At 39.5% G+C, this 57,671-nt stretch carries 54 protein-coding genes and 2 rRNA genes (2 of these 56 only partly in view); 26 read left to right on the top strand and 30 right to left on the bottom strand.

Annotated features, from left to right (window positions below; all coding sequences use genetic code 11):
- From TOL2_RS10625 to fusA, 8 genes are all read left to right on the top strand, one after another.
- Positions 1-300: ribosomal RNA gene (locus TOL2_RS10625) — 23S ribosomal RNA — on the top strand (it extends 2,696 nt beyond the left edge of the window).
- A 134-nt stretch (positions 301-434) separates the two neighbouring features.
- Positions 435-551 (top strand): 5S ribosomal RNA (gene rrf, locus TOL2_RS10630).
- A gap of 353 nt (positions 552-904) precedes the next feature.
- On the top strand, positions 905-2,269 hold the full coding sequence (xseA, locus tag TOL2_RS10635) for an exodeoxyribonuclease VII large subunit (RefSeq protein WP_014957472.1): 1,365 nt from the start codon (positions 905-907) through the stop codon (positions 2,267-2,269).
- Positions 2,262-2,489, top strand: coding sequence for an exodeoxyribonuclease VII small subunit (gene xseB / locus TOL2_RS10640; protein ID WP_014957473.1), 228 nt, complete (start codon positions 2,262-2,264; stop codon positions 2,487-2,489). The genes xseA and xseB overlap by 8 nt, the downstream gene beginning before the upstream one ends.
- Before the next feature lie 6 nt (positions 2,490-2,495).
- The gene (locus TOL2_RS10645; protein WP_014957474.1) at positions 2,496-3,413 is read left to right on the top strand and encodes a polyprenyl synthetase family protein; all 918 of its coding nucleotides are present in this window, start codon (positions 2,496-2,498) and stop codon (positions 3,411-3,413) included.
- A gap of 21 nt (positions 3,414-3,434) precedes the next feature.
- Positions 3,435-5,321, top strand: coding sequence for a 1-deoxy-D-xylulose-5-phosphate synthase (gene dxs, locus TOL2_RS10650; RefSeq protein ID WP_014957475.1), 1,887 nt, complete (start codon positions 3,435-3,437; stop codon positions 5,319-5,321).
- Entirely contained in the window at positions 5,302-6,075 is a 774-nt protein-coding gene (locus TOL2_RS10655) for a TlyA family RNA methyltransferase (RefSeq protein WP_014957476.1), read from the top strand. Before dxs ends, TOL2_RS10655 begins: the two co-directional genes overlap by 20 nt.
- A 69-nt stretch (positions 6,076-6,144) precedes the next feature.
- Complete coding sequence (gene fusA, locus TOL2_RS10660) at positions 6,145-8,220, top strand: elongation factor G (RefSeq protein ID WP_014957477.1); 2,076 nt, start codon at positions 6,145-6,147, stop codon at positions 8,218-8,220.
- Positions 8,221-8,304: 84 nt separating this feature from the next.
- On the opposite strand, the gene TOL2_RS10665 is transcribed toward fusA, so the two are convergent.
- The 5 genes from TOL2_RS10665 to TOL2_RS10685 are packed head-to-tail and all read right to left on the bottom strand — an operon-like array spanning position 8,305 to position 12,863.
- Positions 8,305-9,009, bottom strand: coding sequence for a lysophospholipid acyltransferase family protein (locus TOL2_RS10665; protein ID WP_014957478.1), 705 nt, complete (start codon positions 9,007-9,009; stop codon positions 8,305-8,307).
- Positions 9,006-9,893, bottom strand: coding sequence for a diacylglycerol/lipid kinase family protein (locus TOL2_RS10670; RefSeq protein ID WP_014957479.1), 888 nt, complete (start codon positions 9,891-9,893; stop codon positions 9,006-9,008). Before TOL2_RS10670 ends, TOL2_RS10665 begins: the two co-directional genes overlap by 4 nt.
- A gap of 12 nt (positions 9,894-9,905) precedes the next feature.
- Positions 9,906-11,012 carry an SPL family radical SAM protein gene (locus TOL2_RS10675; RefSeq protein WP_014957480.1) on the bottom strand — a complete coding sequence of 369 codons (1,107 nt, stop codon included), beginning with the start codon at positions 11,010-11,012 and terminating at the stop codon, positions 9,906-9,908.
- Positions 11,009-11,983, bottom strand: coding sequence for a ParB N-terminal domain-containing protein (locus TOL2_RS10680; protein WP_014957481.1), 975 nt, complete (start codon positions 11,981-11,983; stop codon positions 11,009-11,011). Before TOL2_RS10680 ends, TOL2_RS10675 begins: the two co-directional genes overlap by 4 nt.
- Positions 11,976-12,863 (bottom strand): phosphoribosylaminoimidazolesuccinocarboxamide synthase, encoded by an 888-nt coding sequence (locus TOL2_RS10685; RefSeq protein ID WP_014957482.1) that lies wholly within the window; start codon positions 12,861-12,863, stop codon positions 11,976-11,978. The genes TOL2_RS10680 and TOL2_RS10685 overlap by 8 nt, the downstream gene beginning before the upstream one ends.
- 229 nt (positions 12,864-13,092) lie before the next feature.
- On the opposite strand from TOL2_RS10685, the gene TOL2_RS10690 reads away from it, so the two are divergent.
- Both TOL2_RS10690 and TOL2_RS10695 read left to right on the top strand, forming a co-directional pair.
- Positions 13,093-14,394 carry a TolC family protein gene (locus TOL2_RS10690; protein WP_014957483.1) on the top strand — a complete coding sequence of 434 codons (1,302 nt, stop codon included), beginning with the start codon at positions 13,093-13,095 and terminating at the stop codon, positions 14,392-14,394.
- Positions 14,395-14,407: 13 nt separating this feature from the next.
- Positions 14,408-14,722: a hypothetical protein gene (locus TOL2_RS10695; RefSeq protein ID WP_014957484.1), complete on the top strand. Its 315-nt coding sequence runs from the start codon at positions 14,408-14,410 to the stop codon at positions 14,720-14,722.
- Positions 14,723-14,727: 5 nt separating this feature from the next.
- Here TOL2_RS10695 and aroC read toward each other — a convergent pair whose 3' ends face one another.
- The 17 genes from aroC to TOL2_RS10780 all read right to left on the bottom strand — a co-directional run bounded on the left by aroC (position 14,728) and on the right by TOL2_RS10780 (position 34,441).
- Positions 14,728-15,783: a chorismate synthase gene (gene aroC / locus TOL2_RS10700; RefSeq protein WP_014957485.1), complete on the bottom strand. Its 1,056-nt coding sequence runs from the start codon at positions 15,781-15,783 to the stop codon at positions 14,728-14,730.
- Entirely contained in the window at positions 15,770-16,330 is a 561-nt protein-coding gene (aroL, locus tag TOL2_RS10705) for a shikimate kinase AroL (RefSeq protein ID WP_014957486.1), read from the bottom strand. The genes aroC and aroL overlap by 14 nt, the downstream gene beginning before the upstream one ends.
- 2 nt (positions 16,331-16,332) lie before the next feature.
- Positions 16,333-17,589, bottom strand: a complete 1,257-nt coding sequence (aroA, locus tag TOL2_RS10710; RefSeq protein WP_014957487.1) for a 3-phosphoshikimate 1-carboxyvinyltransferase — start codon at positions 17,587-17,589, stop codon at positions 16,333-16,335.
- Positions 17,590-18,435: a shikimate dehydrogenase gene (gene aroE, locus TOL2_RS10715; RefSeq protein WP_014957488.1), complete on the bottom strand. Its 846-nt coding sequence runs from the start codon at positions 18,433-18,435 to the stop codon at positions 17,590-17,592. It lies immediately after the preceding gene.
- Positions 18,432-19,535, bottom strand: coding sequence for a prephenate dehydratase (pheA, locus tag TOL2_RS10720; protein WP_014957489.1), 1,104 nt, complete (start codon positions 19,533-19,535; stop codon positions 18,432-18,434). The genes aroE and pheA overlap by 4 nt, the downstream gene beginning before the upstream one ends.
- A 235-nt stretch (positions 19,536-19,770) precedes the next feature.
- Positions 19,771-21,006: a hemolysin family protein gene (locus tag TOL2_RS10725; protein WP_051012345.1), complete on the bottom strand. Its 1,236-nt coding sequence runs from the start codon at positions 21,004-21,006 to the stop codon at positions 19,771-19,773.
- A gap of 207 nt (positions 21,007-21,213) precedes the next feature.
- On the bottom strand, positions 21,214-22,368 hold the full coding sequence (gene lpxB, locus TOL2_RS10730) for a lipid-A-disaccharide synthase (protein ID WP_232508125.1): 1,155 nt from the start codon (positions 22,366-22,368) through the stop codon (positions 21,214-21,216).
- Positions 22,369-22,399: 31 nt separating this feature from the next.
- The gene (locus TOL2_RS10735) at positions 22,400-23,233 is read right to left on the bottom strand and encodes an LpxI family protein (protein WP_014957492.1); all 834 of its coding nucleotides are present in this window, start codon (positions 23,231-23,233) and stop codon (positions 22,400-22,402) included.
- 41 nt (positions 23,234-23,274) lie between these two features.
- Positions 23,275-24,045, bottom strand: a complete 771-nt coding sequence (gene lpxA / locus TOL2_RS10740; RefSeq protein ID WP_014957493.1) for an acyl-ACP--UDP-N-acetylglucosamine O-acyltransferase — start codon at positions 24,043-24,045, stop codon at positions 23,275-23,277.
- A gap of 11 nt (positions 24,046-24,056) precedes the next feature.
- Positions 24,057-25,100 carry a UDP-3-O-(3-hydroxymyristoyl)glucosamine N-acyltransferase gene (gene lpxD / locus TOL2_RS10745; RefSeq protein WP_014957494.1) on the bottom strand — a complete coding sequence of 348 codons (1,044 nt, stop codon included), beginning with the start codon at positions 25,098-25,100 and terminating at the stop codon, positions 24,057-24,059.
- Positions 25,101-25,193: 93 nt separating this feature from the next.
- Positions 25,194-25,724, bottom strand: a complete 531-nt coding sequence (locus tag TOL2_RS10750; protein ID WP_014957495.1) for an OmpH family outer membrane protein — start codon at positions 25,722-25,724, stop codon at positions 25,194-25,196.
- Between the two features lie 23 nt (positions 25,725-25,747).
- On the bottom strand, positions 25,748-28,408 hold the full coding sequence (bamA, locus tag TOL2_RS10755) for an outer membrane protein assembly factor BamA (RefSeq protein ID WP_014957496.1): 2,661 nt from the start codon (positions 28,406-28,408) through the stop codon (positions 25,748-25,750).
- Positions 28,409-28,435: 27 nt separating this feature from the next.
- Positions 28,436-29,125: an ABC transporter ATP-binding protein gene (locus tag TOL2_RS10760; protein ID WP_014957497.1), complete on the bottom strand. Its 690-nt coding sequence runs from the start codon at positions 29,123-29,125 to the stop codon at positions 28,436-28,438.
- Positions 29,118-30,341, bottom strand: a complete 1,224-nt coding sequence (locus TOL2_RS10765) for a lipoprotein-releasing ABC transporter permease subunit (RefSeq protein WP_014957498.1) — start codon at positions 30,339-30,341, stop codon at positions 29,118-29,120. The genes TOL2_RS10760 and TOL2_RS10765 overlap by 8 nt, the downstream gene beginning before the upstream one ends.
- Positions 30,342-31,823 (bottom strand): lysine--tRNA ligase, encoded by a 1,482-nt coding sequence (gene lysS / locus TOL2_RS10770; protein WP_014957499.1) that lies wholly within the window; start codon positions 31,821-31,823, stop codon positions 30,342-30,344.
- 100 nt (positions 31,824-31,923) lie between these two features.
- Complete coding sequence (locus TOL2_RS10775) at positions 31,924-33,225, bottom strand: two-component system sensor histidine kinase NtrB (RefSeq protein ID WP_014957500.1); 1,302 nt, start codon at positions 33,223-33,225, stop codon at positions 31,924-31,926.
- A 4-nt stretch (positions 33,226-33,229) separates the two neighbouring features.
- Positions 33,230-34,441 carry a type II secretion system F family protein gene (locus TOL2_RS10780; protein WP_014957501.1) on the bottom strand — a complete coding sequence of 404 codons (1,212 nt, stop codon included), beginning with the start codon at positions 34,439-34,441 and terminating at the stop codon, positions 33,230-33,232.
- 152 nt (positions 34,442-34,593) lie between these two features.
- On the opposite strand from TOL2_RS10780, the gene TOL2_RS10785 reads away from it, so the two are divergent.
- The gene (locus tag TOL2_RS10785; RefSeq protein WP_014957502.1) at positions 34,594-37,275 is read left to right on the top strand and encodes a CBS domain-containing protein; all 2,682 of its coding nucleotides are present in this window, start codon (positions 34,594-34,596) and stop codon (positions 37,273-37,275) included.
- A gap of 54 nt (positions 37,276-37,329) precedes the next feature.
- Positions 37,330-38,340 carry a tryptophan--tRNA ligase gene (trpS, locus tag TOL2_RS10790; protein ID WP_014957503.1) on the top strand — a complete coding sequence of 337 codons (1,011 nt, stop codon included), beginning with the start codon at positions 37,330-37,332 and terminating at the stop codon, positions 38,338-38,340.
- On the opposite strand, the gene TOL2_RS10795 is transcribed toward trpS, so the two are convergent.
- From TOL2_RS10795 to TOL2_RS10805, 3 genes are all read right to left on the bottom strand, one after another.
- Complete coding sequence (locus TOL2_RS10795) at positions 38,329-39,021, bottom strand: pseudouridine synthase (RefSeq protein ID WP_014957504.1); 693 nt, start codon at positions 39,019-39,021, stop codon at positions 38,329-38,331. The genes trpS and TOL2_RS10795 overlap by 12 nt on opposite strands.
- Positions 39,022-39,023: 2 nt before the next feature.
- Positions 39,024-40,193 carry a bifunctional glutamate N-acetyltransferase/amino-acid acetyltransferase ArgJ gene (gene argJ / locus TOL2_RS10800; RefSeq protein WP_014957505.1) on the bottom strand — a complete coding sequence of 390 codons (1,170 nt, stop codon included), beginning with the start codon at positions 40,191-40,193 and terminating at the stop codon, positions 39,024-39,026.
- 535 nt (positions 40,194-40,728) lie between these two features.
- The gene (locus TOL2_RS10805) at positions 40,729-41,802 is read right to left on the bottom strand and encodes an integron integrase (RefSeq protein ID WP_014957506.1); all 1,074 of its coding nucleotides are present in this window, start codon (positions 41,800-41,802) and stop codon (positions 40,729-40,731) included.
- 150 nt (positions 41,803-41,952) lie between these two features.
- Here TOL2_RS10805 and TOL2_RS10810 point away from each other — a divergent pair, with 150 nt between their 5' ends.
- The 3 genes from TOL2_RS10810 (at position 41,953) to TOL2_RS23605 (ending at position 43,256) form a co-directional block, all read left to right on the top strand.
- Positions 41,953-42,141, top strand: a complete 189-nt coding sequence (locus TOL2_RS10810; RefSeq protein ID WP_041279425.1) for a type II toxin-antitoxin system HicA family toxin — start codon at positions 41,953-41,955, stop codon at positions 42,139-42,141.
- A 2-nt stretch (positions 42,142-42,143) separates the two neighbouring features.
- Positions 42,144-42,545: a type II toxin-antitoxin system HicB family antitoxin gene (locus tag TOL2_RS10815; protein ID WP_014957507.1), complete on the top strand. Its 402-nt coding sequence runs from the start codon at positions 42,144-42,146 to the stop codon at positions 42,543-42,545.
- A gap of 75 nt (positions 42,546-42,620) precedes the next feature.
- Positions 42,621-43,256, top strand: coding sequence for a hypothetical protein (locus TOL2_RS23605; protein ID WP_014957508.1), 636 nt, complete (start codon positions 42,621-42,623; stop codon positions 43,254-43,256).
- A 91-nt stretch (positions 43,257-43,347) separates the two neighbouring features.
- Here TOL2_RS23605 and ltrA (TOL2_RS10825) read toward each other — a convergent pair whose 3' ends face one another.
- Positions 43,348-44,688, bottom strand: coding sequence for a group II intron reverse transcriptase/maturase (ltrA, locus tag TOL2_RS10825; RefSeq protein WP_014957509.1), 1,341 nt, complete (start codon positions 44,686-44,688; stop codon positions 43,348-43,350).
- A 402-nt stretch (positions 44,689-45,090) separates the two neighbouring features.
- On the opposite strand from ltrA (TOL2_RS10825), the gene TOL2_RS10830 reads away from it, so the two are divergent.
- Positions 45,091-45,282: a hypothetical protein gene (locus tag TOL2_RS10830; RefSeq protein ID WP_014957532.1), complete on the top strand. Its 192-nt coding sequence runs from the start codon at positions 45,091-45,093 to the stop codon at positions 45,280-45,282.
- Here TOL2_RS10830 and ltrA (TOL2_RS10835) read toward each other — a convergent pair.
- Positions 45,279-46,619: a group II intron reverse transcriptase/maturase gene (gene ltrA / locus TOL2_RS10835; RefSeq protein ID WP_014957509.1), complete on the bottom strand. Its 1,341-nt coding sequence runs from the start codon at positions 46,617-46,619 to the stop codon at positions 45,279-45,281. The genes TOL2_RS10830 and ltrA (TOL2_RS10835) overlap by 4 nt on opposite strands.
- A gap of 402 nt (positions 46,620-47,021) precedes the next feature.
- Here ltrA (TOL2_RS10835) and TOL2_RS24870 point away from each other — a divergent pair, with 402 nt between their 5' ends.
- The 3 genes from TOL2_RS24870 (at position 47,022) to TOL2_RS10855 (ending at position 48,752) form a co-directional block, all read left to right on the top strand.
- Positions 47,022-47,186 (top strand): hypothetical protein, encoded by a 165-nt coding sequence (locus TOL2_RS24870; RefSeq protein ID WP_158406100.1) that lies wholly within the window; start codon positions 47,022-47,024, stop codon positions 47,184-47,186.
- A 75-nt stretch (positions 47,187-47,261) separates the two neighbouring features.
- A complete protein-coding gene (locus TOL2_RS10845) occupies positions 47,262-47,969 on the top strand; it encodes a DUF3800 domain-containing protein (protein ID WP_014957511.1) in 708 nt (235 codons plus the stop codon).
- 453 nt (positions 47,970-48,422) lie between these two features.
- Positions 48,423-48,752 (top strand): type II toxin-antitoxin system HicB family antitoxin, encoded by a 330-nt coding sequence (locus tag TOL2_RS10855; protein WP_014957513.1) that lies wholly within the window; start codon positions 48,423-48,425, stop codon positions 48,750-48,752.
- 354 nt (positions 48,753-49,106) lie between these two features.
- Here the strand turns inward: TOL2_RS10855 and TOL2_RS10860 are convergent, their stop codons facing one another.
- Together TOL2_RS10860 and TOL2_RS10865 are read right to left on the bottom strand one after the other, a co-directional pair.
- Entirely contained in the window at positions 49,107-50,192 is a 1,086-nt protein-coding gene (locus tag TOL2_RS10860; protein ID WP_014957514.1) for an IS91 family transposase, read from the bottom strand.
- On the bottom strand, positions 50,189-51,064 hold the full coding sequence (locus tag TOL2_RS10865; RefSeq protein WP_014957515.1) for a tyrosine-type recombinase/integrase: 876 nt from the start codon (positions 51,062-51,064) through the stop codon (positions 50,189-50,191). The genes TOL2_RS10860 and TOL2_RS10865 overlap by 4 nt, the downstream gene beginning before the upstream one ends.
- 270 nt (positions 51,065-51,334) lie before the next feature.
- Between TOL2_RS10865 and TOL2_RS10870 the strand changes: the two genes are divergently transcribed.
- The 4 genes from TOL2_RS10870 to TOL2_RS10885 all read left to right on the top strand — a co-directional run bounded on the left by TOL2_RS10870 (position 51,335) and on the right by TOL2_RS10885 (position 54,373).
- Positions 51,335-51,784 (top strand): ATP-binding protein, encoded by a 450-nt coding sequence (locus tag TOL2_RS10870; RefSeq protein WP_041279429.1) that lies wholly within the window; start codon positions 51,335-51,337, stop codon positions 51,782-51,784.
- 276 nt (positions 51,785-52,060) lie between these two features.
- A complete protein-coding gene (locus tag TOL2_RS10875; protein ID WP_148278098.1) occupies positions 52,061-52,981 on the top strand; it encodes a hypothetical protein in 921 nt (306 codons plus the stop codon).
- Positions 52,982-52,983: 2 nt separating this feature from the next.
- Positions 52,984-53,676, top strand: a complete 693-nt coding sequence (locus tag TOL2_RS10880) for an orotate phosphoribosyltransferase (RefSeq protein ID WP_014957517.1) — start codon at positions 52,984-52,986, stop codon at positions 53,674-53,676.
- A 19-nt stretch (positions 53,677-53,695) separates the two neighbouring features.
- The gene (locus tag TOL2_RS10885; RefSeq protein WP_014957518.1) at positions 53,696-54,373 is read left to right on the top strand and encodes a queuosine precursor transporter; all 678 of its coding nucleotides are present in this window, start codon (positions 53,696-53,698) and stop codon (positions 54,371-54,373) included.
- Positions 54,374-54,595: 222 nt separating this feature from the next.
- Here TOL2_RS10885 and ltrA (TOL2_RS10890) read toward each other — a convergent pair whose 3' ends face one another.
- Entirely contained in the window at positions 54,596-55,936 is a 1,341-nt protein-coding gene (gene ltrA / locus TOL2_RS10890; protein WP_014957509.1) for a group II intron reverse transcriptase/maturase, read from the bottom strand.
- Between the two features lie 402 nt (positions 55,937-56,338).
- Between ltrA (TOL2_RS10890) and TOL2_RS25155 the strand changes: the two genes are divergently transcribed.
- The 3 genes from TOL2_RS25155 to TOL2_RS10905 form a co-directional block, all read left to right on the top strand.
- Positions 56,339-56,479: a hypothetical protein gene (locus TOL2_RS25155; RefSeq protein WP_173391124.1), complete on the top strand. Its 141-nt coding sequence runs from the start codon at positions 56,339-56,341 to the stop codon at positions 56,477-56,479.
- 97 nt (positions 56,480-56,576) lie between these two features.
- Positions 56,577-56,777 carry a hypothetical protein gene (locus tag TOL2_RS10900; RefSeq protein WP_014957519.1) on the top strand — a complete coding sequence of 67 codons (201 nt, stop codon included), beginning with the start codon at positions 56,577-56,579 and terminating at the stop codon, positions 56,775-56,777.
- Positions 56,746-57,671: the 5' portion of an LPO_1073/Vpar_1526 family protein gene (locus TOL2_RS10905; protein WP_232508126.1), read on the top strand. 151 nt of this gene lie beyond the right edge of the window; only the first 926 of its 1,077 coding nucleotides appear in the window; it begins with the start codon at positions 56,746-56,748; the stop codon falls past the right edge of the window. The genes TOL2_RS10900 and TOL2_RS10905 overlap by 32 nt, the downstream gene beginning before the upstream one ends.

The following is a 57,671-nucleotide window of genomic DNA, read 5'->3' on the forward strand; positions in this document are numbered from 1 at the left end:
AGTTTGGTCCCTATCTTTCGTGGGCGCAGGATATTTGAGGAGATCTGATCCTAGTACGAGAGGACCGGATTGGACCAACCAATGGTGTTCCAGTTGTCGCGCCAGCGGCATTGCTGGGTAGCTAAGTTGGGTATGGATAACCGCTGAAAGCATCTAAGCGGGAAGCCAACTTCAAGATTAGATATCCCATCTATTTATAGACTAAAGACCCCTTGAAGACTACAAGGTTGATAGGCCAGGTGTGTAAGCACAGTAATGTGTTCAGCTGACTGGTACTAATAGGTCGTGAGGCTTAGCCACTTTTTCCACAGATAACTTTGAACGCTTTAATGCAAACATATTAAAATTTACTGCAACTTATTATAAATTTAAGGATTTATCGGACATGTAACCCATTAAAAAATATTCAAACGTCCGGGATCCAGCCATCTTAATCCGGTGGCTATGGCAAAGAGGTCACACCCGTACCCATCTCGAACACGGAAGTTAAGCTCTTTAGCGTCGATGGTACTGCATGGGAGACTGTGTGGGAGAGTAGAACGCCGCCGGATTATTCTTTAAAAAGCCCTGATCGTTAAAACCTGTAATATGGTTCAATGATCAGGGCTTTTTGCGTTTTGCGATTTAGATGATTTTTCCCCAGACACCTTGCCAAGGAGGGCAGGGTTTTGAAATAACCCATAGGGTTACAAGGTTTGTTGCTCGTTTAAATATATATCATAAAAGTTTACATAATATATATTATCAGACGCCAAGGAAATATGCTATTTTTACATATATTGCACATATAGCGTTTTGATACAGAATTTATATTTATTTTAAAATAATAATTTTATTGTTAAAATATTCCCTTTGTTTTATAAATATAAATTTTGCATTTTACATGGTTCAATATGGTTAAACAATGATAATAACAGGAAAAAAAACTGGGCAGCCTTATACTGTCTCAAAACTAACAAGAGAAATCAAATCTCTTTTAGAAGAAACCTATCCATTTGTATGGGTAACAGGTGAAATTTCTAACTATGCAGTACCTGCTTCCGGTCATTCTTATTTTTCCTTAAAAGATCAACAAGCAGTTATCAGTGCCGTAATGTTTAAGAATCAAAAACGGACATTAAAATTTAAACCTGAAAACGGTATGAAGATTAATGGACTGGCAAGGCTTACACTTTATGAACCCCGGGGTGCTTATCAGCTTATTTTTGAATATTTGGAACCGGAAGGCGCAGGTTCTATGCAGGTTGCTTTTGAACAACTAAAAAAAAAATTATCCAATAAAGGTTTTTTTGATGACAAATATAAAAAAGCCATCCCGTTTTTACCTTCAAAAATAAGCGTGATAACTTCCGGTACAGGAGCTGCTGTCAAAGATATCATCAATGTCGCTCAAAGACGGTTTTTAAACTGCCACATTGAAATTATTTCGGTTAAAGTACAGGGAGATGGATCAGAAAATGAAATTAGTGATGCCATTAACCTTGTAAATCAACATCAAAGTATGGATCACAAAATATCGGACATCATAATTCTTGCCCGGGGTGGCGGATCATTGGAAGATCTGGCCGCATTTAATTCAGAAACCGTTGCCAATGCCATTTTTGCTTCCTCTATACCAATTATTACCGGTGTCGGTCATGAAACCGATTACACTATTGCTGATTTTGTAGCAGATTTAAGGGCTCCTACACCTTCTGCGGCGGCGGAACTGGCTCTGCCAGACAAAAACAATCTGGTGCAAACAGTTTTAAAATTGCAGGAAAGTTTAACCATATCCGTAAAAAAGAAAATTATTGTACACCACCAGACTGTTTCTTATTTGATTTCAAGATTAAAAAGTCCCAGAACAATTATTTATGATTTTCGATTCAAGCTTGAGGATTATAAATCAAGATTAATTAATATGATGACGCAGTATGTACAGTATAAAAAAGAAAAACTTAGCTGGTTGTCAAATTCGCTTCATTCCAGGCAGCCCCTTAAAAAAATTTTTGACCACCAGCGGCAGGTTAAAAGACTTTCCAACGAGTTCACACATAATTTTCAAAAAAAAATTCAACAGATGAAAACAGATCATTTGGAACTGACCTCTAAACTTCAGGCGCTTAATCCAAAAGCAGTTTTAGACAGAGGGTACAGTATCTCAAGATTTGTTTCCGACAAAAAGTTGATCACTAATTCAAGTGATGTGAAAAAAAATGATCAAATTGAGGTAATTCTTTCTAAAGGACAATTGATTACAAGAGTGGAAAAGATAAAAAATGGCTAAGAAAAAAACATTTGAAGAAGCATTAAAAGAGCTTGAAGATATTGTAAGACAAATGGAATCAGGTGATTTACCACTTGAAGATGCGGTTAAAAAATATGAGTCAGGTATGAAACAATCCAAATATTGCCTGGATCTTTTAGATAAAACAGAGCAAAAAATATCTCTGCTGACTAAAGACCTTGATGGTAATGTAAAAGAAGAACCATTTGAAAATGAATAGTGTATAATGATGAATAATATAAACTTTAATTTGCAGCATTATCTAAAAGAAAAAAGAAAACTGGTAAACCAATACCTGAAACTTATTTTTCAGCCTTATGACCAGACGCGTGAACTTATTATGGCCATGGATCATTCACTTATGGCCGGGGGAAAAAGGCTGCGCCCTATCCTGTCAATGGCTGCTGCCCAGGCCTGTGGAAAAGATTTCCTGCTTGCCCTGCCCGCTTGCTGTGCCATGGAAATTATCCACACCTATTCTTTGATTCATGATGATTTGCCGGCCATGGATGATGATGATTTGCGACGAGGGTTGCCCACCTGTCATAAAAAATTTTCCGAAGCCACCGCCATCCTGGCAGGAGATGCATTATTGACTCACGCATTTAATGTCCTTTCCAATCCTCAACCCTTTTTTGAAATTTATCCGGACAATGACACAAGACTTCAATTGATTTCAATCTTTTCTGCCGCAGCCGGTATCCAGGGGATGGTTGAAGGCCAGATGCTGGATATTCAGTCCTATCAACCCGGGCAAAATAACAGGTTAGCCCACCTGAAGAAGATACATGCACTTAAAACCGGCAAATTGATCACCGCCAGTGTTGAATCAGGTGCAGTAAGTGTTGGAGCCGATTTAAAAACTATTGTAAAATTAAAGTGTTATGCAGATCAAATCGGCCTGGCATTTCAGGTGGCGGATGATATTTTAAACATAGAAGGAGATCCTGAAATCATGGGCAAATCTGCCGGGTCTGATGAGCAAAATGATAAAATGACGTTTCCTGCAATTATTGGCCTGGATGAGTCAAAAAAATACGCAAAAATGCTTGTTGAAAATGCTATTGATGAGATTTCAAATTTTGATGAAACCGCAGCACCTTTGAGGGCCATTGCCAATTATATTATTAACAGGAACCATTAATTGAATTGAGGTTGATACATTTTGAGTTTGCTTGAACAAATAAAAACATCCAAAGACATAAAACAACTCACCAGAAAAGAACTCAAACTTCTGGCCAAGGATATTCGAAACCGAATTATCGACGTGGTTTCAAAAAACGGTGGACATCTGGCCTCAAGCCTGGGAGCCGTGGAATTAACTCTGGCCATCCATTATGTGTTTGATCTGCCAACCGATACATTGATATGGGATGTTGGCCATCAATCTTATGCACACAAACTGATAACAGGAAGAAATGACACCTTTGACACACTTCGCCGGTATAAAGGCATATCAGGATTTTCTAAAATCAAGGAAAGTCCCTATGACGGTTTCACTGTGGGGCATTCTTCAACCTCTATTTCAGCTGGGCTGGGGGTGTGTTATGGCAACTATTTAAACAAGGATGATTCCGATGTTATTTCGGTTATCGGAGATGGTTCTCTCACTGCAGGGCTGGCCTATGAAGGGCTGAACCAGGCCGGAGAATTGAAAAAACGAAATTTGATTGTCATCCTGAACGACAATGATATGTCCATTTCTCCCAATGTTGGTGCTTTGTCTTCTTTTTTAAGCCGTACGTTTTCAGCCAGATATCTTCAGGCCATGAGAAACCGATTTGGGTCGTTTTTAAAGTCTTTGCCGAAAATTGGTGATGACATTTATAAAATTGCCAAACGGTCTGAAGAGTCTTTTAAAACATTCATGACACCGGGGATGTTATTTGAAGCCTTTAATTTTGATTATTTCGGCCCTATTGACGGCCATAACCTGGATCATTTGATCGATATCCTGAAAAACATCAAAAACCCTAAAGATCCAGTCCTTCTGCATGTTACAACTGTAAAAGGCAAGGGTTATGAACCCGCTGAAAAAAATCCGGTTTATTTTCATGGGGTAGGCTCTTTTGCGGTTGATACGGGTAAAAGCAAAAAAATACCCAACGGGATTCCTAGCTACACCCAAGTGTTCGGCTCTTATATGCTCAGTCTTGCTGAAAATAATGAAAAAATAGTTGCAGTTACGGCTGCCATGCCTGAAGGGACCGGGCTGATTGAGTTTTCCAAACAATATCCAGACCGGTTTTTTGATGTGGGGATTGCAGAACAACACGCAGTAACATTTTCAGCCGGTTTGGCATCAAAGGGTTTAAAACCTGTTGTTGCCATTTATTCAACATTTTTACAACGAGCCTTTGACCAAATTCTTCATGATGTTTGCATTGATTCACATCCTGTTGTGTTTGCCATTGACCGGGGAGGTGTTGTTGGAGAAGACGGCCCCACGCACCATGGCCTTTTTGATTATTCATATCTTAGGTGTATGCCCAATATGACCATTATGGCACCAAAGGATGAAAATGAACTTGTAAGAATGCTGGTTACAGCAGTTCAGCACACTGGGCCTGTGGCTGTTCGATACCCCCGGGGAACAGGAGAAGGCGTACAAGTTGAAAATAATCCTACGCCGATAAAAATAGGGAAAGCCAAGGTCATAAGTAAAGGTGATGACTTGTTGATTATTGCCATAGGAAATTCTGTTAACGAGGCTGTAAAAGCAAGCAAGTGCCTGGAGGAGCAGGGTATTTATACAACAGTGATTAATGCACGGTTTGTAAAGCCTCTTGATACGGATTTGATAATGGAATATGCAGTAAAAATCAAGAAAATCATCACGGTTGAAGAGCATGTTCTTGATGGCGGATTCGGGTCTGCTGTTTTGGAAATGTTATCAGATCAAGGCGTTACGAGATATTCACTTAAGCGGATTGGCATTAAAAACAGATTTGTAGAGCATGGCCCCCAGAATATTTTAAGAAAAGAGTATGAAATAGACTATTTGGCTATTACAGACGCAGCAATGGAAATCCATGGCAAAACAATCGAATAAAGGTACAAAAAATAAAACCAGGCTTGATCTTTTTGTCGTTGAAAAAGAAATGGTTAAATCCCGACAGCGAGCAAAGGCTTTAATTATGGCGGGTAAAGTTTTTGTAAATGGCATGCCTGTGGATAAACCCGGAAGCTTGATTGCCGATGATGCAAAGGTGATCGTAAAACAGGATGATAACCCGTTTGTCAGCCGGGGAGGCTTAAAGCTTGAAAAGGCATTGAAAACAATCCCGGTCTCGGTAAAGAATTTGACCTGCCTTGATATTGGTGCTTCAACCGGCGGTTTTACCGATTGTCTGCTTCAGCATGGGGCAGGTAAAGTTTATGCTGTGGATGTGGGATATGGTCAATTTGACTGGTCTTTAAGACAAAACAAGAGGGTTGTGGTTATTGAAAGAACCAATATACGGCATATGCCCTTTGAAGTTATTAACGAAAAAGTTGATGTGGTTGTAGCAGACACGTCATTTATTTCTCTTAAGGTTGTGATACCGTCTGCTGAAAAATTCATGAAAAAAGACACAATGGTTTTGGCACTGATCAAACCACAATTTGAAGCAGGAAGACAGAATGTAGGCAAGGGTGGTGTTGTAAAGGACCCTGAAGTCAGGAAACAAGTGATTAAAGACTTGGAAGTCTTTTTCAAAGAAAAGGGATACCAGATAAACCAGGTAGTCCCCTCCCCTATTTCAGGCCCGAAAGGAAATAAAGAATATATTATATCCTTAACTTTTCAAGAAAATTTAAAATAACACTGTTAATTTTATTTAAATTTTATTATTTAAATGTAACTTTTTATTAATTGTTTATAAGGAGCAGTAATGAGCGAAGAAATTAAAACCATGAGAAATGTGGCTCTGGCTGGCCATGGGGGTGCAGGCAAGACAACTCTTGCTGAGGCTATGCTATTTAAAGCCGGAGTTACCAACCGTCTTGGGAAGGTTGAAGAAGGCAATACCGTAATGGACTTTCAACCGGAAGAAACCAGAAAACAGCAGAGTATTAACACATCATTTATTAAGTATACCCATAATAAGCATACAATTACTTTAATAGATACTCCTGGTGATCAGAATTTTTTCTCTGCTGCTAAAACATGCTTTCCTGTTGCAGACTGTATGGCATTTGTGATTGACGGAGTCGGCGGACCGTCCGCCATGACCGAAGAAGCCGCAGCCAGTGCATTGGAATATAATCTGCCCGGTTTTGTGATTGTAAATAAACTGGATCGTGAAAGATCTGATTTTTCAACCTGTATTGAAGCCTGTAAAACCGCACTTAAAAAAAAGATCCTTCCCATATTTTATCCCATCGGTTCTGAAGATGACTTTAAAGGGTATGTAAATATTATTTCAGGCCAGGCTTTTGAATATGACGCTGATGGAAAATCAAGTAAAATTGATGTGCCTGCGGATATGTTGGATGATATTGAGCTGGCAAAAGAAGAATTTGTTGAGAATGTGGCTGAACTTGATGATGAGCTTCTTGAAAAATACCTTGAAGGTGAAGAAATCACAGAAGATAAACTCAAGGCAGCATTTCGGCAGGGTATTCTGGATGCCCAATTTTATCCGGCTATCTGTTCTTCAGCTACAAAAATGATTGGCATTGATGTTATTTCCGATATTATCAATGATTATATGCCGTCTCCCCTTGACAGAGGTGACTGGACTGCCAAAGATGCCAATGGTGAAGATATTATTGTTTCTCCTGATCCGGATGCGGAATTTTGCGGATTTGTTTTCAATACTATTGTTGACCCCTATGCAGGCCGACTCTCCCTTTTCAGAGTGATTTCAGGAACTCTTGGAAAAGAAGGCAATGTTTTTAATACGACAAAAGACAAAAAAGAGCGGTTTTCACAACTTCTTGAGATTGCCGGCAAAGAGCAAAAAAATATTACCAGAGCGATTCCTGGATCTATTGTGGCTGTGGCTAAATTAAAAGACACCTTGACCGGGGATACTTTGACAGGTGGAAAAGAAATTCAAATTCCCGCGCCCAAGCCCATGCCACCAGTTATATCCTTTGCCATATCCCCCAAAGCAAAAAGTGATGAAGATAAGATTCATGAAGCCGTCAGAAAAATTCTTGAAGAAGATACAGGCCTTTTGTTGAACAGAAACGAAGAAACCAAACAGACCGTTCTTTCAGGCAGAGGCCTTGTTCATATCGAAGTGACTGCTGAGAAAATTCAAAGAAAATTTAATGTGGGCATGGATATTGAGACACCAAAGGTTGCCTATCGTGAGACCTTCAAGAAAAAAGTCCGTGTTCAGGGTAAACATAAAAAACAGTCTGGTGGACATGGTCAGTATGGTGACTGCTGGATAGTTCTTGAACCGCTTCCCAGTGGTTCGGGATTTGAATTTGTAGATAAGATTGTCGGTGGTGTTATCCCGAAAAATTATATTCCAGCCGTTGAAGCCGGTGTAAGAGAGGCATCGCAAACCGGTATCCTGGCTGGATTCCCTTGCGTGGACTTCAGGGTAACAGTTGACTTTGGATCTTATCATTCTGTGGACTCTTCCGAGATGGCTTTTAAAATGGCAGGAACTCTTGCATTTAAAAATGCTGCCAAAGATGCAAAAGCGACCCTGCTTGAACCGATCATGAAAATTGCCGTAAAAGTACCTGAAGACAGTACCGGTGATATTATGGGAGATCTTAATTCCAGGCGAGGCAGAGTTCTGGGAATGGATTCGGAGGATGACAAACAGATCATCAATGCCCTGGTTCCCATGGCTGAAATACTGCGCTATGCACCAGATTTAAGTTCAATGACAGGTGGCAGAGGAACATTTTCCATGGAATTTGCACAATATGACGTGGTTCCGGGTGATCTTTCTCAAAAAGTCATTGACAAGGTAAATGCTGAAAAAGAAGAGAACAAATAAACACATTGCATCATTGTGATTAAGACAATCAAACCGGACAGTTAAGAATTACATCTTACCTGTTCGGTTTTTTATTGTTTATTTTTAGGATTTGCTTAATTTATAGATCGTCTCAAAAAGAGTCTGCTGTAATTCTTCTATGGATAAATTTTGAAACTCTTCATGGGAAATTGGTTTACCGATATTTACCATTACCACTCCCGGATTTAAAATTAAACTTCCTTTCCGATTATAATCAAACAAACCCTTTATTCCAAACGGCAGAATATCTGTATGGGCATCTTTGGCCAGGTGAAAAGGCCCTTTTTTAAATGGTTTCATTTCTCCGGTCAGGGTTCTGTGGCCTTCCGGTAATATACCAATACTAATCCCGGACAAGAGTGCCTTTTTTGCCGTTTCAAGGCTTAAGATGGCATTTTCAAGATTGTTTCTTTTGATGGGAATGCAGCCCCATTTTCGAATCAAATATCCCCACACCGGCAAAGAAAAATGATACGAAGCTTCTACTCCGACAAAGCACAGGGGAATGGCCGCCGGAATGACGAAAATATCAAACAGACTTTGGTGATTTCCCATGATTAAATAAGGCTGATCAGGGATTATGTATTCTTTACCGGTTACAATGAGTCTTATTCCCATAACCCTAATTAAAATTTTGAACAGGCGTCTGGCCATAGTGAATGTTGTTTCCCGAGATAGTGTAAACAGGCATAAAACAAGAATAAAAGCTGAAACCAAAAAAAAGATACCACCAACAATCCATAACCCTGTTGAAATTATCTTTTTCACCTCAGATACCGTATCATTTTATGGTGTACGCTTATGGTTGTCGGTGTAACTCCAAATATCTCACCGTCCGGTGATAAGGTCTTACCGGGCCATGTTTTGATGATTGCTTTTTGAGCCTTGATATGTTTTACGGCAGGATGCCGGATATGGGTACCGGTATAAATTTGGGGCAAGGTTGTCAAAAGAGTGGTTCGGGATACTTTTTCTGCAATAATGATATCCATAAAACCATCATCAATTTCAGCATCAGGAGCTATGAGCATGTTCCCGCCGGTAAACCGTGAATTGCAGAACTCAACAAAACAATTTTCCTGCGATACCGGTTTTCCGTCAATTTCAAGTTCCATATGGTGGCAAGAAAGCCTTGCAGCCCTGTAAAAGACGCCGATAAGGTAAGAAAAGTTCTTTAAGAATTTAAATTTCTGAGCTGTTTTTGCCACGTCAGTGGCAAACCCCAACCCAAGTATGTTGACAAAATATTTTTTTTTTGTGCCCTGTGTAAAAGAGCAGACATCCACCCATCTTGGATTATTTTTCACAAGGGATCTGATACCATCTTCAAACGTATGTATATTCAGATCCCTGGCAAAAGAATTCCCGGTGCCGACCGGAATAACGGCAATGGGTGGAATTTTTTCAGGTTTAAATCTGGAAAGAAGACCGTTTAAAACGTGAAAATTGCTTCCATCGCCACCCACGGCAGCAATGGCATCATATTGTTTTATGTTAAGGTCCGAGGCTATTTTGAGTATATGTCCATGATAACAAGATAGATGAGTCTGATAATCAATATGGTGTGCTGCCAGCTTTTTTTCAATGACAGGCAGCAGTTTTCCAACTTTTTTCCCGCCGGCATACGGGTTTGCGATTAAAGCAACTTTCATAACGCCCTTTTTTTATAAAAGATTGTAATTTAAATCACAATGAGAGACCGCACTTTTATCCAGCATATGGCCAAGTTCCCCTTCTTTTGCAGGAAAGAATCCCATACATTTTTCCCATACTTCTTCATCTTCCATGCAAAAATAGACCAGCAGATCAGGCGCATATTCCTTTATGCATGAAATAATTTCTTTGTACAGTTTTATTCTCAATGGTTTAAAATATCGCATTTTATTATCCAGTCCAAGGATAAATTCTCCGTAACAGATGGTTGACTGCTTGAATCTGGTTTCAATTAACTGCTTTAATTTGGGCATGAAACGAAATGTTCCAATACTGATCCATACAATGCTTTGGCTGCTTACATATTCAAAAATCTGTTGAATGACTTTTTTATACTCAATTTCACAGCCAGGATAAATCACCAGGGGATCGAAATGAAATGCAAGCCTGTATCCTTTTGATTCGGCTTGCCTGGCTGCCTCAAAACGGGCTTTGAGGGATGCGGTTCCTTTTTCTTCGGAACTAATAATATCCGGCGTGTTCAATGACCAGGCAAGGACGGTTTTGCCATTGTGATCAAGCGGAAGCAACGAGTCAATATTAACGGTTTTGGTTTTAAGTTCCAAAAGACAATTATTCTGCCGGGCAAATTTTTCAACCAGAAATTTAGGCACAAGGCTGACTTTTTCCCAGATAAGAGAATCCGTATATTCACCTGTACCGATTCTAAATATTTTGTTCTGGCTGAACGTTTTTTCAAGGGCGTGATCAAGGGTTTCAAGTCCGGCAAAATATTGCAGCACAGGCGGATGGAAATAAGCCTGAAGAATGCAATATGAGCAATCCATGGTACAAAAAGTGCCGGTATGAAGGATGGTATAATCACAACAGGTATAATAACTGGTTCCGGGGCATTCCTTGACGACAGCTCCCTTGTTCTTCGTAACATAGAGCGTTGATTTTGCCTTTAAGACGGGATCATCCGCCTTATTGATAAAATCATAGACTGTTTTTGAGTCATCTACCCATTGAGGCTCTGCGTTAATTTGTGATATCAGATAATTAAGTTCCATATCCAGGGGTATGGTTTTATCAATAAAAAGTGTGTCGATTTTCATAGGTTGAAAATTTCTTTTAATTCCTTGCTTTCTAAAGCCGCAGCCAGATGATGACTATGTGTCTTAAACTCGTCATAATTTTTGGCTTTAAAGGAGATGGAATAATATTGGCCCTCAAAGTTTTCCGGCGGCAACAATTTAATATTACCCCCCAGTTTAAGGGCGGCTGTTTTTTCCCGGACCAGTTGATGTGTTTGGAAAATGGCTGGAAATCGCCGTTCAAAGAGATAAGCCCGCAGGTGTGTGGTTTTTAATCCTGGTTCTTTATTTTCATCCAAAAGAATTTCCCGGATTGCTTTAGTTTTAAAAAAGTCTGTGGGGTTAACCGCATCTCTGGCTGTAATTTCAATGATATGCTGTATGATTTCAAACTGCTTGCTGTTAGAGGCCTTGATTTTTGAAAAAATATTCAAAAAAATTTCCATGGTCGCTTTTTCAAAAGAAGAAATTCTTTGAGCAGACTTTAAAGACAGATTACCCAGATGGATTAATTCCAAAGCCTTATCAGGCAAAGCCCCGATTGTTAATAAATCCTCTACAAACCGAATATTGAGTTTTGTGTTGAATATGGCAGGTGATTTTTCCGCGATCTGTTCCTTATCCAGAAAGGAAGACAAGCGCCTGGTACAGATGATCAGTTCACGATGGGTTAAAGGCCGTTGAAATGCAAGGGCTGTTATGGATTTTAAAAGACATTGATAATCACTTGCATCCGGTTTTGTTTGATATGCAACTATTTTTGTTTTTTTATTATAAATCTGAGCTTTTACTCTGTTAAACCCTGAAATAATAATAAATTTTTTGCCAGCAGGCCTGACAATGGGAGGATATGTCAGGCCTGCTTCTTTAATGGACTGTGCCAGAAAGATGATATCATGATCAGAAACCGAAATTTTATACCGTTCATCTGTTAAATCAATGTCAGACAAATTTATTTCAGATAAATCTATTTCATAAAGAATATCAGACATTGTCACCGGTCAGCCGTGTATAAATCTCTTTATATGTCTTGGAGGTTCTTTCAATAACATCCTGTGGAAGGTTTGGTCCGGGCGGGGTCTTATCCCATCCTGATGAAATGAGCCAGTCTCTTACATATTGCTTGTCAAAGCTGTTTTGGCCCCTTCCCGGTTCATAGTCGCTTGATGGCCAGAACCTGGAGGAATCCGGTGTGAGAATTTCATCAATCAGGATGATTTCTCCGTCCAACTCACCAAATTCAAATTTTGTATCTGCAATGATAATTCCTTTTGTAAGGGCATATTCAGCGCCTTTTTTATATATTGCAAGGCTTAAATCCCTTAGCTTTTCAGCTTTTTCTCTGCCTATCAGCTTAATAGCCTCATCAAAGCTGATATTGATATCATGATCACCGACTTCAGCTTTGGAAGATGGTGTAAAAAGAGGCTGTTCAAGTTTATCAGATTCTTTCAGGCCTTTGGGCAACTGAATTCCGCAGACATGACCCTCTTTTTGATATGAACTCCAGCCTGAGCCTGAAATATAGCCTCTTACAATGCATTCAACCGGCAGAGGGTCGGCTTTTTTAACAAGCATGCTTCGTTTGTCCAAAGCTTTTAAATGAGGTTTGAACTCCTCGGGATAGTCATTGACATTGGTAGTGATAATATGATTTTTAACAATGCTTTCCATTTGTTTAAACCAGAATACAGATATCTGGTTCAATACTTTTCCCTTGTCAGGAATAATGTCCGGCAACACTACATCAAAAGCGGAAAGCCTGTCAGTTGTAACCATCAACAGTGATTCACCCGTATCAAATATATCCCTGACCTTGCCCTGCCTGACCAATGACAAATCATCAAATTGAGTCTTAGGAATGGACGCCATCTCAATCTCCTTATTTTATTACAATTTATATTGTTTGATTTGAGGTGATTAATATCATAAAATTTAATATTTATCCATATGCAGACTTTCTAAATCCATTTTTTACATTAAAAACAAAGCAAAAATATTTTACAATTATTTGATTTTAATGTTCTGTAAACTTGACTCGGGTTGCTAAATGATATTATTGTTGATGGTATTTTGATTTTTAAAAAAATGAGGTTATCAAATGAATAAAGTACCAATTTTATTATTTTATAGCATGTTCTTTGTCGTTTTCTTCCAGATTCCTGCATATTGTCAAACAACTTATTCTCTCTATGAATTAACACAACTGGCCAATAAACATAGTGAGACCATTAAAATAGCACAAGAAGATGTGTATATAGCAAATCAGGACAAGGCCAGAGCTTTGTCCGTTTTAATTCCCAGAGCCACAGCATATGGCAGGTTGACTGAATATAAAAACGACGATATCTCTATTCCCGACACCCTGACATTAGGTGTCAAATTAACACAGTCATTTACTTTGAATGGAAAAGAGCTGATTGCTTTGGATGTCACAAAAACAGCTATTGAAGGTAAGCAGTTTTCACTTGAAAGCATCCGTTCACAGTACTTATTACAGGTGTCACAAGCCTATTACAATATTTTAAGCGCACAAAGGTTTGTTGAGATTGCCCTGTCGGATGTTAATCGCCTGAGTTCTCACAGGGATGCTGTAAAAGAAAAATTGAGTGTCGGAAATGTAACCAAAACGGATTTATACAGGGCTGAAGCAGAACTGTCTAAATCATTGACCGAACAGGTAAGAGCAGAAAACAGGATGCTTCAAAGCAAGGCTGCCTTACACAATCTTGTTGAAATTGAAGATGATTTTACTCTTCAAAAAGATGATATTGGAGAAATTGAAAATTATGAGATCACTCTTGGTGATATTCAAATTGATGCATTAAACAACAGATCAGAAATAAAAGAAGCAAAGAAAAATCTTGAGATCACAAAAAAAACCATTAAATTCAAAAAAAGTGATTACTGGCCTACACTTGAACTTGAGGCAGGATACAAAGAAACCGACATCAAATATGATTTCGGCCCAACGACTGTGGAAGACGACACAAACGCCGCATATATCATGGGGGAACTTATGTTTACCTTGTATGACGGAGGCTTAAGAAAAGCCGAAATCCGTCAGGCGCTTGCAGATCATAGAAAAGCTGCCGATGCATTGACCCTGCAGGAAAAAGCGATCATTCTGGATTCAAAAATTTCTTTTCTGGATTACAAAACTGCAAAAAGTGCATTATTGAATTTACAAGATGAACTTAAATTTGCCCGGGAAAACTTTAATGCCGTTCAAATGCAGTTCAAATATGGAATGGCGGACAGCATTGATATGATGGATGCAAATACACTGTTGGTTTCGGCTCAAAGAAGGAGTTTGGATGCTAAGTATACATACTATCTTTCCGTGCTGAAAATTTTATACACCAAGGGCGATCTACTTGCCTTTCTTTTAAAACAAGCCTGAAGGAGAGTTTTACATGTATGAAATAATTGCAAACCCTGAAGAGTACCGGATTGATCATCTCATCAACGGCACCGGCAATGCAAATATTGAAATTTCCAAAGAGGAAAAAGACAAATGGGCAGGTGAAATTGTAAACTTCAGTGAAAAACTGACTGAATTTGCAAAAAAATCAAAAGCATTGGCAAACCTTCTTGCCGGTTCAGAAGTCATCTCAACTACCCCGGCATCATTGAAAACATTGAAAATTCAATTGTTCATGATCAATGATGCTTTAAGTTCAGCCATTGAAATTGCAGATAAACTTGAATCGGATATTATAAAAAAATAAATCCGTCAACCCAGGGTTTTCTGGCGTAATATATGGTCTGTGAGGACAATCGCCATCATGGCTTCACAGACCATATTAATTCTTGGAATGGCACAGATATCATGGCGCCCTTGTGTTGAAATTTCTCTTGAATTACCATTTTCATCAATAGTTTTTTGAGGTTTTAAGATTGAAGGGATGGGTTTGACATGAACCCTTGCAATGATATCATCTCCGTTTGAAATTCCTGCCAGGATACCGCCGGAATGATTTGTTTGAAATCCATCCGGTAAAATCTGGTCATTGTTCTCAAAACCGGTCATTTGAGACGCACAGGTACCTGCCCCTATCTCAACGGCCTTGACAGCACCGATACTCATCAGTGCCTTGGCAATATCCGCATCAAGTTTGTCAAAAACAGGCTCTCCAATGCCTGCAGGTACATTGGATGCAATGATTTGCACTACACCTCCCAGAGAGTCTCCTTGTTTTTTCACATCTGCAATTTTTAATTCCATCTTACGGACAGCCTCGGAATCAGGACATAGCAAATCGTTTTTTGCTTTTTGGGAGATATCATCAATCCGGTTGGCCCGGATACCGCCAATTTCAAGCGTGTAGGTTTTTATTTTAATACCCTGCTGATCAAGTACAAGTTGGGCAACAGCCCCTGCTGCAACCCTTGCTGCCGTTTCCCTTGCAGAAGCTCTTCCGCCGCCCCTGAAATCCCGGATACCGTATTTGGCCTGATAAGTATAATCCCCATGCCCGGGCCTGAAAAGAGAGGCGATATTGTCATATGATTTTGATTTTGCATCTTTATTCTCAATCATAATCATAATGGGTGTTCCCGTGGTAAGGCCATTAAACGTACCAGACATGATAATGGGGTGATCAGGTTCTTTTCTTTTTGTACCGGATATGCCCTGACCAGGTTTTCTTTTGTCTAAAGCCTTTTGTATCAAGGCCTCGTCAATGGCAAGGCCCGGAGGGCAGCCTTGAATCACAACCCCGATTGCTTGGCCGTGTGATTCTCCAAAGGTTGTGATATTAAATGCTTTTCCAAAACTACTGCCTGACATTTTTTAATCTCCTGTCAATGATATTAACGATTTCGTCGGGGGAATGGACACTGGTATCAATCCTTAAATGAGCTGTATTTTCATAGAAAGGCTTTCTTTGCCGTATCAATTCATCAGTTTCTTTTAAAAGGTCATCAGTTGTAAGCGCCGGCCGGGAGTCACGAGTTTTATCATCCCTGTTCAACCTGAGCAAAATTGTCTTGATATCTGCATCAAGCCAGATGCAAACTCCGTTGGCTTTTATAAATTCCCGGTTCTCAGTATCCATAATAATACCGCCGCCTGTGGCAACAACAGTATTTTTGATATTTTTTGTTTTCAATAGTGTTTTTTTTTCAATTTGCCGGAATTTTTCCCATCCATGGGTTTGAACAATTTTTAAAATACTTGATCCGGTCTGTTGTTCAATGACCCGGTCAGTATCCATAAAGTCAAATTCAAGTTGATCTGCAAGCAGTTTGCCTATGGTAGTCTTTCCGGTACACCTGTATCCTGTAAGAAAAATTTTCATATCTGGTTTGAGTTCTGGTTTGAGTTCTGGTTTCATATCTATAACGCTTCAAAAATATTCCAATAATTTGGAAATGATTTTTCAACACAGGTTTCATTTTCAATTTCAATGCCGTTAACCAACAGTCCGGGAATGGAAAACGCCATTGCAATTCTGTGATCATTAAAAGTTTCTATTCTTGCCCCTTTGGGAGTTCCGCCGGTGATTTCAAGATAATCGCTTCCCTGGGTTACGGTTATCCCCATTTTTATCAGTTGTGAAGAAACCGCGTCAATCCTGTCACACTCTTTTTCTCTTAAATGTTCAATATTAATGATTCTGGTTTTTCCTTTGGCAAAGCTTGCAACAATTGCAATAGCAGGGACGGCATCAGGTGTATCTGCCATATCCACATCAATGCCGTTAAGAGTGCCTCCACAAACACCAATCCTGTTATTTTCAATTTTCAGGGTGCATCCCATCTGTTCCAGAATCTTAATCTGCTTTAAATCCCCCTGCAAAGAATTTTCACTGATATTTTCAACAAAAATCATTTTCCCTGTAATCGCACCAATTGCCCAGAAATAACCGGCATTGGAAAGATCTGGCTCAACAAAAAAATTGCCTGGAATATAGGTCTGTTCTCCTGCAACCTTGTAATGGGTGGTATCGATTTGGCGGGCTTTAACATTGAATTTTTTCATGATATCAATGGTCAAATCAATATAGGGAGAAGATACAGGCGGACTGTCAAGGCTGATATCAAGCCCGTTTTTCATCAATGCCCCCATCATTAAAAGAGAGGACAGGTACTGGCTGCTTTTGGAACAGTCAATGTTAACAGCCCCCCCTTCCCTGCTGCCTCCCCGGATATAAACAGGAGGTGTGCCGTTCGGGTTTTGTGAAGTTGCATCAATTCCCAACATATTTAATGCATCAAGCAATTCTATCATCGGCCGTTCACACATCCTCTGATCACCAGTGAGAGCATAACGTGTATTTCCCAGTGCTGCGATCCCTGCAAGAAGCCGCATGGAGGTGCCGGAATTGCCCAGATAAATATCGCTGTCACAGTTGTGAGGGGTTCCGCCAAACCCCAAAACCTTGTAATGATGGTCTTTAAGGTACTCAATATTTGCTCCCATCTGTTTGAGCGCACCCATGGTGAGGTTTATATCATCGCTTTGAAGAAGATTTTCAATATTTGATGTTCCACTGGAAAGGGATGCGCAAATCATCATGCGATGGGAGATGCTTTTGGATCCCGGAATCACGACAGCCTGGTCTTGAATATCTTTTGGTATAATCTGTTTCAATTAATTATTTTCCTTTATTATGGTTTGCCGCATAAGTTTTATATCCGGTAATATATCTGTCCACAGCTTAAATTGAGCAGCACCCTGATGCAAAAACATGGACAGACCGTCAATGGTTGTACATCCCTTGCTTTGGGCTATGGACAATAATTTTGTTTTCAAAGGGGTATACACAATATCCATAACAATCATCCGAGAATCCAGAAGGGTTGATGGAAAAGCACAGGTTTCAATATCAGGACTCATGCCAATGGATGTTGTGTTGATGATAATATCAGCATTAATAATACCTGTTTTATTTATTGCGTCTTTATTTATTTCGGTTTGATTCATTTTATCCATGGAAATAAACTCGGCATTATATTTTGATGCCAGTTTTTTACCCCGTTCCTTGTTTCTGTTGATAATAACAAGTTTGCCTTTTTCTTTGTGTATTCCATAGGCAACAGCTTGGGCAGCCCCGCCGGCTCCAATGATACATACTTTTTTGTTCATTATGCAAAAGGGTCTTAAAGGAGAAACAGCAGCCTTATAGTCTGTGTTATATCCTATAAGTTTTCCATTCCTATTCACTACAGTGTTGACTGCACCAATACTCAACGCCTCCTCGTCAATTTCATCAAGATACTTCATGATGCTTTCTTTGAATGGTATGGTAACAGAAGCGCCTTTGATGTTTAAGGTTCTCATTGCCTTCACGCCATCTGAAATTTCATCAATTTCAAAGGCCAGGTAGACTGAATTCATATGATGTTTTTGAAAACAGGCATTATGAATTAAAGGGCTTTTAGAATGGGTGACCGGTTTTCCAAAAATGCAGTAAAGTTTTGTTTTAGAATCAATCATGCTTCATGCGCCTCTTTAGCAAACACTGGATAAGACCCCAGTATTTTCAACGAAAGAGAATATTGTTTGATCTCTTCAATGGTATCTGCAACACGCTTATCCAGCTTGTGTCCTTCAATATCAAGAAAAAAATAATAACTCCAGTTATGATGCCGTGTGGGCCTGGATTCAAGTTTCAGCATATTAAGCTGTGCCCTGTTAACTGGTTCAAGGGCTTTAAACAGGGCGCCGGGTACATGGGAAGTGGCAAACATAATGGATGTTTTATCCTGTCCTGTGGGTTCAGGCATCTCTTTGCCAATAACAAGGAATCTTGTAATATTTCCCGAATAATCTTCTATTTTTGATTCAATTGACTGCAATTCATACAGATGAGCTGCCTGTTTGCCGGCAATGGCAGCAATGGTTTTGTCATCAGACGCCAGAAGAGCGGCCTTGGAGGTACTGGTGGTCTCAAATATTTCAGCATGAGCAAATTTTTTTTTAATCCAGGTTTTACATTGGGCCAATGCCTGGGGATGAGAGTAAATTTTTTGAACATCTTCTGCTTCACCTGTTATGGATAACAAATCATGAGAGACAGGTTCATAGTGTTCCGCACAAATATTCAGATCAAAGTCGGCGAACAGATCAAGGGTATGATTGACAGCCCCCTCAATTGAATTTTCAACAGGCACCACACCAAAATGACTTTGATTTTTTTCAACTTCCCTGAAAATTTCATATAAATTAGGCTGCTCGACAAATTTGCCGGAATGCTTGAAGTGAGTCAGTGCAGCAACATGAGTATAGCTTGCTTCAGGTCCCAGAAATGATATGGTTTTGGGCTTTTGAATTTCCCGAGTGGCGGTAATTATGACATTGAAAACATATCGTAATAAATCTTTACCGGCCGGTCCCCGGTTCAGCTTAAACAATCTTTCAATCAACTTTCGTTCCCGTGTCCGGTCAAGGATTTGACTGCCGGTTTGCTTTTTGATTGTCCCGACCTTTTGACCGATTTCAAGTCGCTGGTTAATCAAACTCAAAAGTTGTGAATCAATGGTGTCTATTTGATTTCTTAGCCGGTTTAATTCATGTTCAGAGTTTTTTTCATTCATTATGGCATACCATCTCATTAATAATTAATAAAAAAACCGCATCAGTTGTTTAATCTGCTGCGGTTTTAAGTGCTTTTTAATTTGTTGGAATGTTAATAAGCTCACCACAGACTATGATGTATTGTAAAAAAATACCAAAAATAGGTAAAAAAAATATCTGTAGTCTGCATGCTGTCATTTCCCAATATAATTTTTAATCCTAAAAAATTATACTCAAGGTATGGATATGTCAAGATTAATCTTTTTTAATAATAAAACTTTGTATTCTGTTTCCATCCATATCTTTAACCGTGACAGTCCATTTATCAATAATGATAGACTCACCAGGCTCTGGAATTCGCCCAATCTGTGATAGAAAAAATCCTGAAAATGTATCGTATGTATTTGATTCCGGAATTTTAAGCTCGATTTTTTTATTTAGATCATCAATATCAATTTTTCCAGTTACCAGCCATTTATTTCCCTTAAGTCTGACAATATCGGGTATAAGCCGGTCGGTTTCATCAACTATTTCACCAATGATCTCTTCTACAACATCTTCAAGTGTGGTGATACCGGAAACACCACCATGCTCATCCACAACAACGGCAATATGATTTTTTTTCTGCTTGAAATCCTGTAACAGGGAATCCAGTTTTTTTGATTCCGGTATAAAATAGGGTTTCTTCATGATCTGTTTGACATCCAGAGGGGTGTCAAAATCAGATGTGCAGGCTTTTTGAAAACTTGCAAACAAGTCTTTTACATGCAAGATTCCGATAATATTATCAATACTGCCTTCGATAACCGGTATTCTTGAATATCCGGTCTTAAGAATTTGTTCAATATCCATCTCCTGTGACACGTCTATTACGAACATATCCGCCCTGGGTGTCATAATTTCAGAACAGGAGGTGTCGTCGAATTCAAATATATTGGTAATGAATTCTTTTTCTTCTTCTTTGATTTCACCATCTTCTTCCACCACTTCCACCATTGTCATGAGTTCATCTTCAGTCACTGTTTCATGTGAAGTGTTAATTGTTCCATGAAGCCTGGGTATAAAATTCAACAGATAGATCAACGGAAAAAATAGTTTTGAAAGCCAGAAAAGCGGATAAATGACAAGTCTGGCAACCAGAATATTATTGTGATTGGCAAATGATTTTGGAAAAATTTCACCAAAAATAAGAATAAGCATGGTCATTGTACCGGTTGCAATGCCGACGGCATTGGATTTAAAATATGAAATGGCAAGGGCTGTGGCAAGGGACGATGCACCGATATTTACAAGGTTGTTTCCAATCAAAATGGTGGTTAAAAGCGTATGAGAATCCTCCTTCATATCCAGAATTAATTGTCCGGTATTTGAACCGTCTTTGGCAACATGGAGTGCCTTGATTTTGCTGATTGAAAAAAGAGCTGTTTCAGAAGAAGAAAAAAAAGCGGATAAAAAAAGACATATTATAAGTACTATCAATTCAAAAGTCATCAAAGCAGAATAGCATCCTTTGGAAAGAGGACAGATTTCAAGTCTGTTCCCGACATTAATTTATTTTTTTTATAACTGCAACGGGCAGACCTGATATTTCATCCTGGTTTGTCCACAACACAAAATGAAAGTCGCTGTTTGGATTTTTGAAGACTTTCATATAAAATTCACTCTAATAATATTCAAATGTGTTTGTCAAATTTAATATCATTGTATGATTTTTTGGATCATATGCATTGCAATACCTGCCGTTCTTTTTGAAGCCCCTTTGTTCCCAAGTAATTTTCTGACCATCTGTAACTTATCTTGAAAACAAGACAAATGATCAATCATATACAAGGCTTTTTGACTTATTTTTTCAGGGGTTGCATTGTTTTGTAAAAGTTCCGGCATCACTTGTCCATTAACAATTAAATTCGCCAGCCCGGCATATTTGAGTTTAACAAACAATTTTGCAATCCAGTAACTGATAACAGACATCTTGTATATAAGAATGGTTGGAACACAACAAAGCGCGGCTTCAAGAGTAACGGTTCCGGAAGCGGCAATCACGAGGTCTGATTTTAACAATATATTCTTAACCGGGCCGTCATAAATTTCAAATATTTGGTCAAATGAATATTTTTTTAAAATAGCTTTTATGTTTTTTTCATGAATTAAAGATGCTTGAGAAATAATAAAACATATTTTTTTTCGTTTGACCTGCAGGTTATGTGTTTGATGAATAATAACAGCCGCTTTGATCATGATTTTAAGCAGATTCTTTATTTCAGACGCTCTTGACCCGGGAAGCAGACTGATAATCAGGTAATCCGTTTTCTTTGCCGATAAACAGCTTGTTCCAAAAAAAGGTTTTGATATATTTTCAGGATACTCGTCTACCAGGGGGTTACCGACATAAGTGGAAGAAATACCGGCTTTTTTAAATATTCTTTCTTCAAAAGGAAGAATTAATGCTGCATGATCCACATATGTTTTGATCTTTTTAAGCCTGGATTTTTTCCATGCCCATACCTTGGGTGTGATATAATATAAAATTTTTATCTGGCAATGCTCTTTTGCGAACCGGGCCGCTTTTAGATTAAATCCAGGATAATCCACAAGTATAATTAAATCCGGTTTATTAACCCTTAATTTTTTTTTGAATAAATCAAAGGCTTTTTTTATCTGTCCCAACTGTGCCAGGACTTCGGTAATTCCCATTGCCGAAAGATTTGCAATGTCATAGAAAAGGTCTACATTTTGATTTTTAAGATGAGGTCCGCCAATACCTGAAAAATAAATATTGTTCTTGGATTGTCTGATTTTTTTAACAAGATGCCCTGCATGGAAATCACCGGAAGGTTCACCTGTAAGAATCATAATGTGTCTTGATTTTGAAGGAAGATCCATCTTATGTGAGGCCTTCAGGTGAGATATCATCATCGGTATGGCCAATTATGGAAATATGATATTTATTTGCAAGATCAATCATCTCTTCCCGGTCAAAAGCAATGGATTTTTCAGCTTCAAGCACAAGAACCCCGACCCCGAATTTATGCATCCTCTCAATGGTTTGACAGCCCGAGGAAGGCAGATCAAAACGCAGATCCTGGGCCGGCTTGGAAAGTTTAACAATCACTGCACCATTTTTGTGGGACAATAAACCGCCTCTTTTAATGGTGGCATCCGTACCATCAATGGCTTCAACAGCAAGAACCGTTCCGTTACTGATCACAACACATTGACCTATATCCAGCTTTCCGATCTCTTTTGCTATTTTCCATCCTTGAACAATATCTTTTTTTTCAGCTTTATCCGGCTTTCGTTTTGTCCAGCATCCTTTGGGGCTGATCAATTCAGGAAGAAGAAAAGTGGAGGGCAAAATTTGTATACCTTCTTTGGCAAGTAAATTTGCAAAAGAGGTTAAAATTGAGTCATCATGGGTTTTAGCGGTTTTGGCAATAAAGGAAAGCGCCTTAAAATCCGGGCGGATATCTTTGAAAATATTGGTCTTTTTAATACTGCCCAGCATGACTGCTTCGGTAATATGGTGTTGTCTGAAATATTTGATCAGTTTGGAAATCTGCCCAAGGTAGAGCCATTTCAGCTCTTCAACATGGTTCAAAAGAATTTTATCCGTTTCAGAGTGAAATCCTGCTGCAAAAACCGTATATCCTTTTTTAACCGCTTTTTTTGAAAAAAGAATGGGGAATTGTCCGCCACCTGCTATAAGTCCGATTTTCATTTTTTTTCAGTGTGACCTTCAGGTTACGCATGACCTCCAGGTTATCGTGTAACCCCACGGTTTGATTTAATAATAAATTCCACAAAATTTTTCACTTCAGCTATTTGCTCAACTTCGGCTTTCACCCGTTCTGAGGCTTGTTTAACGGTTAATCCGATTCTAAAAAAAATCCTGTATGCTTTTTTGAGTTCCTGAAGTGTTGATTTGGGAAAATTATGCCGCTTCAGGCCCACATTGTTCAAACCATGGAGAGTTGCACGATCCCCGGATGCGATCACATATGGCGGTATATCCTTTACCACTGCCGATTTTCCTCCGATATAGGCAAAATCTCCAATTTGAACAAATTGATGAATTGCAACCAGCCCTCCTACCGTTACATTATCACCAATAATGATATGACCGGCAAGAGTAGAGTTGTTGGCTAAAATAACCTGTTTTCCGGTCTTGCAATCATGGGCAATGTGGGTATAGGCCATTAAATAATTTTCTTCCCCCACCTCAGTAATGCCGCCGCCGGATTCAGTTCCCCGGTTAATGGTCACAAATTCCCGGATAATTGTCCCCCTGCCGATTTTAAGATGGGTTTTTTCACCATGAAATTTTAGATCCTGGGGGGCACCTCCAACAGAAGCATATTGAAAAATCCTGCAATTTTCTCCAATAGTCGTGTATTGTTCAATAGTTGTATAAGGGCCGATTGTCGTACCTGACCCAATGTGAACATCTGATTTGATAAGGGCATAAGGACCGATGCTGACATTGGAATCAATTTCAGCTAAAGGATCAACAATGGCAGTGGGGTGAATCATATTTACTCCGTTTATTCGTTTTTATTTTCCAACTCTTTCAATCTTTTTTCAAAAGAAAATAATTTTTTTCTCATTTCCGGCAACCGGGATATGATGCTGACAACTTTGCGCCAACGGCCATGCGGCATATGCGGTATACCGGATACAATTTTATTCTCGCCCACATCACTGTGAACCCCTGTATAGGGACCGACAATAGAACCGTCGCCAATCTTAATATGTCCTGAAATACCGGCTTTGCCGGCAATAATAACATTTTTACCGACAATGCTGCTTCCAGCAATCCCAACCTGGGCAACAATCAATGTGTTGTCCCCGACTTTAACATTGTGTGCAATATGGACAAGGTTATCTGTTTTAACACCAGTCCCGATAACCGTCATACCAAGGGTTCCCCTGTCAATGGTATTACATGCCCCAATTTCAACATGATCCTTGATTTGGACATATCCGGTATGGATGATCTTTTCATGCGTACCGGATGATTGGGTAAAACCAAATCCATCCGAACCAATAACTGTTCCGGAATGGACAAGAACATAACTGCCGATTACAGATCGTTCCATTATGGAGACATTTGGCTTGATAACGGTATGGCTTCCAATACAGGCATTGTCCCCGATAAAAACATTGGGCATCAAATGTACATGATCACCCAATGTGACGTGGTCACCAATAAAAACACCGGACTCAATAACAGTATCTTTTCCAATTTTCACATTCTTTCCGATCGTCGCACTGGAATGGACATGGCCGACATATTTTTTTTGCGGATGAACCATTGAAACCAGTTTGAAAAAAGAAAGTTTGGGGTTTTTTGTTTTTAAAAAGATACCGTTATATCCACTTTCCTTTTCAATGGAAAAAGTATCGGGAATGATTATCACCCCGGCGTTTGTCTGATCAAGACGGTTTAAGAACTTTGAATCACACGCAAAAGTGATATCATCGGGTTGTGCATCTTCAAAAGAGGAAACACCGGTAACGATAAAATAAGCATCACCAATGATTTCAGCCTGAATAATTTTTGCAATTTCATTTACAGAGAATTTCATAAAAGAACTTTTATATGAAACTCAGTTCAACATACCGTAAATAATAAGAGTTTCATTTTTTTGTTGTGGCAGGTCAATCTGCCATTGCCTTTATTAGTTGGTTTTAGACACTTTTAAGTTGTATTTTTTAATAACTTGATCCGTAATATCCAGTTGCGTTGGATGATAAACTACACCAGCCGTCTTTTTTTCAAGAATCAGCAAATAGTCTTCTTCTTTTCCAATTTCATCTGTAATTTTAAAAACTTCTTTTTCAAATTTATTTAATAAGTCCATTTCAAACTGCTTAATTCCTTTTGTAAAATCATCCTGCATCTGTTTGATATCATTAACGCGAATCCTGAACTCGCGTTGTTTCTCTTTTTGTTTTTCAGGAGTTAATACAAAGGAATTCGCGTTCAAGGCTTTTTGCATTTCATCCAGTTGTTTTTTTTCATCCTGTAATTTTTTTTGTAGCTCAGCATGTTTGCCGCTTGTTTGTTTCTGGATTATTTTTCCAGCGCTGGACTCCTGCAATATTTTTTGAAAATTGATCACACCGATTTTTGCGATATCCGCACAAAGAACTTCAGAAACGAATCCGAAAAACAATATCATACTTAAAATAACAATAGTTCTTTTCATTAAATCCTCCATAATTTTTAAATTTAAAAAGAAGCACCAACGGAAAATTCAAATTGTCCGTCGCCACTGTTTTTTACGTTTTTGCCATCAATGACCCAGGCGTATTCAACTCTTAACGGCCCTATGGGAGAATTCCATCGCATCCCGGTACCGAAACTTGAGAATTGGTCTCCAAGATCAAAATCTTCACTGGTTCTATATACATCACCGCGATCATAAAAGAAAACAACGGCAACTTTGTATTTTTCCGTTAAAGGAAAAGTCACCTCCGCATTAAATTGAAGATATTTTTCTCCTCCCCTGTCCTTTTCTCCTGCCTGTGAAGCATTAATGTCAAATTTATCAAATCCTCTGACAGAATTCATACCTCCCAGGTAAAATTTGGTAAAATCAATATCTATGTCATCGCTGGTTCGGTCATCCAAATATCCTGCTTCCGCATGCAATGCACCTGTAAATTTCCAGAAAAGAGGAAAAAAGATACCGGTTTCAACAAGATATTTTGTGTAATCAATATCACCGCCCAAAAATTCTCCGGCATATTCAATTGAAAGCTTATGTTTTGATCCTTCCGTGGGCAAGAAAAAATCATCCCTGGAGTCATATTGCAGAAAAGGTTTTATGCTGCTGGTTAGAAAAGAGCCGGGTGTCATGTTTGTGTCTGCAACTTGAACCTCTGTTATTTCAAAATCTTCAATATTATAATTTATACCTATTGTAGTATAGTCAAAAAGTCGGTATCCCAACTTTAATGTCATGCCTAATGCCTCTTTATCATAATAATCATACTCTTTATCTTCCTTATAAAGTTGCACTCCGCCGGAAACAGCCGTATCCATAATATAAGGCTCAAAAAAACTGATATCATAGAGAACGGACTCTTCAGAAAGCTGGACACCTATTTTTAAGGTTTGGCCTTTTCCAAAAAGATTTCTTTCCTGGATGGAACCTGACAGAAAACCACCTTCTGTGCTGCTGACACCACCGCCAATTGAAAAAGTGCCGGTTTCTTTTTCAACAACTCTGACATCTAAATCCATTTTGTTTTCATCAACTGTCTTCACCGGCTTGACATCAATCTCATCAAAATAATTCAGGCGGTTTAAATTTTTAAAGCTTTTTTGGATATTCTCTTTGCTGTAAAGATCCTGCTCAATAATTTTAATTTCTCTTCTGATAACTTTATCACGGGTTTTCAAATTACCACTGATATTAATCCTGTTAAAAAAAACAGGTTCTCCCTTGTCTATGGAAAATGTGACACTCATCATTTTCTCCTGATCATCTTTATCAACAAGGGGATTGATATTTGCATTGGCAAAACCTTTGTTGGCATAATAATCGGAAATAGTGAGAATATCTTTTCTAATCGTCTCTCTGTTGTACAGCTGTGTTTCTTTGGACTGAATATCTTCTAAAAGTTCTTCTTTGGCTACAATCAAATCTCCTGCAATATCAATTGTTTTAATCTTATATTGCATGCCTTCCTCAATTTTGAAATAAATGGAAATTGATTTTTCACCAACATCAATAACAGGATCTGAAACTTTTGTATCAATAAAACCATTGTTTTTATATAGAGATTCAATCCTTATCACATCATTTTGAACCTCTGTCTCGTTAAGATCTCCTGAAGAGGTGAAAAACGAAAAAAAACCTTTTTCAGACGTTTCCATAGCTTTTTTTATTTTTTTATCAGAAAAATAATTGTTTCCTTCAAAGGTGATTTTTTCAACTTTAATCTGTTTTCCTTCATTAAAAATAAAAACAATGTCGGCCTGGGAATGCTCAAGCGGAACGATTTCATAGCTTACCGAACAATTTTGATAATTTTTTTCAGTATACATTAAGCGCATGCGATTCACATCAGAATTAAGTTTGTGAATATTTAAAATCGAACCTGTTTTTGTATCTACACTGTCTGCAAGCTCCTCATCCTCATAAACCGTATTATCCTTAAATTTTAATTTCCTGACAGTGGGTTTTTCAGTGAGCTCAAAGACCAGTTTTACGCCATTGTCAAGAGATTGTTTTTTAACAACCACATTGTCAAAATAGCCCATTTCATAAATCTTGCGCAGATCTTTAGATATTTTATCAGGCTTAATAATATCTCCGGCCCGGGAATCGATAATCCGCATAATGGCATCGGTTTCCACTCTTTTATTTCCTGTAACAACAATATCTGTTATGATTTTTTTATGGTAAATCTCTCCGATTATTTCTTTACTGATCTTGGATACGGCAGAAAACAGATTTTCAAGGGTGTCGGCATCAGCATATAGGGGAAAAGAACTGTCCTCTTTATAAATATTTACAAGATTTGAGTCTATACTGACGCTGTCTCCAGCCATAAAAACTGATCCGGTTAAAATATAATCAACCCCCAATTCAATCCCGTGTTTTCTAAACTGTGAAAAGGTCCATTGATTGATATCGGTTTGGATATCTGGCTGAATTTTTGAAAAGATTACGGTAATACCTTCCAACTCAAGGTTTTTAGAAATCATCAATGGAATTTTTGTGGGAATTTTTGTATCAAGCTGATTATCTGGCTGTCCGGCATCAAAGGAAAAAGGAACAATCGCCAGTTTGATATCCGTTTCTGCGAACAGATCACCACTGAACAATAAACTAAATAAAACAATAACTATGGCTGTTTTTCTTAAAATAGATTTATTCATGATATTGTCACTTGTTTTTTATCTTCGTTAAACAGGAATTATTTTTCCATCCATTATGGTAACGGTTCTGTTCATCATACTGGCAAGTTCATTATTATGAGTTACCACGATAACAGTCATGCCGATCTCTTTATTCAATTCATCAATTAACTCATGAACACTGCGGCTGTTTTTTTGGTCAAGGTTCCCGGTTGGTTCATCTGCCAAAAGTATTTTTGGTTTCATAACCAATGCTCTTGCCAGTGCCACCCTTTGTTGTTCACCTCCTGAAAGATCTTCCACCCGATGGGAAACCCTTGATAAAAGCCCTACCCTTTCAAGCATATTTAAGGCACTTCTTTCAATAGTTTTTTTATTTTTATGCGCAATTAAACCCGGCATCATAACATTTTCCAATGCTGAAAACCCTTGAAGCAAATAATGAAATTGAAATACAAAGCCAAGTTTTGAATTTCTGAAATAGGCAAGTTTTTCATCTCCCAATAAAAGCAAATCATTTTCCTGGAAAAAAATTTTACCGGAATCAGGCCTGTCAAGGGTGCCTATAATATTTAAAACTGTCGATTTGCCAATACCTGATGCCCCGACAATTGCAATTGTTTCACCTTTGTAGATATCAAAAGAAGAAGTATCTAAAATTTCAATTTTTGATGATTTTGAATAAAAACCTTTTGAAACCGATTGAAGCGACATCAGTGGTATGGGTGAATTATCCATATCTTAAAGCCTCAACCGGATCCATTTTTGATGCTTTATATGCGGGGTACAAAGTTGAGAAAAAACAAATAATAATGGCACAAATGGCGATAACAATGACATCAAGAAATTCAAGCTGCACCGGAAGTGTCGAAAAAGGGTATGCATCCGGCAATTGGATAAAGTCATATCGTTTTAAAACAAAACAAATGACCACACCTGAAATAGTACCGATACATGTCCCCATAAGTCCGATAATCATGCCTTTGAGAATAAATATTTTTCTGATGGTTTTGTTTGTTGCCCCCATTGCCTTTAAAACAGCGATATCTTTTGTTTTTTCCATTACCATCATAATCAGGGCGCTGGCAATATTAAACGCTGCAACCAGTATGATCAGCGTCAGAATAATAAACATGGCTGTTTTTTCAAGTTTTAAGGCTGAAAAGAGGCTTTTATTGATTTCCATCCAGTCCCTCAGATAAAAAGGGTAATTTGATATATCTGAAAGGCTGTCTTTAACCGGTTTGACATTAAACACATCATCAATCCAGATACCAATGGCAGAAATTTTGTTTTTTGCATTGGACAGTTTTTGAGCTTCTTTTAAATGAACATAGGCCAGTGTGCTGTCATATTCATACATACCGGAATCAAAAGTTTGCGTTACGGCAAACCGTTTCATTGATGGAATATGTCCCATGGGAGAAATAAATCCGTTTGGGGTCATGAGAATCACCTTGTCACCTTTTGTGACTCCGATAATGTTTGCAAGTTCCCGGCCTAAAATTATTCCCGGAAGGTTCCCGTTTTCCGGTTTTGTGCCCAGCAGTTTTTTTAATTGTTCCGGTCCCAATCCTTTCACAAGACTAAACCCCTTGTCAGGGTCGATTCCTCTAACCATGACACCGGAAAAAGCATTGCTTGAACGGATCATGGCCTGGGCAAATAAAATCGGCGCAGAGCCTTTGATCTGATCTTTTTGATCAAGGTTTGTTAATATAGAAGAGTAGGCATCAAACTTTCCTGTGTAATTCATCAAAAGTATATGTGGTTCAACACCTAGAATTCGCTTTCGAAAATCAGTTTCAGCACCACTCATAACGGCAATAACGACAACAAGCGCCATAACACCGACGGTAACGCCTGCCACGGAAAGAAATGTAATCAGGGAAATAAACCCTTCTTTTCTTTTTGCTTTAAGGTATTTGCCTGCTATGAATAATTCAAAGGTCATCTAATCAGACATTTTTTTCATATGGGGAAAAAGGATGACTTCTCGAATGGAGGCGGAATTGGTCAGCAGCATCACAAGCCTGTCGATGCCGATGCCTTCTCCTGCGGTTGGAGGCATACCATATTCAAGTGCTTCCACATATTCGGAATCCATTATATGGGCTTCTGAATTTCCTTCATCTCTTTGCTGTACCTGCATTAAAAAGCGGTTATGCTGATCTTCGGGGTCATTGATTTCAGAAAATCCATTGGCAATTTCCCGACCCGCAATAAACAATTCAAACCGGTCTGTCAATTCAGGATTGTCCTCGCTTTTTCTGGATAAGGGAGAAACTTCCACAGGGTATCCGGTAATAAATGTGGGCTGGATTAACTTGGGTTCAACCAGAATATCAAACAGCTTTGTTAAAATTTTACCATGACGGTCTTTTTTTGTGATCTGTATGTTGTTGTCCTGGGCAAATTTTAGCAACGCCTGGGTATCATCTATAATCTCAGGATCAATTCCACCGATTTTCGTGAGCGATTCAATCATTGGAATGCGCTGCCATCCTTTTTTAAAGTCAATGGATTGCCCCTGATAATCTACGGTTGTTGAACCTGACACCTGCTGTGCAATGGATTCAAACATCTCTTCAGTCATATCCATCAACTGTTCATAGTCTGCATAAGCCTGATAAAACTCAACCATTGTGAATTCAGGGTTGTGCCGGGTTGAAACCCCTTCGTTTCTAAAGTTCCGGTTAATTTCAAAAACCTTTTCAAATCCGCCGACAACCAGTCGTTTCAGGTATAATTCAGGAGCAATTCTCAAAAACAGCTCCATTCCAAGTGCATTGTGCCAGGTTTTAAACGGAGTGGCTTCAGCTCCACCGGCTAATGGCTGCATCATGGGTGTTTCAACTTCCATGAACCCTTTTTCTTCAAAAAAACGTCTCATGGAAGCGACAATCTGGCTTCTTTTTATGAAAATCTGCCGGGTATCCTCGTTCATTACAAGATCAAGATATCTCTGGCGGTATCGTTTTTCAGGGTCTTTTATCCCGTGAAATTTTTCCGGCAACGGTCTTACCGCCTTGGATAACAACCTGAATTTATCAGCCAGAAGGGTCCACTCACCGGTTCGTGTTTTAAACAAAGGACCTTTAACGCCAATAAAGTCACCAATATCAAGCTTCTTAAACAGAGAATAGGTTTCATCCCCTACCCTGTTTTGTTGTAAATAGACCTGGAGTTGATCAGATCCGTCTTTAAATCGGACAAAAGACGATTTTCCCATTTTATTAATGGCCATCATTCTTCCTGCCATTTGGAATTGATCGCCTTCTTCACCTAAAGAGTCAGGGTTTTCTTCAGTGAATTTTTTCAGTTCTTTGATGGAACATGATGGTTTAAAATCATTTGGGTACAGATTAATTCCATTATCTTTCAATTCATTGATTTTTTCTTTTCGAAGTTGTATCAGCTTACTTTGTTTATCCATAAATAGTTACTTTCATATTCTTAAGTGCATTTTGCAAGTCGTTTCATTTAATAAAAGAAAGAATAAATAGCCTGTTTTGTATAAAATTGTCAAGATTTTGTTATTTGCCTTTTGAGGCAGCACCATTAAAAAAAATATTGAACGCCGTACCTTTTCCAGGTGTCGATTCAAAGTCAATCACACCATCGTAGGTATCAATCAGCCTGTGGATAATAGAAAGACCAAGACCGGTTCCATCTGGTTTTGTTGTATAAAAAGGATCAAAAATATGACGGCCGTCTTTTTGATTAATACCAATACCAGTATCTTCAATAACCAAATAAACCCTGTTGGTTATCGAAGCTCTGAGTTGAATTTTAATCTCTCCTTGACCGTTTATGGATTGCGCGGCATTTTTTAATAAATTCCATAGAATCTGGGTAAAATGCAATGGATCGATAAACACACTGGCATCTTTATTCAACCTCATAGTAAGTTTGATTTTTTCATTTCGTTCAGGATCATTTAAAAAAAGTGCAACCGTTTCTTCAATTAATTGTGCCATTTTAATCACACAGGCATTGTCTGTACGTGGATTTGCAAACAAACGAATATTATTGACAATATTTTTAAGCCGATCTGTTTCCCGTAAAATTATCTGCATCAGTTTGTCTTCATAAGAACCGGGTTTTGTATCTTCCTGAAGCAATTGAATGGATCCTGATAAAGACGCTAAAGGATTTTTGATCTCATGAGCTATGCCTGAAATCATTTCATCCATGGCAGCCATTTTTTCAACCCGTTTCAAGTGTTCCCTTACCATTTTTAAATCCTGTTTAGCTCCTTTTAACTGACGCGCCAAAAGGCCGCTTAAGATTGCAACAGCAAAACAAGCCATGATTATGATGATAATTCTATAAATAATGTAACTTTCATCAATCGTACCGGAAAGATACAACTGCCCCGAAAATGGCTTGATGATTTTATAGTATTCCAGTTCAACCAATATGCCATATTGAAGACATGAAATGGTGGCAATAATCAAACTGCCTTTTTGAAGCAGTAACATGGAAGTGTAGATAATAACAACCAGGTAAAGAAAGGTGAAAATACTGTCATAACTGCCGGTAACAAAAATAATGGCAGTGACGATAAACGTATCCGTAATTGTTTGAAAATACGCCAGAAAAAGTTTGTTTTTGAATTTATTTAACCAGATAAGATAAAGGATTGAAAGAACCAGAATGGCTGCTGCAATATTATATAAGGTTAAAAACGGCTGTGAAAAAAAAGACAAGTGTTCTCCTGATGAAAAAACAAGGCAGGAGACAATCAAAACAACGGTAAAAATGACTCTTGACAGAATGATCCATTTGATTTGAAGAAATAAATTTGTCGATTCTTTAACAGAATTGTCTTTCATATTTCTATGAAATTGCACCCGCCATGGTAAAAATAGGCAGATACATTGAAATAACAAGTCCGCCAATCACCACTCCAAGAAAAACGAGCATAAATGGCTCTATCATATCCGTCAGATTTTTAACGGCCTGGTCCACTTCATCATCGTAAAAATCAGCAATTTTTTCCATCATTGTATCCAGCGCACCTGTTGATTCTCCAACAGCGATCATTGAACAGACCATGGAAGGAAAAACACCGGATTCAAGCAATGGGTCAGCCATTGACCGGCCTTCTGCAATTCCTGCTTTAACGTCCTGGATTGCAAATTCCACGATTTTATTTCCGGATGTTTTGGCCACAATTTCAAGTACCTCAAGAATTGATACCCCGCTTGAAAGCATTGTACTGGTCGTTCTGGTAAATTTTGCCACAGCAACTTTGCGTATCAGAACACCAATGACAGGGAGTCTCAAAAACAGGTCATCCATTAAAATTCGGCCTTTCTTATTGGCATAGGTCCGTTTGAAAAGAAACAAGAAAGCAATTATTCCTCCAATGATATATCCGATATTGCCAATGACAAATTCACTCATGGCTATCACCAATAAAGTCGGTGCAGGTAATGTTGCACCAAAATCGGCAAACATGGCAGAAAAAACGGGAATCACAAACACCAGGATAACCGCAACAACTATAGCAGCTACAATAAGGGTGATAATCGGATAGGTCATAGCACCCTTGACCTGTCTCTTTAACTTGGCCATTTTTTCCATATAGGCAGACAGTCTCTTCAAAATAACATCAAGTATACCACCGGCCTCACCGGCTGCAACCATATTGATGAACAGCTCATTAAATACTTTTGGGAATTTTTTCAAAGCATCTGCAAAAGTTTCACCAGATTCAACAGAGCCTTTGATTTTTTTTAAGTTTTTTTTAAACGTTGGATTTTCCTGTTGTGACTGGAGAATATCAAGGCATTGAAGAAGCGGCAAACCGGCGTCAATCATTGTGGAAAACTGCCTGGAAAATATAATGACGTCACTTTCTTTAACTTTGGGTTGAAGAAATTCTATGTTTTCAAAAATATCTTTTGGTTTTTTTTTGACTCTGGTCGGGGTGATTTTTCGTCTTTTGAGGCTTTGTTCTACCTGTTTCGAAGTTTCCGCCTCCATTTCACCCTTGACTTTTCTTCCTTTGGGGTTTTTTCCCTTCCATTCAAATACAGTCGTCATCATCAATCCTTAATTATCATGTTTCAAATCAAGATTACCTTTATAAACTTAAAATATACCAAAATTTAAATGTATCAGGATCAGATCATTTGTAAAATCAAAATAGATATACTATATAAATTTTATTAATTGATTACAACAGGAGTTATTTTTTGAGCAAAAAAAACAAAACCATTACAGCAGAAACGATTATCACAAGTCATATTAATGCGGATTTTGATGCCATCGCTTCAATGCTGGCGGCTCAAAAATTGTATCCAAATTCAATTATTGTTTTTCCAGGTTCCCAGGAAAAAAATTTACGGGACTTTTTTATCAGTTCCACAAGTTACCTGTTTAACATGGCAGACCCAGGTTCCATTGATTTTTCTCAAACCTTGAGGCTTGTAATTGTTGATACAAGACAAACAAGCAGACTGCCCCAGGTATCTGATTTGCTAAGAAAAAAAGATATTAAAATAGATATCTATGATCACCATCCCGCCATGGAAGGCGATTTAAAAGGTTCTGTGGAAATCACCCGGCAAACAGGTGCAACAATAACCATATTATGTTCACTATTACAGGAAAAAAAATTTTTCCCCACCCCTGAAGAAGCAACAATTATGGCCTTGGGAATATATGAGGATACCGGATTGTTTACCTACTCTTCAACAACCAGAGAAGATTTTGAACAGGCAGCCTTTCTTTTATCATGTGGCGCAAGCCTCAGTACAATTGCCGGTTTTGTGGTCAAGGAGATCAAATCCGAACAGGTGACATGGTTAAATGAATTGTTAAATGAAATGACTATTCACAGGATAAACGGGGTTGATATCCATATGTCCGTCATTTCTTCTTCTTCATACATTACAGATCTGGCGACAATTGTTCAAAAAATTGTCAGGATGGAGAACCTTGATATATTCTTTGCTATTGTTTTAATGGGCAATAAAATACATATCATTGCAAGGAATTTGATTCCCGAAGTTGATGTCGGAAAAATACTTTCGGAATTTGGTGGAGGCGGTCATCCTTCTGCAGCTTCTGCAAAAGTTGAAAACCGCACCCTGGCACAGGTTGAAATGATGCTCATCGAACGTCTTCAAAAACAAGTAAAGCAGATTCAAATTGTAAAAAATATGATGACCTCGCCTGCCATAACCATTGAACCTCTTGTTACCTGTAAAACAGCCGGCAGCCTGATGACACGATACAACATCAACACTCTTCTGGTTGTAGATAAACAAAAAAATTATTATGAAGGATATATTACCCGGCAGATCATAGAAAAAATATTATATCATAAGCTGTCCCATCTCCCGGTAAAAGAGTATATGAACTCCGAAGTCAGCTCTATTTCTTCCGATGCCGATGTCTCCCAAATTGAAAATATTATTGTTGAAGGAAAGCACAGGATTCTCCCTGTTATCGACGATGGATTTATTAAAGGGGTCATTACCCGGACGGATCTGTTAAACTACCTGGTTCAGCACAGCAAAGAAATCAAAAGGAATGAAACCGAACTGGGGATAAAGAAAAATGCCAAGAAAAGACAGATTGAAAATATTTTGTATCAACGACTGGACAACCGTATAAAACAACTTTTACAAAATATCGGTAAAACCGGCAATGAACTTGGGTTCAATATGTTTGTTGTCGGAGGCTTTGTCAGGGATCTGTTGTTGAGCAGACAAATTGATGATATAGATATTGTCGTTGAAGGAGATGGTATTGAATTTGCCAAAACATATGCAAAAAAAGAAGGCTGCAGAATCAATACCTATAAAAAATTTGGTACGGCCGTCATTATTTATCCGGATAATTTTAAAATTGATGTTGCCTCTGCCAGGCTGGAATATTATAAAACACCGGCAGCATTGCCCATTGTAGAGAAAAGCTCCATAAAACTTGACCTTGCACGAAGAGATTTTACCATAAATACCCTGGCCATAAGTCTCAACCCTGATAATTTCGGGACAATGATCGACTATTTCGGTGCCAACAGGGATCTGAAAGATAAAACCATAAGAACCATACACAATTTGAGCTTTGTTGAAGACCCCACCCGTATTTTCAGGGCTATTAAATTTTCAAACCGGTTTGGGTTTAAAATAGGGAAAGTCACATCAAATTTAATTAAAAATGCAATTACCATTGATTGCTTTAAAAATTTAAGCGGTCTTCGGGTATTATCCGAATTAAAGCAGATCTTTGAAGAGGAAAACCCGATTCCCGCCATTAAAACTATGGAAAGCTACGGTCTTGAAAAGGTTCTTCATAAAGACCTGACCCTTATCCCAAATACATATCAACTGCTGGAGTCGGTGAATAAAATACTGTCCTGGCATGATCTTCTTTATATGGATGAACCATATCCAAGATGGGCGGTTTATTTTATGGCGATGTTGAACCGGTGTTCGTATAAAGTATGTGAACAAATATGCACACGGCTCAACGTACCGTTAAGAGAACGCGGCATTCTTCTGGAAAAAAGATATAAGGCTGAAAAGCAGCTCAATCTTATAGAAAGCTCATCAACTTATACGAAACAGGAGTTGTACTGGACTCTCATTAATTTTAAGACAGAATACATTTTATATATGATGGCTCTGGTAAAAGATGAAGAAATAAAAAAAGCCATCTCAAATTTTTATACGCATCAAAGAGGAATAAAACCTTATATAAAGGGCAGGGATTTATTGAAACTCGGTTTACAACCCGGCCCTGTTTTCAGTGCCATAATCAAACAGGTATTAAATGCCAAACTGGACGGGCAATTAAAAACAAGAAAAGAAGAAATCCAGTTTGCTGCAGCATATGCTGAAAAAACAAATTTATTGATTAAATCATGACTTTTTGTTACTTCCCTTTCAATTTAAAATAATTTATTTCAGGAATAATTAAACATGAAAAATGCAGATTTTTTAACCGGGATCACACCCAGCGGAACCCCACACCTCGGTAATTATGTCGGTGCCATACGGCCGGCTGTTGAAACCAGTAAAAACAAGGATCTTGAATCCTATTATTTTCTTGCTGATTACCATTCTTTGATAAAAAATTATGACCCGAAATTGAGAAAACAATCCGCACTTGAAATTGCAGCTGCATGGATCGCCCTGGGCCTGGATTATAACCATTGTGTTTTCTACCGGCAGTCAGATATTCCTGAAATACCTGAATTGACCTGGATTCTCACCAGCCTTACCGCCAAGGGATTAATGAACAGGGCCCATGCATATAAGGCTGCGGTTGCAGAAAACGAAGAACAAGGTAATAAAGACCCGGATAAAGGCATTACCATGGGACTTTTTTCATATCCGGTTCTCATGGCTGCCGACATCCTCATGTTTAATGCTAAAAAAGTACCCGTGGGCAAAGACCAGGTCCAGCATCTTGAAATGACAAGAGATATTGCTGCCAGATTTAACCATGTTTATAAAAAACTGTTTATCCTTCCCGAAGTGGTCGTGGATGAAACATCCTCGGTTCTCTCAGGTCTTGACGGCCGCAAGATGAGTAAAAGCTATAACAATTATATTCCGCTGTTTGATACGCAAAAACGACTTAGAAAAATGATCATGAAAATTCAAACCAATTCCCTGGGTCCGGATGAGCCCAAAGATCCGGATACCTGCACCCTTTTTTCAATCTATAAGGCATTTGCATCTGAATCCGAGACCCTTGAAATGTCAGAACGCTACAGAAGGGGAATCGCATGGGGAACCATGAAACAGGACTTGTTCGAATATATTGACAATATCTTAACAGAGCCAAGAAAGCATTATGAAGAACTGATAAAAAATCCATCTGATATTGATGCCATACTTAAAAAGGGTGCAATGAAAGCAAGAGAATTTTCCGTTCCCTTTCTTGAAAAAATAAGAACGGCCATAGGAATTGAGTCACTGGGTTAAATGTTTTATTTCTTTTGGGGTCAAGTAGCGCCATTTTCCTTCTTTTAAATTTCCAAGGTTGATATTTGCCATGCGGATTCGCTGTAAAATATCAACCTTGTTTCCGGTTTTGCCTACCATTTTTCTTATCTGACGGTTTCTTCCCTGTTTCAAAACAATACGGAATTTATTTTTTGAAAGACGCTTAACCGTTGCTTTCCTGGTTTTAATTTTATCAATCACCATCCCCTGGGCCATGTGGGTTAAGTCAGCATCGGATATGGGTTGGCCAGTGGTGACAACATATTCTTTTTCATGATTATAAGACGGATGGGATAATTTATTGTGAAGGTCTCCGTCATTGGTGAGCAGCACCAATCCCTTGGAATCTTTATCCAGCCTACCCACAGGATAGACCCGCTCATCAATATTGATCAAATCAAGAATGATTTTTGTTTTCTGCTGTGAACAGGATGTAACAACTCCTTCAGGTTTGTTCACAGCAATATAAATTTTTGAAACATTCTGTTTTAAAAACACTTTTTTATTGTCAAAAAACACTTGGTCTTGTTCAGGATCAATTTTTGTTCCAAGTTCTGTGACCACCTGATGGTTTACTTTTACATAGCCCTGTAATATGTATTCTTCAGCTTTTCTCCTGGAACAAACCCCTGCATGGGCCAGATATTTTTGAAGCCGCATGGTTAAGACCTGTAATCTGCGTTAATTTTTACATAATTTTCACTAAAGTCGCAAAACAGGAAACTGTCGGTCTCTTGCCCGAGATTCAGATCCAGGGTAATTGTAATTTCACTGTTTTTCATGATTTGAGAGGTCTTTTTTTCAGCTTCGGTTCCCTGCCAGTCGCCCTTTAGAACCAGGGCCTGGTCATCAAAATAAAGATCAATTTTTTCAGGAACAACATGGGCACCGGAACGGCCGACCGCAGCAGTGATCCTTCCCCAGTTGGGATCTTCACCGTAAATCGCCGTCTTGACCAGATTGGAATGGGCAATGGCTTCAGCAGCCTTGAATGCATCCTTTTTTGTCTGGGCACCTTTAATAATGATCTGGGCAAGCTTGGTGGCACCCTCCCCGTCTTTGACCACCATTTTGGCAAGTTCAAAACAGACGTCATCCAACATGTCCTGAAAGATTTTTTTAGACCCGGCATCATTTATTTGTGCTTCTGAAGTACCGCTTGCCATGGCCATCAGTGTATCATTGGTGCTGGTATCCCCATCAACGGTAATCCGGTTAAAAGATTTTTCATTGGCGGCACTCAGGCATTTGTTTAAATCATCTGCTGAAATATGGATATCCGTACAGATATACGCCAGCATGGTTGCCATATCAGGTCGGATCATACCGGATCCTTTTGCAATCCCCATGATTGAAAATTTTTTATTGTCTATTGTAGCGCTTCTATTCACAATTTTCCGGCAGGTGTCGGTTGTAAGGATGGCATCGGCAAACTGGTCCACATTATCTTCGGAAAGCTGTTGTACAACATCTGGAACACCGGTTTTAAATTTATCCATTGGCAAATTGGCACCAATCACACCGGTTGAAGACACCAACACATGATCTTCTTCAATATCAAGGCAATCTGCGACCATTTTTGAACAGGCACGGGCATCTTCAATTCCCTGGTTTCCCGTAAAGCAGTTGGCATTGCCGCTGTTTGCAAGGACTGCACGGCAGACACCGATTTTAATTTTTTCTTTTCCCAGAATTACCGGTGCGGCAATAACTTTATTCCGTGTAAACAAAGCTGCTGCAACAGAAGGTTTTTCACAATATATCAGCCCCAAGTCTTTTTGATCATTTTTTTTTATCCCGGCATGAATACCGGCAAATTTAAAGCCTTTCATAAAACTTACTCCTAAAAAACAAAAAAAAATTTAATCTGTATTATACGTTGAGGTTTGATTTGTGTAAATGCTTTAAGGCAAAGAAAAACCGATTCCTGGTGTTGTATTCCTACTTGTACAATTCATTTTTTTAAAAAAACTAGGGGTTTTTACCTATTGATTTTCTAAAAAACCCCTTATATAGTACAAAACTGTTTATTTGCTCTTTGATGTCGCTGACGGCGATTAAGTAATCGAAGGGGCGGAGCTGTATCTTCTATAAGTCTGCCCGCAACATTTTTTTAAAACACTAAATCATTCGGGTGTGTCCCACCTTTTACATAATATGATCGTCTCATTCAAAAAAGAAGGTTCAAAATCAGCCTGAAATCGAATTTTATGAAAATTTGATCGCTTTTTTACTCTTGGAGTGATGTATAGCAAGCATTTTTCCGGAATATAAGCCCTTTTTAACGAATTTATAAGAATTTTAAGATTGGTCTGATTTTTGCTAATGTAAAAGCTGGGACACACCCAATCATTCACAAGTTGGGTATTACAAATTCAGACCTTCAAGAGGGCTGATAATACGGGAAATATCCTTGTCCATCACATGGGTATACCGCTCTGTAGTCTTGACATCTGAATGGCCCATGATTTCCTGCAACACTCGGATGTTGATTCCGTTCTCCAGCATGGTGGTGGCCAAACTGTGGCGCAATGTATGGCAGGTGACACGTTTGTCAATGTCAGCCATTCCCGCTGCTCTTTTTACCGCCTTTTGAAGACCGGACTCCATGACGTGATGCCTTCTTTCCCGACCTGATCGGGGATCTATGGAGCGTTTTTTCGATGGAAAAACGTATTGCCACTGGGTTTCCATGGCAGCCTTTTTATATTTTCGGCCTAAAGCCTCTGGAATGTATACTTCACCGAATCCCTGCTCAAGATCGCATTGATGCAAAGCCTTGACATTTTTAATATGGGTTTGCAGTTCAGAAAGAATTGGGTCAGCCAGAATAGTACTTCGCCATTTGTTTCCCTTGCCGAGTATATGAATTCGCTTACGGTTAAAATCAAGATCCTTGATCCGCAGACGAACACATTCCATAAGCCGCAGCCCTGAACCATACAGGAGCTTGGCCATCAAAGCATGTGTTCCATTTATATGTCTGAATAGTCGGATAATTTCCTCTCTGCCGAGTACTGTAGGCAAGTTGAATTTTTTTTTTGAACGAACCGGCTGAATTTTTCCATCCAGGGGAAGGTCCAGTACATCTCGGTAAAGAAAAACAAGGGCGTTTAGGGCTTGACGCTGGGTTGAGGCCGATACTTTTTGCGTAAGCGTTAAATCAGACAGGAAACGCTCGATATCACGGGCATTAAGATCACGAGGATGTGTTTTAGCACCGAAAAAACGGACATAACGTAATATCCACTGAGTATAGGTTTGCTCGGTACGATATGCGTAATGGTGATACCTCAGGACCTCTCGGACCTGATCCATTAATTTTAATTTTGGATTTGGACGGAATTTTGATTTATTTTCCATGATGCTGCTGATAATAGCACAATAAGTGGAAAAAGAGCAGTTAAATATTTTAACAAGACATAATTTTCTATTTTTCATAGCCCAATATCGTGATAAGTGGAAAAATTTAACATCTATTACCGTCAATATTATGGAAAATTTCCACTTATTGACACTGTTCTCTCTTAACACGCGACTATCATTAAAAATATTGACATAAAACAATATGGTGTGTATCATACACATAATATGAACAACCGAGACATAATTCGAAGGTTAAAAAGCGATGGATGGATTCTCCATCATGCTAAAGGAGATCATCACCAATTTAAGCATCCAGCTAAAAAAGGGAAAGTAACCATTCCTCATCCTAAAAAGGATTTAGCTATTGGAACTTTACGAAATATTTATCGGCAAGCCGGGTGGGATTGGAGGTAACTATGAAATATTCCATCGTTATTCATAAAGACCCAGATTCAGATTATAGCATAACTATTCCTGATCTTCCGGGTTGTTACTCTGCAGGAGAGACTATCGAAGAAGCAATTAATATGGCACAGGAAGCAGCAGAGTGTCATATTGAAGGAATGCTTATTGATTCAGAACCTATTCCAACAACTACCGATATTGAAAAGCACAAAGATGATCCCAATTATAAAAATGGAACTTGGGCACTAATTGAGGTAGATATAAGTAAGCTCTCATTAAAATCGAAACGCATAAATATTACAATGCCTGAAAGATTACTAAGAACTGTTGATCAATATGCAAAAAAATATGGGTCCAGCAGATCAGGCCTACTGTCTCAAGCTATTACTGAATATATGGCTGCACACCAATAAACAAATCCTGAGAGAACAGGCGGGTGAACCGGACAGCAAGGGTCTCATTCTTTTTAAAGGTTGAAAAACTTTTAAATGATGTGCTTTCAATTAACTTTTTTGGAAACCCTTGCTGCCCGTTACCCAAGCGTTAGCTTATTTACCAATACCGTGAAAATACGACCAGACATTACAAATGCCCTTATTCATCTCACAGGAGATAGAAGCAGCAGTGCTGGTGGATTAACAGCTGAAAAAGCCCTGCACTCAATTCTATCTGAAGGGATTATTCGTGGAAGTGGTAATGAAGGCTTCATTAAAGGAACAAAACAAGCAGTATGTTTTACTGAAATGCCCCTCAGCTTTGTAAAATATTATATCAAAGAAGGATACTCAAAACATAAATACGATTATTTCGGCATAGCAATGTCAAAATCATCTGCATGGAGGGCAGGAGCAAGACCAGTAATTTATTTGCCTGATGATGAGGCTCATTGGATTCCAGATGATGAAAAATGGCGCCATGTTCAATTCGATTATGGAAATGTTGACTTTACCCATGAAAGGGAATGGCGTTTAATGGGAGACCTTGATTTAAAACATGGTGAATTTGGTTTTTATGTTATTGTTCCCGAAAGAGATCATGAGGCGAATATTTTAAAAATGAATTTACCAATACAAAATAAGATTATTGGTTTTTTGCACATGAACTATCTCAATGATTTAATTTAGCTATCGGGATAGGACCCCCCATCACTGAGGAGCCCTCCCACACCACCGGACATACGGATCGCGTATCCGGCGGTTCGGCTGATCAGGCAGATTAGTTCCCGGGCAGAAATAATCCAAGAGAAAGGAAATATTTGTTTGGCAGAGCCATGACAACCCATTTAACCCTGCTCATGCGCCAGTGTTTCTTGCGGGAATTTCCGCAAGTGACGGCATATTGAAACGGTATGCCTCGTTTAAGCAGGTTCCGGATTTTCGTTCCGGGATTTTTCCACTGTTTCCATACAACACATCTCAAGCGGCGGATAATCCAGCCGTTCAAGGACTTGAATATGTGTCTTGCTTCGGTGAGACAGTAATAATTCCACCATCCCCTGATGTACATATTCAATTTATCAATGATCTGGGGAAGACTTAGACCACAGTTCCGGTTTGTTAATTCTCGAACCCTTTCTTTGAAGCGCTCGATTGTTTTCCGGTGTATGCGGATCTTGGTCTTGCCGCACATACTGATAAATGTGTAGCCGAGAAATTTGTCCAGCCATGGTCGGCTGACCTTGCTTTTCTCTTCATTGACCTTGAGCCTGAGCTTTACGGTTATAAACCGTGTAACACTTTTCATAACACGTTCGGCCGCTTTCTTGCTCTTGAGATATATGACAAAGTCATCAGCGTATCTGACAAATTTATGCCCTCTTTTCTCCAACTCTTTATCCAGTTCATCCAAAACGATATTTGAGATCACTGGTGAAAGAGGGCCGCCTTGAGGAGTTCCTTCAGCGGCAGATACAACCACCCCGTCGATCATGACACCGGCTGTTAAGTAACTTCGGATAAGCTTGAGAACCCGCTTATCCTTTATTCTTTCAGCCAGACGGCTCATGAGGCGGTCATGGTTCACTCTGTCGAAAAATTTGGAAAGATCCATATTAACAGAGTGTGTATATCCTGAGAGCAGATAAACTTTGCCTTGGAGTATGGCATCATGCTGGGATCTTCCAGGTCTGAATCCATGACTGGACTCAGAAAAATGCGGGTCCCATATTTGCTGCAATATCTCGCTGACGGCTTGCTGGATCAAACGATCCAAAACTGTTGGAATGCCGAGCAGTCTTACTCCGCCATCGGGTTTAGGAATTTCTTTCCTTTTCACCGGTAATGGCTTGTAGTTTCCCTGCAGCAACTTTCCCTTAACTTTGGGCCAGTGGCGTCTGAGGTAACCCGGTAGTTGATCAACGGTCATGTTGTCGATTCCAGGTGCCCCTTTGTTGCTACGGACCCTTTTTAATGCTCTGAACATGTTTCCCCTTTCAAGGATAAACTCCATGAGTCGGGAACTTTCTGTCGGACTTTCGGTGATCTGTAACGCTGTGAACATTTCCATCTGCTGTGGCAATATGTCCATAAGTATACACCTCCTATTTGTCTCTATCATTTACCCGTACCATTCGGTCCGGGCACCGTTCGGGCCTTCACCGGGGTGAGTCCTCCGTGGAATTCACGGCTCGTTTTCCTGCGGCTACTATGCCCTCTGCTGACTTCTTCCATGCGGTCGGAGCAGGTTACCCTGCCCTCAGCCAATTTCTGCCGCACGCGGCATCCCAGGGCAGCATGGAAGATCTCCCGGGGTAAAACACACGTCTTTCAATACGTGGGTGCCGAGTATACGGACATTGCCTATAATGGATAGAGGACTTTACCTTGTGTTGCAGGCTCGTCCCGCAAATGCACGCCTAACTCGATTTCTGTACGTCACCCCGTACTTTTGTGCCACTCCGCCTCGGCGAAGCCACTGCCTTCCGGAGTACCGTCACCGGGACCCCGTTGTGATAACACTATGCCCTTCGCCTCCATCTGGCTGGGCTTGGGACTTGCCTTGACTTCCATAAAGGAAGATGCAGGCTCACCCTTAAGACGTGTGCCGTGCCCGGCACACATCGGGATAGGACCCCCCATCACTGAGGAGCCCTCCCACACCACCGGACATACGGATCGCGTATCCGGCGGTTCGGCTGATCAGGCAGATTAGTTCCCGGGCAGAAATAATCCAAGAGAAAGGAAATATTTGTTTGGCAGAGCCATGACAACCCATTTAACCCTGCTCATGCGCCAGTGTTTCTTGCGGGAATTTCCGCAAGTGACGGCATATTGAAACGGTATGCCTCGTTTAAGCAGGTTCCGGATTTTCGTTCCGGGATTTTTCCACTGTTTCCATACAACACATCTCAAGCGGCGGATAATCCAGCCGTTCAAGGACTTGAATATGTGTCTTGCTTCGGTGAGACAGTAATAATTCCACCATCCCCTGATGTACATATTCAATTTATCAATGATCTGGGGAAGACTTAGACCACAGTTCCGGTTTGTTAATTCTCGAACCCTTTCTTTGAAGCGCTCGATTGTTTTCCGGTGTATGCGGATCTTGGTCTTGCCGCACATACTGATAAATGTGTAGCCGAGAAATTTGTCCAGCCATGGTCGGCTGACCTTGCTTTTCTCTTCATTGACCTTGAGCCTGAGCTTTACGGTTATAAACCGTGTAACACTTTTCATAACACGTTCGGCCGCTTTCTTGCTCTTGAGATATATGACAAAGTCATCAGCGTATCTGACAAATTTATGCCCTCTTTTCTCCAACTCTTTATCCAGTTCATCCAAAACGATATTTGAGATCACTGGTGAAAGAGGGCCGCCTTGAGGAGTTCCTTCAGCGGCAGATACAACCACCCCGTCGATCATGACACCGGCTGTTAAGTAACTTCGGATAAGCTTGAGAACCCGCTTATCCTTTATTCTTTCAGCCAGACGGCTCATGAGGCGGTCATGGTTCACTCTGTCGAAAAATTTGGAAAGATCCATATTAACAGAGTGTGTATATCCTGAGAGCAGATAAACTTTGCCTTGGAGTATGGCATCATGCTGGGATCTTCCAGGTCTGAATCCATGACTGGACTCAGAAAAATGCGGGTCCCATATTTGCTGCAATATCTCGCTGACGGCTTGCTGGATCAAACGATCCAAAACTGTTGGAATGCCGAGCAGTCTTACTCCGCCATCGGGTTTAGGAATTTCTTTCCTTTTCACCGGTAATGGCTTGTAGTTTCCCTGCAGCAACTTTCCCTTAACTTTGGGCCAGTGGCGTCTGAGGTAACCCGGTAGTTGATCAACGGTCATGTTGTCGATTCCAGGTGCCCCTTTGTTGCTACGGACCCTTTTTAATGCTCTGAACATGTTTCCCCTTTCAAGGATAAACTCCATGAGTCGGGAACTTTCTGTCGGACTTTCGGTGATCTGTAACGCTGTGAACATTTCCATCTGCTGTGGCAATATGTCCATAAGTATACACCTCCTATTTGTCTCTATCATTTACCCGTACCATTCGGTCCGGGCACCGTTCGGGCCTTCACCGGGGTGAGTCCTCCGTGGAATTCACGGCTCGTTTTCCTGCGGCTACTATGCCCTCTGCTGACTTCTTCCATGCGGTCGGAGCAGGTTACCCTGCCCTCAGCCAATTTCTGCCGCACGCGGCATCCCAGGGCAGCATGGAAGATCTCCCGGGGTAAAACACACGTCTTTCAATACGTGGGTGCCGAGTATACGGACATTGCCTATAATGGATAGAGGACTTTACCTTGTGTTGCAGGCTCGTCCCGCAAATGCACGCCTAACTCGATTTCTGTACGTCACCCCGTACTTTTGTGCCACTCCGCCTCGGCGAAGCCACTGCCTTCCGGAGTACCGTCACCGGGACCCCGTTGTGATAACACTATGCCCTTCGCCTCCATCTGGCTGGGCTTGGGACTTGCCTTGACTTCCATAAAGGAAGATGCAGGCTCACCCTTAAGACGTGTGCCGTGCCCGGCACACAACAGGCGGGTGAACCGGACAGCAAGGGTCTCCTTCTTTTTAAAGGTTGAAAAAACTTTTGAATGATGTGCTTTCAATTAACTTTTTTGGAAACCCTTGCTGCCCGTTACCCAAGCGTTGGGCTGCAAGGCAATTATTAAAATGAAACTGATTTTTTTTGACGAAGCAAAGAATGATGACGGCTATCCTCACTACCACATTGGCGGTATTGGCATAGACGAAGAACACTTGGCTGAAGTTGAGGCGCGCATTAATGAAGTCGTTGAGGAGGCATTTGGCAGCTCGCGGTTAGAACGCGGCAATGAACTTCATGCTACCGAGATTTACCACCGGAAAAAAAACTTTAAAGATTGGGTAAATTTTAAACAGCGAGTGGCGCTCTTCGATAAACTGATGCAGATACTTTCAATGCCACAGTTGAACTTAATTGATGTTCAGATTAATGCAGGAAAGCTTTGGCAAAACCAAGTTCCTGACGAGGTTGCTTTCATGTTCTTTTGCGAGAGAGCCAACGACCTTTGCAAGGCTCAGTCTTGCCTGGGGATGTTGATCGGGGATCGGGAGAGCGACAGGGTAGCCGAACGATATGCTGGCAGTTTATCTGGTTATCGGGCTATTGGCACAGATTTCGCGTTTGGTAGAGACATCAAAAGCTTGGTTGATTCTGTACATTTCACCCACTCTCACCTTAGCCGCTTCTTGCAACTGGCGGATATCTATACTTGGCTTCTCCAGTTTCGCAACCGCAATCACGGTTCTGATAACTTTCGCCATCAAGCCATTTTCGATATCTGGGATAAAGAAGAGATCACTATTTATCCGTCAAAGTACAAAGAGTGGCCGAAGTAATGTTATGCCCAACAGGCGGGTGAACCGGACAGCAAGGGTCTCCTTCTTTTTAAAGGTTGAAAAACTTTTGAATGATATGCTTTCAATTAACTTTTTTGGAAACCCTTGCTGCCCGTTACCCAAGCGTTATCTTTTAGAACCGTATCCCAGTGATGAGGATCGACAAATTTTAAACTTGACATTGATATCAATAATAGTATCATTTACACATGAAAAGCATAGCTGGAAAACTGAAGCAGTTTAAAAACAGTCCGAAAGATGTCAAGTTTTCAGAATTATGCAAAGTTTGTGATTTTTACTTTGGTGACGCGAGACAATCAGGCTCAAGCCATAGAGTATACAAAACCCCTTGGAGAGGAGACCCTCGTGTTAATATCCAGAACTCTAAAGGAAAAGCAAAGGCCTACCAAGTCAAGCAAGTCCTAAAAGCCATTGAGCGTTTGGAGGTGGAGAATGGTAATAAAAAATGATCACTACACATACCGAGTAACTTGGTCAGCCGATGACGATGAGTATATTGGTCTGTGTGCAGAGTTTCCAAGTTTAAGCTGGTTGACTGAAACGCCTGAAGCCGCTTTGAAAGGTATCCGAAATTTAGTTGCCGATGTGGTAACGGATATGAAGAGGAATAAAGAAAAAATTCCTAAACCTATCGCTATTAAAAATTATAGCGGTAAATTTATGGTTCGTGTTCCGCCAGATGTTCATCGTACTCTTGCTATCAAAGCAGCAGAAGCTGGTGTAAGTCTAAATCGTCTTGCAAGTTCCAAATTAAGTCACTGACCCGAAAACATAACAATCTGATAAAAATAGAACTGATCAGATAACAAATAAAGGATTAGTAACCGTGCCGAGGCACGAGGCTCGGTACTAATCCTATGGTTCAAGAAGCCGCGGATCAATAGGGGGAAAGGTTAACGATTTGCTGGATGTGTTTATGACAAGATGTGATTAAAATATCAAAAGATGGCCTTTATCCTGATGTAAAAATCAAAATTCAGGTCGTTTTCAGCCCTTAAAACCCAGGTCAAAAATTAAAATACCGTCAATTTGGCGTACGGATACTGAAGCATGTCGATAGTCATTTATCAGGCTGTTTTTAAAGTCGAGCAACACCGGGTAGTCAGTTTTGTGAAGTTATCCGGGCCTGCCTCTTGGTTCCGGCTTTGCAAAGAAAATAAATTTCAAATCATGCCCGCAATGGCTGCATTTAATACCCGGTATTTCAAGTTCCGGGATTTTAATAAAAAGAGCAATAATGTCATGGATGAATGAGATGAGTTCACGGATTTTTTCTATGGACAATGCGCTGTTGGGATTGAGAAATCCATAATGTCTAATTTTCATAAACCCTTTGGGAAGAACATGCTGCAAGAATCGTCGGATAAACTCCATGGCATCCAATGCCATAGTTTTCCACTTCTTTTTTTCACGGTCTTTATACAAAAATTTGATGACGCCATTTTCAATGCTTTTAATACGATTATTGGAGATGGCAACCCGGAACACATATCTTGAAAGATAGCGCAGGGAATTTTGTCCCTGCCCCACGGCCTGGCTGTCAATCACCCATTGCTGTTTCCATACTGCGGAATCAATTTTATCGAGCAGCCCGGCTTTTTTTATGGCATCTTTGAATTTGGCTTTAAAAATGACCGCCAGAGGTTTTGTGTGAACAAACAGATCCTGTCTGGAAGAAAGCCATTGGTCATTATCAGATAAAGCACCTCCGGGAATTATTATATGCAAATGTGGATGATACTGAAGCATGCCGCCCCATGTGTGGAGGGCTGCCAGATATCCGATTCGATCAGATCCGATAAACCGTGTATCTTGTGCCAGTTTTTTCAGGGCTTCATTGGTGCATGAAAACAGGGCACCATAAGATAATTTTTGATGAGACCTTACAACATCCCGCAGGCCCTGGGGAAGTGTAATGGTTAACAGGAAATAATAGGTCGGCAGCAGCTTTTTCATCTGCTGATCCAGCCATTGGTCCGCTTTACTCTGCTGACAGTTGGGACAATGACGATTGCCGCAGCAGCAGTGAATAAAATGCAGATTACGGCAGTCATCACATTCATACACCATTGTTCCAAAGGAACCCTTTCTGCAGGCACTGATATCCCGTATGGTTTTTTTATGAGACTTCGGCATTCGATCTCCATAAAGTGTCAGATATTTCGGCCCATACATTTGGAAGATTTTTTGAACAGCACTCATGACAACACCCCCTGCATGACTTTGGAAACTTTGTCATTGGAATCAACTTGGGCCTGTGTGGTCACATGCAGATAAATCATGGTGCTTTTAAGGGTTTTATGGCCTAATATTTTTTGCACATGGCGTATGGGGATATTAGCTTCCAGCAAATGCGTCGCATAGGCATGGCGGAAGACATGAGGGTGAACATGTTTTTTAAACTTCAGGCGTTTCAAAGTAGATCGCAAAACGCCTTGAACCCCACTGTCACTGACATGATTTTTGGCATATTGAGCGTCCTTACCGCCATTGCGGCCCAAAGCAGGGAATATCCATTTTGAATTGCGATGGGTTTTATAGTATTTGCGCAACGTCAACAGGGTTATTTTGGGTAAAGGCACCGTCCTGTCCATGGCACCCTTTCCACCGTGAATATGCACAAGTCCCCTGTCGGAAAGAATATCTTTGACCTGAAGTGTTGTTGCCTCCCTTAAACGCAGTCCCATGGAATATAATGTCAAATAAAATGCATGACTTTGCACAGTGGGAAGGGCATAAATAATCTTTCTGACTTCCTCCAGACTCAGAATAGTCGGTAAGGTCTGCTCACGCTTCCATTTGATGTCGTTGAAAATGTTCCAGGACCGGACCAGCGTTTTGGTAAAAAAATGCTGAATACCAGAGTAACTGATCCGCAGAGTAGCAGCGCTCCAGCCGAATTCATTCTGGCAGCAAAGCCAGTATTGACGGAGCTGTTCTTCAGTGATATCTTCTAATGGTTTATTGTAAAAGCGCTGTAGTCTTAAAACCGAACTGGTATAGGATTGAATGCTCCTTTTTGCATAACCGGCAAGTTGGAGATCTTCTTTAAAACGTTTGATTAAATTGCTCATGGTATCTTCCTTTTTTCTTTAACCTTGTCGGGTGAAGATACCGACCTGCAAGCCGGTAACAAGATACCATGAGCAATGGAATTGAACAATGATGATACGGCTTAATCTGCCGCGCAGCGGCTTACTTGAACAGGCGGGTGAACCGGACAGCAAGGGTCTCCTTCTTTTTAAAGGTTAAAAAAACTTTTGGATGATGTGCTTCCAATGAATTTTATTGGAAACCCTTGCTGCCCGTTACCCAAGCGTTAACATAAAAAAACAGTTATGAATATGAATTACGTTATTTGTGGTCCTCCTGGTAGCGGGAAAACTACTTATGTAAAAAAAGAATCAAATAGTGGTGATTTGATCATTGATATGGATGCTTTATCTCACGCAATATCTGGACAACCTTGGTATCAAAAGCCATCTCACATTCTACCATTCGTAAAAAGTGTTCGAGATCATTTGTATAAGCTGATAGTAGAGCCACCAATTAATGGTCATTTCAATAATTCATGGGTTATCAATTGGGGTGCCCTTGCTAAAGATAGAGAGCAATTGAAAAAATTATTAAATTCGAAAGTTATAATACTTGAAACTTGTGAAAAAGAATGTTTGAGGCGAATAAAAAATGATTCACGGAGAAGTGACAATATCGATAGTTGGGAAAAGCTAATTAAAAAATGGTGGAATGAATACGAACGACAAGAAGGCGATACAATAATAGGCTTTGATTAATGATATTGTCAAATATGGCTGGTTAATATGGGAAATAATATAAAAACATTTTACAAATTAAAGGACTTGCTACTCAGCTCTACAAATTGCAATTTCACATACAGGTTTCCTGACAATAGGACTTTCATAGCAAGCTTTATTCATAATAGCAACAACAAGAAAGAGATCATAGTCAATGATATTTTATGTAATGATTTTAGAAAGCTAAACTATTTGAAATCTGAAATATCTAAATGCCCGAACTATATATCAATATGGGATCATAGACGAAGATTATTGTTTTCAGAAGAAGATTATAAAAAGTACAAAGAGACAGTATTTAATGGATTGCCATCAATAGGTGGAATTAATTATGTTTACAAAAATGATAGTATTAGTAAAAAAAAACATAAAAATTTCATCAGAGATATAGAAGAATCTATAGATCCATTTTTCACTTCTCATCAACTGACTTCCACTATTATTGCTAAGTTTATCAACTCATTGCTTGATGAAGTTGGGATTTGTTGTCACAGCATAATTCCATCTGGATCTATTGCTCGACGTACTTGCATTACGAAAAATAAGCATACTATTGATTATGATTATCTAGTAGAGTTGGATACTTTTGATGATGATAATATATTGCAAGCATGTAATTTGTTTGCAGAAAAAACCTCTGCCAAAATTCTTGAAGGAAATCGCCCCTCTCAGTGGCACTTAGGAGAAGTGCAATTTCATGATAAAATTATTGATGTTGATGTGACATTTATACTCAAATTGCCAAATAATATTGTAATTACGCATATGGCCAAACAGCTGCAATATACTAATATCTTAAAAAATCATGGGGAATCTGTATTAAAGTCTATCTTAGCCAATATAATTGCTGCAAAATCAATATTTAAAAATGCCTTAACCTCAAAGGCTTCAAACGTGGTAGGGTTAGGAGGCATTGGAATCGAGACATGGATAGTTCAGAGTGGGGGATCAATGCTGAATGCATTTATTGATTTCAAAACAATTTTTTCTCAGAACCTATATGATATCCCTCCAGAAGTGTACAATTCTGAATTATTATTATTTAATGATCCTGGGGTTGCGCACAAAAAAGACTTAATGAATGACAATTATTTGGTTTCTTTATTTTCTAACCAGAAGGATAAAAGTATACAACATATGATATCGATTGTAGATTCGTATTTAGAGCAAATTTAGTTATGGATAAATCAAAAAGTTCCTTTATATCTTTAATGTGGAATGCTGGAGCCATAAAGACAAGCAGCATTTTTGAGAATAAAGATATACTCTTTAACTCTTCCGGGTATGCTACTCCTATCTTTATTGACGTAAACGCAATTTTATCAGATGTAAAACTGTTCGAAAAAATTATGAAGTTGTTAATAGAAGACAATATACATAAAATCAGCAATATAGATATTGTTTGTGGAGTAGCATCAGGAGGATTAATTCCAGCGTGGTTAGCTGCCAAGCAGCTTTCATTGAAACTTAACAAAAATATCGGGACAATATATATTAAATTTGAAAATAAGATAGATTTTTCATCAAATAATAGTATTTCCGGACTCACTAAAAACCAAACAGGAAAATGTTGTAATTGTTTGGTCATAGATGATGTTGTGCATTACTCTAGACATTCTTTAGCTTCAATGGATACCTTAATTGAATATGGAATCAAAGTCAGAAGTGTTGGCTCTTTAGTGACGTATGAAAATCCAATAGCAACCAAAAATTTTTCAAAATATGAAATAACACATTTTTCTTTTTGTTCTGCCAGAGAAATTATTATTTTTCTGCATGAAAATGCTCTTATAAATAATGATGTATTCCAAGATTTATCTTCTTTTATTGACAATCCGTCACTATGGAGAAAACATAACAAACTACCTTGATCTGAAGGAAATAACAAAAATGGCCAACTATAATACTATTAACAATTCATTTAGCGACAAATCTCTTAGAACATATATTATCCTATGTTCTGTTTTTTGTGGTAGTTTGGTTATGAATACAGTTATAGGAACAAAAATTGCTCATATTGGAGGGCTTTACGTCCCTGCAGGTATTTTCTTGTGGAGTTTAACATTTCCAATAACTGACATTGTTAGTGAGGTCTATGGTAAGAAATATGCTATGTATTTTGTTATTGGAGGAGCAATAGTTTTGCTGTTATCATTAACATCTATTCAGTTTGCAATCTTGCTACCATCTGCACCTTTCTGGACAAAGCAAGAAGCTTATAAAGCTGTCCTTGATAGCAATACTCGGACATTGTTCGCTGCAATTTGTAGTTTTTTAATATCTCAATTCGCTGATGTAACAATTTTTAGTTGGCTTAGGCATAAAACAACTGGAAGGTTTTTATGGTTAAGAAACAATGTTTCTACATTCATTTCTCAATCATTAGCTTGTGGTGTCTTCCTCCTAGTTGCTTTTGGAGGGACAATTAGCCCAGAAAGCATGATAAAACTATTTTCAACTAATTTGATTGCAAGATGGTTATTAGCTCTTACTGACACACCAATTGTTTATCTTGGTGTAACAACCATCTATAGAATGCACCCTCAGCTCGCTAATGACCACTATTGAATAATGAAATTATAAATCTCAAAAGTTACATTTACGTTGCTTTTGAATGAAAATTCATGTCAATTATATAGAGATTTTGAGCATCCATTTTAGGGGCTTGTAGGCAATTATTTTATAGAACAACATAAATGTTATCGGGATAGGACCCCCCATCACTGAGGAGCCCTCCCACACCACCGGACATACGGATCGCGTATCCGGCGGTTCGGCTGATCAGGCAGATTAGTTCCCGGGCAGAAATAATCCAAGAGAAAGGAAATATTTGTTTGGCAGAGCCATGACAACCCATTTAACCCTGCTCATGCGCCAGTGTTTCTTGCGGGAATTTCCGCAAGTGACGGCATATTGAAACGGTATGCCTCGTTTAAGCAGGTTCCGGATTTTCGTTCCGGGATTTTTCCACTGTTTCCATACAACACATCTCAAGCGGCGGATAATCCAGCCGTTCAAGGACTTGAATATGTGTCTTGCTTCGGTGAGACAGTAATAATTCCACCATCCCCTGATGTACATATTCAATTTATCAATGATCTGGGGAAGACTTAGACCACAGTTCCGGTTTGTTAATTCTCGAACCCTTTCTTTGAAGCGCTCGATTGTTTTCCGGTGTATGCGGATCTTGGTCTTGCCGCACATACTGATAAATGTGTAGCCGAGAAATTTGTCCAGCCATGGTCGGCTGACCTTGCTTTTCTCTTCATTGACCTTGAGCCTGAGCTTTACGGTTATAAACCGTGTAACACTTTTCATAACACGTTCGGCCGCTTTCTTGCTCTTGAGATATATGACAAAGTCATCAGCGTATCTGACAAATTTATGCCCTCTTTTCTCCAACTCTTTATCCAGTTCATCCAAAACGATATTTGAGATCACTGGTGAAAGAGGGCCGCCTTGAGGAGTTCCTTCAGCGGCAGATACAACCACCCCGTCGATCATGACACCGGCTGTTAAGTAACTTCGGATAAGCTTGAGAACCCGCTTATCCTTTATTCTTTCAGCCAGACGGCTCATGAGGCGGTCATGGTTCACTCTGTCGAAAAATTTGGAAAGATCCATATTAACAGAGTGTGTATATCCTGAGAGCAGATAAACTTTGCCTTGGAGTATGGCATCATGCTGGGATCTTCCAGGTCTGAATCCATGACTGGACTCAGAAAAATGCGGGTCCCATATTTGCTGCAATATCTCGCTGACGGCTTGCTGGATCAAACGATCCAAAACTGTTGGAATGCCGAGCAGTCTTACTCCGCCATCGGGTTTAGGAATTTCTTTCCTTTTCACCGGTAATGGCTTGTAGTTTCCCTGCAGCAACTTTCCCTTAACTTTGGGCCAGTGGCGTCTGAGGTAACCCGGTAGTTGATCAACGGTCATGTTGTCGATTCCAGGTGCCCCTTTGTTGCTACGGACCCTTTTTAATGCTCTGAACATGTTTCCCCTTTCAAGGATAAACTCCATGAGTCGGGAACTTTCTGTCGGACTTTCGGTGATCTGTAACGCTGTGAACATTTCCATCTGCTGTGGCAATATGTCCATAAGTATACACCTCCTATTTGTCTCTATCATTTACCCGTACCATTCGGTCCGGGCACCGTTCGGGCCTTCACCGGGGTGAGTCCTCCGTGGAATTCACGGCTCGTTTTCCTGCGGCTACTATGCCCTCTGCTGACTTCTTCCATGCGGTCGGAGCAGGTTACCCTGCCCTCAGCCAATTTCTGCCGCACGCGGCATCCCAGGGCAGCATGGAAGATCTCCCGGGGTAAAACACACGTCTTTCAATACGTGGGTGCCGAGTATACGGACATTGCCTATAATGGATAGAGGACTTTACCTTGTGTTGCAGGCTCGTCCCGCAAATGCACGCCTAACTCGATTTCTGTACGTCACCCCGTACTTTTGTGCCACTCCGCCTCGGCGAAGCCACTGCCTTCCGGAGTACCGTCACCGGGACCCCGTTGTGATAACACTATGCCCTTCGCCTCCATCTGGCTGGGCTTGGGACTTGCCTTGACTTCCATAAAGGAAGATGCAGGCTCACCCTTAAGACGTGTGCCGTGCCCGGCACACAACAGGCGGGTGAACCGGACAGCAAGGGTCTCCTTCTTTTAAAGGTTGAAAAAACTTTTGAATGATGTGCTTTCAATCAACTTTCTTGGAAACCCTTGCTGCCCGTTACCCAAGCGTTAGAATCTTACGGGAGAATATTTTGGATACCATCACAGAATGGATTAACAGCAATTACACATGGATATTCAGTGGGATTGGAGTTCTCATAATAGGCTCAATAATCACCTTTTTTAAAAAGAAAAGTTCAAACGTCATCAATAGAAGTCAGCGTTCAGGGAATAATTCTACTAATATTCAGGCAGGTGGAAATGTTGAGTTTACTCAAAAAAATGACAAATAAATCCAATCAAAAGCAAGACGCTGGTGATAACTCCACAAATTTACAAGGCCAGCAAGTTATTGTGAATCAAGGCATTTCCTACGCAGACGCAAAAGAAATTGCGAATGATGTGTTCAAGGCTAATTTTATTGAGTTAAAAAAAGAAGCTGCTGCTATTGCACAAAAAAGAGCAGAAGAGGTTACTGACAAAATAATCTCACAGCTTACAGAACGGCATCCTGAGTCTATTGGTGAATTTGAACAACCAGCAATGCAAGATGCCCTATTCACTGTACAAAAACAGTATGCTATGAGCGGAGACGAGGATCTTGGGGATTTGCTTGTAGATATCTTAGTTGATCGAGCTTCTGAGCCTAAGAGAAATATGGTGCAAATTGTACTTGATGAATCACTTAGTATTGCTCCTAAATTAACAATCGAACAATTAGACACATTAACTCTAAATTTTCTATTAGTCAGCACCAGACGAATAGATGTGAAAAACTATAATGAGCTTGTAGCTCACTTTAATAAAAGAATCATCCCCTTTGTGGAGAACTTGTCTGATTCCCACTCTGATTATACCCATATTGAGTATTTAGGCTGTGGCCATGTTAGAACAGGAAATTATGGCCAATTAGAAAAGCGACTCAGAGAAACATATAAAGCATTTTTTTCCAAAGGTTTTACTGAAGAAGAGTTAGTTGACGAGATTGGTGAAGAACATAACCTGCAAGGGTTAATTATTCCGTGTTTCCATGAACCGACAAAGTTGCAAATCGGTGTGTTTGATGAAGATGTTCTTGAGCGAATAATTGATAAAAATGGACTTAGTGAAGAAATAAAAAATAAACTAAAACAATATTGGCAAAATACTACAAAATCACAAGGCGAAGTGAAAACGATGCTTCTGGA

Source organism: Desulfobacula toluolica Tol2, assembly GCF_000307105.1.
Lineage (GTDB): Bacteria > Desulfobacterota > Desulfobacteria > Desulfobacterales > Desulfobacteraceae > Desulfobacula > Desulfobacula toluolica.

Excerpts from the sequence above, each read along its gene's own strand:
- xseA (WP_014957472.1), top strand. The coding sequence starts at position 905 with ATGATAATAACAGGAAAAAAAACTGGGCAGCCTTATACTGTCTCAAAA.
- xseB (WP_014957473.1), top strand. The coding sequence starts at position 2,262 with ATGGCTAAGAAAAAAACATTTGAAGAAGCATTAAAAGAGCTTGAAGAT.
- TOL2_RS10645 (WP_014957474.1), top strand. The coding sequence starts at position 2,496 with ATGATGAATAATATAAACTTTAATTTGCAGCATTATCTAAAAGAAAAA.
- TOL2_RS10655 (WP_014957476.1), top strand. The coding sequence starts at position 5,302 with ATGGCAAAACAATCGAATAAAGGTACAAAAAATAAAACCAGGCTTGAT.
- fusA (WP_014957477.1), top strand. The coding sequence starts at position 6,145 with ATGAGCGAAGAAATTAAAACCATGAGAAATGTGGCTCTGGCTGGCCAT.
- TOL2_RS10670 (WP_014957479.1), bottom strand. The coding sequence starts at position 9,893 with ATGAAAGTTGCTTTAATCGCAAACCCGTATGCCGGCGGGAAAAAAGTT.
- TOL2_RS10675 (WP_014957480.1), bottom strand. The coding sequence starts at position 11,012 with ATGAAAATCGACACACTTTTTATTGATAAAACCATACCCCTGGATATG.
- TOL2_RS10680 (WP_014957481.1), bottom strand. The coding sequence starts at position 11,983 with ATGTCTGATATTCTTTATGAAATAGATTTATCTGAAATAAATTTGTCT.
- TOL2_RS10685 (WP_014957482.1), bottom strand. The coding sequence starts at position 12,863 with ATGGCGTCCATTCCTAAGACTCAATTTGATGATTTGTCATTGGTCAGG.
- TOL2_RS10690 (WP_014957483.1), top strand. The coding sequence starts at position 13,093 with ATGAATAAAGTACCAATTTTATTATTTTATAGCATGTTCTTTGTCGTT.
- TOL2_RS10695 (WP_014957484.1), top strand. The coding sequence starts at position 14,408 with ATGTATGAAATAATTGCAAACCCTGAAGAGTACCGGATTGATCATCTC.
- aroC (WP_014957485.1), bottom strand. The coding sequence starts at position 15,783 with ATGTCAGGCAGTAGTTTTGGAAAAGCATTTAATATCACAACCTTTGGA.
- aroL (WP_014957486.1), bottom strand. The coding sequence starts at position 16,330 with ATGAAACCAGAACTCAAACCAGAACTCAAACCAGATATGAAAATTTTT.
- aroE (WP_014957488.1), bottom strand. The coding sequence starts at position 18,435 with ATGATTGATTCTAAAACAAAACTTTACTGCATTTTTGGAAAACCGGTC.
- pheA (WP_014957489.1), bottom strand. The coding sequence starts at position 19,535 with ATGAATGAAAAAAACTCTGAACATGAATTAAACCGGCTAAGAAATCAA.
- TOL2_RS10725 (WP_051012345.1), bottom strand. The coding sequence starts at position 21,006 with ATGACTTTTGAATTGATAGTACTTATAATATGTCTTTTTTTATCCGCT.
- lpxB (WP_232508125.1), bottom strand. The coding sequence starts at position 22,368 with ATGATTCTTACAGGTGAACCTTCCGGTGATTTCCATGCAGGGCATCTT.
- TOL2_RS10735 (WP_014957492.1), bottom strand. The coding sequence starts at position 23,233 with ATGAAAATCGGACTTATAGCAGGTGGCGGACAATTCCCCATTCTTTTT.
- lpxA (WP_014957493.1), bottom strand. The coding sequence starts at position 24,045 with ATGATTCACCCCACTGCCATTGTTGATCCTTTAGCTGAAATTGATTCC.
- lpxD (WP_014957494.1), bottom strand. The coding sequence starts at position 25,100 with ATGAAATTCTCTGTAAATGAAATTGCAAAAATTATTCAGGCTGAAATC.
- TOL2_RS10750 (WP_014957495.1), bottom strand. The coding sequence starts at position 25,724 with ATGAAAAGAACTATTGTTATTTTAAGTATGATATTGTTTTTCGGATTC.
- bamA (WP_014957496.1), bottom strand. The coding sequence starts at position 28,408 with ATGAATAAATCTATTTTAAGAAAAACAGCCATAGTTATTGTTTTATTT.
- TOL2_RS10760 (WP_014957497.1), bottom strand. The coding sequence starts at position 29,125 with ATGGATAATTCACCCATACCACTGATGTCGCTTCAATCGGTTTCAAAA.
- TOL2_RS10765 (WP_014957498.1), bottom strand. The coding sequence starts at position 30,341 with ATGACCTTTGAATTATTCATAGCAGGCAAATACCTTAAAGCAAAAAGA.
- lysS (WP_014957499.1), bottom strand. The coding sequence starts at position 31,823 with ATGGATAAACAAAGTAAGCTGATACAACTTCGAAAAGAAAAAATCAAT.
- TOL2_RS10775 (WP_014957500.1), bottom strand. The coding sequence starts at position 33,225 with ATGAAAGACAATTCTGTTAAAGAATCGACAAATTTATTTCTTCAAATC.
- TOL2_RS10780 (WP_014957501.1), bottom strand. The coding sequence starts at position 34,441 with ATGACGACTGTATTTGAATGGAAGGGAAAAAACCCCAAAGGAAGAAAA.
- trpS (WP_014957503.1), top strand. The coding sequence starts at position 37,330 with ATGAAAAATGCAGATTTTTTAACCGGGATCACACCCAGCGGAACCCCA.
- TOL2_RS10795 (WP_014957504.1), bottom strand. The coding sequence starts at position 39,021 with ATGCGGCTTCAAAAATATCTGGCCCATGCAGGGGTTTGTTCCAGGAGA.
- argJ (WP_014957505.1), bottom strand. The coding sequence starts at position 40,193 with ATGAAAGGCTTTAAATTTGCCGGTATTCATGCCGGGATAAAAAAAAAT.
- TOL2_RS10805 (WP_014957506.1), bottom strand. The coding sequence starts at position 41,802 with ATGAAAAATAGAAAATTATGTCTTGTTAAAATATTTAACTGCTCTTTT.
- TOL2_RS10810 (WP_041279425.1), top strand. The coding sequence starts at position 41,953 with ATGAACAACCGAGACATAATTCGAAGGTTAAAAAGCGATGGATGGATT.
- TOL2_RS10815 (WP_014957507.1), top strand. The coding sequence starts at position 42,144 with ATGAAATATTCCATCGTTATTCATAAAGACCCAGATTCAGATTATAGC.
- TOL2_RS23605 (WP_014957508.1), top strand. The coding sequence starts at position 42,621 with ATGATGTGCTTTCAATTAACTTTTTTGGAAACCCTTGCTGCCCGTTAC.
- ltrA (WP_014957509.1), bottom strand. The coding sequence starts at position 44,688 with ATGATAGAGACAAATAGGAGGTGTATACTTATGGACATATTGCCACAG.
- TOL2_RS10830 (WP_014957532.1), top strand. The coding sequence starts at position 45,091 with ATGCCCTTCGCCTCCATCTGGCTGGGCTTGGGACTTGCCTTGACTTCC.
- ltrA (WP_014957509.1), bottom strand. The coding sequence starts at position 46,619 with ATGATAGAGACAAATAGGAGGTGTATACTTATGGACATATTGCCACAG.
- TOL2_RS24870 (WP_158406100.1), top strand. The coding sequence starts at position 47,022 with ATGCCCTTCGCCTCCATCTGGCTGGGCTTGGGACTTGCCTTGACTTCC.
- TOL2_RS10845 (WP_014957511.1), top strand. The coding sequence starts at position 47,262 with ATGAAACTGATTTTTTTTGACGAAGCAAAGAATGATGACGGCTATCCT.
- TOL2_RS10855 (WP_014957513.1), top strand. The coding sequence starts at position 48,423 with ATGGTAATAAAAAATGATCACTACACATACCGAGTAACTTGGTCAGCC.
- TOL2_RS10860 (WP_014957514.1), bottom strand. The coding sequence starts at position 50,192 with ATGAGTGCTGTTCAAAAAATCTTCCAAATGTATGGGCCGAAATATCTG.
- TOL2_RS10865 (WP_014957515.1), bottom strand. The coding sequence starts at position 51,064 with ATGAGCAATTTAATCAAACGTTTTAAAGAAGATCTCCAACTTGCCGGT.
- TOL2_RS10870 (WP_041279429.1), top strand. The coding sequence starts at position 51,335 with ATGAATTACGTTATTTGTGGTCCTCCTGGTAGCGGGAAAACTACTTAT.
- TOL2_RS10880 (WP_014957517.1), top strand. The coding sequence starts at position 52,984 with ATGGATAAATCAAAAAGTTCCTTTATATCTTTAATGTGGAATGCTGGA.
- TOL2_RS10885 (WP_014957518.1), top strand. The coding sequence starts at position 53,696 with ATGGCCAACTATAATACTATTAACAATTCATTTAGCGACAAATCTCTT.
- ltrA (WP_014957509.1), bottom strand. The coding sequence starts at position 55,936 with ATGATAGAGACAAATAGGAGGTGTATACTTATGGACATATTGCCACAG.
- TOL2_RS25155 (WP_173391124.1), top strand. The coding sequence starts at position 56,339 with ATGCCCTTCGCCTCCATCTGGCTGGGCTTGGGACTTGCCTTGACTTCC.